Here is a 44,393-nt window from a genome sequence, read left to right on the forward strand (position 1 = left end):
ATTGGCCAGGCGCTGTTTCAGTTCCTGGCTGAGGAAATCGACGCTGGCCTGCTTGCGCGTTTCCGCATCCATTTCGACCACCGCCGCCTGTGGCTGCCAGCGCCAGCGCACCGCGCGTTTCTGGCCCTGTGCATTGGTGAACCAGAAGCTGTTGACGCTGTTGAAGGTGGTGTCGGCCCAGCTGCTGGTCCACGGCGCCGTCTTGGCCCACTGCTGGAAGGCCTGGGCACTGGGATACTTCGCCAGCACCGCCGCCATCTTCTGCGGGTCCGGCTTGCCGGTGGCCGGGTCGGGAATGGAGGCGCGCGTCTGCTCGTAGAACGCTTCGGCGTTGGGCACGGCGAAGAACGGGAAGCTGTTCATCGCCATGCGCCATTCCTGGCCGTCATCGCTGACCATCTGCACCGCGATGCTGCGCACCCGTGCGGTGTTGTCGGCGCCGTAGGGATCGCCGCCGCCGATCGACAGGCGTCCCATCACCGGTACACGGCGCTGCGAGAACACCCGCGCGCTGGACAGGGTGGGGGCCTGCGCACTGGGTTCGAACCAGCCGCTCACGCAGATGCCCTTGCTGTGCGCACGGCGAAAGCCGGGATGGGCCGGGCCGGTAGCTTCGATGGTGTCGGTGAAGCGCTGCGCGGTCAGGCGGTTGCCGATCCAGCCGGCCAGCCAGGCGAAGGTCAGCGCGACGCCACCCAGAATGAGTGCGATCAGCGCGATCCAGAGCAGCGGCGAATGCCTGCGGGGTGCGCCGGGCGTCTGGCCGGCGCGGGTGTAGCGGAAGAGTGACATGGTCGGAGTCCTGCCTTCACGGAGCGTGTGGGTGGTCGACCCTCACATCCTCGCAGAACCCGGCCGCGGCCGAAATTCAATTTTTCGTCAAACTTCCAACGCGCCCCGAACGCTTGGGTAGCGTCGACTGTCAGTCGACTTTCGCGCGCAGCGCGGGGCTTTCAAGGCCCATCCCTGCCCCGGCGCTCGGGCCGGGGCAAGGCGGGTGTGCGTGCCTCAGGCGTAACGCGCCTTCAGCATTGCCCATGCCGAACGCAGCGCCAGCGCTTCGCCACCGGCCGGCCGGCCCGGGCGTTCGCCGTCGTTCCAGGCGTACACATCCAGATGCGCCCAGCGCTGGCCGTCTTCCAGGAAGCGTTCCAGGTACAGCGCGGCGGTGACCGAGCCGGCCATGCGCGAGCCGGCGTTGGCCAGGTCGGCGATGCCGCTGGTCAGGTAACGCAGGTAGGGGCGCCACAGCGGCATGCGCCAGACCGGGTCGCGGGTCGCGTCACCGGCCTGCAGCCACTGCTGGGCCACCGTATCGTCGTTGCTGAACAGTGCCGGCAGGTCCGGGCCCAGCGCGATGCGCGCGGCGCCGGTGAGGGTGGCGAAATCCAGCACCAGGTCCGGCTTCTGCTCGCTGGCGAAGGTGAGCGCGTCGCACAGGATCACGCGGCCCTCGGCATCGGTGTTGTCGATCTCCACGCTCAGGCCCTTGCGGGTGGCGATCACTTCGCCCGGGCGGAACGCATCCGGACCGATCGCGTTTTCCACCGCCGGCACCAGCAGGGTCAGGCGCACCGGCAGGCCGCGTGCCATCACCAGGCCGGCCAGGGCCAGGGCATGCGCAGCGCCACCCATGTCCTTCTTCATGTTGCGCATGCCGTCGGCCGGCTTGATGTCCAGGCCGCCGGTATCGAAGCACACGCCCTTGCCGACCAGCACCAGCGACGGATCGGTGTCCTTGCCCCAGCGCAGCACGACCAGGCGCGGCGCGCGGTGCGAGGCGCGGCCCACGGCGTGGATGGCCGGGAAATTCTGCTTCAGCAGCGCATCGCCGGTGATCGCTTCGACCTGCGCACCATGCGCATCGGCCAGGGCGCGCGCGGCGTCTTCCAGCTGCTGCGGGCCCATGTCTTCGGTCGGAGTGTTGACCCAGTCGCGCACGCGCAGGCTGGCGGCAATCAGGTCGGCCACTTCGCCGGTCGGCGCGGCCACCAGCTGCGCCGGCGCGCGGTGGCGCTTGCGGTAACGGTCGAAACGGTAGCTGCCCAGGCCCCAGCCCAGCTGCAGCAGCGCCTGTTCGGCGGCCGGCAGGTCGCTGGCCAGCTGCCACACGCTGCCCTCCGGCAGCGCGTGCGGCGCATGCGAATAGCTGTAGGCATCGGCACGATCACCCACGCCCATCACCGCACCGGCCAGGCCATCGGTGCCGGGCAGCAGCGCGGTGCTGAAGGCGCCGGCGGTGAAGCCCTGCGATGCGAGCCACGCCTGGATGGCGGCCGGCTGGCTGTCCTTCCATGCCGCGAACTGCTCGCGGTCCAGCACGTACAGCGGCAGCGCTGCGGTGGTGTCGGCGGTGAAACCAGTGATCTCGCTCATGCGTCAGATACTCCGGGATGCGGCGGCGTCGAGGTTGGCGTCCAACCAGTCGGCCAGGCCGGTAAGGGTGTCGAACTGCAGGTCGGGCTGCAGCTGCGGATGGGTCCAGGTGGCTGCGTCGCGGTTGATCCAGCAGCCGCGCAGGCCGGCGGCAATCGCCCCGGCCACGTCCATCTCGGCATGGTCGCCCACGTGCAGTACCTGTGCCGGTGCCACACCCAGGCGGGTGCACGCGGCGTGGAAGATGCTGGCCTCGGGCTTGGCCGCGCCGTGTTCGCGCGACCCCAGCTGGAAGGCGAAATGATGGGCCAGGCCGATCCGCTCCAGGTCGGCGTTGCCGTTGCTCAGCGCCGCCACCGGTACCCGTGCGGCAATGCGCGCCAGCGCATCGATCGCATCGGGGTAGCACTCCACCTGGTTGCGCGCGGCGTAGAACACTTCATACGCCGGTTCCAGCAGATCGAGGCTGGCACCACTGTCGTGCAGTGCTTCGCGCAGGGTCAGCCGGCGCAGTGCGCTCAGGTCGTGGTGGAGGTGCGGATGGGCGTGGTACAGCCGCTCGCGCAGTTCGCGCATCGCCTCCACCGGATACATCGCGGCGGTAGCCGGGCTGTGTTCGCACATCCACGCGTGCAGGACCTGTTCGATGCGGACGCCGATCGGAGCGAACGGCCACAGCGTGTCGTCAAGGTCGAGGGTGATGGCTTGGACGGGGAAATTCACCCCGCCATTCTACCCCTGCCCGCGAGGGCTTTCATGCGACGCGGCGGGCGGGGGCACGGGCGCTGGGCCGGGTCAGCGCAGGTTGTACGAGCAGGCGATGGTGGTCTGGCCGTCGAACTGCTGCACGTCCAGGTTGTGTCGGCCCACTTCCCTCGTGTAGGTGCCCGCCACCGGGTCGGACATCCGAGAAGGGGGCCAACGTCTGCCATGTCATTCCTGTTTCGGGTTCCGCCATCGGCGTCCACCGTTTGCCGATCCCGTCATTCCAGCAGCCGTGCCCAGCCCTGCATGCCGTCCAGCCGCGCCAGCACCAGCTTGATGCAGACCAGCAGCGGCACGGCCAGCAGCAGGCCGATCATGCCCCAGGCCCAGCCGAACACCATCAGTGCCAGGATCAGCACCAGCGGCGACAGCTTCATGCGCCGGCCCAGCACGATCGGGGTCACCATCTGCCCTTCCAGGGTATGCAGGCCCAGGTAGGCGGCAGCCGGCAGCAGTGCCTGCAGCGGGTCGCGGAACTCGACGAAGCCCATCAGCAGCATCAGTGCCACGCCGATCAGCGGGCCCACGTACGGTGCGAAGTTCAGCAAAGCTGCCACCGTGCCCCACAACAGTGCTTCCTGCAGGCCGATGCCGAGCAGCATCAGCACGCCAGCGAACACCAGCCCGACCAGTGTGTTGATCACGCTGATGGTCAGCACGTAGCGCGAGACCTCGCGCTCGATCGAACGCAGGATGCCCGTGGTGAAGCGCTGCTGCTGGCGGCTGGGGAACAGCGCGATCGCAGCGCGTTGCAGGCTTTGTCCGTAGATCATGAAGAACAGCGTGAGCAGCACCACCGCCAGCACCGAAGCGGCCAGCCGCGGTGCGCGGGTCAGCATGCGGTAGGGGTCGTCCAGCTGGGTGCGGATCACCTGCACCTTGTGGTTGCTGTCACCCCCGGCCACGCGGGCGAAGTTCTCCGCCGCCTGGTTGGCCTGCTGCACCGGCTTGGTCAGGTCCTGCACCTGGCGGGCGACCTTGCGCAGCTGCTGCGGTGCTTCCTGTGCCCAGTCCATGGCCGGGCCGATCAGCTGCACTGCCAGCGAACCGGTCACGCCCAGCCCGGCGCCAAGGATCAGCAGTGCGCCCAGCGCACGCGGAATCCACAGTTTCTGCAGCAGGCGCAGGATCGGGTTGCCGACCAGCGCGAAGAACATCGCCAGCAGCACCGGCAGGATGATGTCCTGTGCCGCCCACAGGGTGTAGCCCACGGCCAGCGTGGCCAGTACCACCAGCGACATCGGCCCGCGCGGGCGCGACAGCGGCGGCAGCGGTGCGTCGGACTGTTCGGGGGCGGCCGGTGACGGGGACAGGAGGGACTCGCTCATCGACGCATCAACCGGAAAGGGGAGCGCATTATCCGCCGGCCGCGATCGGCGCGGCGGATTACATGCATCAACGTTCGGACAGCTCGGTGGCCGCTTCGGCCGGCCGCGGTTCACGCAGTTCCGTTTCCGCGGGCGGCTGGGGCGACGGTGCAGGTCGCGCGGCGTTCGCCGACGTCGCCGCCTGCGCCTGTTCGCTGGCCGCGTCGGCTTCTTCGGCCGCATCGTCGGCGGCGGCCGTGGCCTGCGCCGCCATCGCCGTGGCGAACGCCGCCTGTGCGCTGGCGAACAGGTTGGAGACCGAACCGACCATCTGCAGCCAGCGCGCGCCATTGACCTTGCCCGGCACCTCCAGCTTGCCAGCGATGAAGCCACCGGCAAGGCCGACCACCACGATGCGCAGCGGCGACCAGCCCTGGCGCCAGACCTGGCTGAGCGTGGACCAGTGGTCCTGGGTTTCGCCCAGGCGAACGGTCACCACCTGTTCGCAGCGTTTCACCCGCCGTTGCAGCGCACCGAACTTCATGGCTTGCCCTCCGGCAGCTGCACGCCGGCATCGGGATCGTCTTCGCTGGGCTCGTCGAACAGGCCCAGGCGTGACAGTTGGCGCCGGGTGGCGTGCATGCCGGTGTGGTGGAAGAAGTAGGACACCCGCCAGATCGCATAGCCGGTCACGGCCAGGCTCAGCAGCGAGGTGATCAGCAGGGCCTGCAGCCAGCTCAGGCCCCAGCTCTGCAGCAGGGCGATGAGGGTGGCGGCCATCAGCAGCCAGGCCGAGGCACCGAACACGATCGCCACGCCAGCCCAGGCCAGCGCCCGACCGAACGCACTGCGTGCCAGCGCGAAGTCGGCCGAGGCCAACCGGCGCAGCGAACGCAGCGTGTGCTTGGCCGAATCGGCAGCGGCACGACCGGCCGCGCCGACCTGGCGGATGCTCTCATCCAGCGGCGGGGTGGCCGCTGGATCAGGCGCTTGCGCGTTGTCTTCGCTCACGCCGCGGCTTACTTGTCGCTGCTGCCGCGGGCCAGCTTGGCAATGATCCAGCCGGCAGCGAAGGCGACGCCGAACGAGGCCAGCGGACGTTCACGGATCAACTCGGCAGCGCTGTCGATCAGGTCCTTGCCCTTGTCCATCAGTGCATCCACCTGTTCCTTGGCGGCGGCGCCACCGAACTCGGCGGCGGCGAGGCCGGACAGTGCGCTGTCGGACAGTTCAGCCTTGACGTTGGCCTTGCCGATGCGAAGTTCGTCGGTTGCTGCACCGGTTGCGCCCTTGATCGCACCGCCGGCAGCGCTGGCGGCCTGCTTCAGGTGGGAACCGGCTTCACCCAGGTGGTCCTTCAGGTTCTCGGTATTGGTGGGGCTCATCGAATCACTCCTGTTGCGATGGGGGAACGGGTGTCGGCGGTGCCGACCTGGACGGACAGCAATAGCATTGCCGGGGTATAGGGGGTGTTACGGCAGGGCGATCAGCGCATCACGAGCTGCCCCTGCTGCTGGCCATTGTTGCGCAGCACGCGCAGCACCAGCGTCGGTGGGCGCTGCTGGAAGTTGGCACGCCAGCTGGCCAGGTCGGTGAACTCACCTACGGTGGCATCGCTGATGATGTCGCCCTGCTGCAGGCCGTTGCTGGCCGCGCGGCTGCCGCGCTTGACCTCGCTGACCAGCACGCCGTTGGCGCCAGACTGGCGCAGCGACTCGGGCAGGTCGACGAAGGTGGCCCCGCCCAGGCGCGGGTCCAGGCTGTCGCCGGTGACTGCGCGCGCCTGTTCCTTCAGCGTCGCCTTGATCTGCAGCGGCTTGCCTTCGCGGCGCACATCCAGTGCCAGCGGGCTGCCGACCGCCGCCAGGCCTTCCACGTTGTGCAGGGCTTCGGCGCTGTCCACGCGCTGGCCGTTGGCCGACACCACCACGTCGCCGGGCTTCAGCCCGGCTGCGGCGGCGGCCGAACCAGCCAGCACGCGGGTGATCAGTGCGCCACGGGTTTCGCCCAGGCCCAGGCCCTGCGCGATCTGCGCGGTCAGGTTCTGGCTTTCCACGCCCAGCGTGCCGCGCACCACCACACCGTGCTTGACCAGCTGGTCGACCACGCTGCGCGCCAGGTTCGACGGAATCGCCAGGCCCAGGCCGATGTTGCCGGCCATGCTGCCCTGCGGGTTGAAGCTGGCCGTGTTGATGCCGACCAGCTGGCCCTGCAGATCGACCAGCGCGCCACCGGAATTGCCGGGGTTGATCGACGCATCGGTCTGGATGAAGTTCTGGTAGCCCAACCCGCGGATGCCGCTGCGGCCCACCGCCGAGACGATGCCCGAGGTAACCGTCTGGCTGAAACCAAACGGGTTGCCGATGGCCACCACGAAGTCGCCCACGCGCAGTTGATCGCTGTTGCCGAGCTTGATGTCGGTCAGGTTCTGCGCCGGGATACGGATCAGTGCGATGTCGGTGTCGCGGTCCGAACCGAGGAACTCGGCCTTGACCGTGCGCCCGTCGGCCAATGTCACCTGCACGTCATCGGCGTTGTCGATGACGTGGTGGTTGGTCAGCACCAGGCCCTCCTTGGCATCGATGATCACGCCCGAGCCCAGCGATTCGTTGATGCGTTCCTGCGGGATGTCCGGGAACAGGCGGCGGAAGAACGGGTCGTTGAAGAAGGGGTTGCGCACGCGCACCACCTGCTTGGTGTTGACGCTGACCACCGCCGGCATCGCCTTCTCCAGCATCGGTGCCAGTGACGGCACCTGCTGCCCGGCCACAGCGGCCGGCAGTGCCGCCATGGTCGGCACCACCGCCGGCAGCGGTGCGGCGTCGGCACGGTTGTCCAGGTGGGCGTTGATGCCGGTGGCAACGAAGCCACCGAAGGCGGCGGCGATTGCGAGCGTGAGCAGGGTGGGTAGCGGTCGCATGGGAGTCGGTTCGCAGGCGGGGATGGGGGCGGTCGGGCTCTACGGTAAAACAAGCTGAATGAGTGTGTCGCGATCTGGATAAATGCGCCATGAAAAGCACGGGCGCAAATGGCGGGTCCGGAGCCTGGCATCGGACCTGCGGTGACACGCGCCAACATGATCGGGACACCGCCGAAGGCCGCCGTGCGCTGCGCGGGCACAGACGGATACTTGCGCAGTTCCGCGCAGGGAGGTGCCGCACTGCGCCACAACGCAGGCCTGTCGCTGCACGTGTGCAGGTACGCGCAGCGGCGGCGATCCACCCGGTCGGCGGCGGCGCACAGACCTTAAAAAAAGGGGTTTCCTGAAAACCTGCCATACCGCGAGGGGTGGTGGACTACACCATCACCGTCGCAGCAGATGCGATTGCTGGTGCATGCCCCGTTCCACGATCGTCAATGTCGGTATAGCATCGCCCCGTTTTGATACTTAAGGCCCGCAGGAGGGCAACATGAGCAACGGTAATGGTGTGTCGGTCGTGACCGACGCCGTCGAGAACGTCAAAGAAGCCGCCACCAACGTCGGCGAGACCATCGCCCACGCTGCCGAAGACGCAGTGAAGTCGGTCAAGAAGACCGTCAAGCGCGCCACCAAGGCTGCCGGCACCCGCGTTGCCAAGGCCAAGAAGGCCGTGGCCAAGGTCGAGAAGACCGTTGCCAAGAAGGCCGAAAAGGCTGCCAAGTCGGTCGGCAAGACCGTTGCCAGCGCCAAGAAGAAGTTGGAAGCCGCCAAGAAGAACGCCAAGGCCGAAGCTGCTGCCCTGAAGAAGGAAGTGGCCAAGAAGAAGGCTGCTGCAGGCAAGGCCGTGACCAAGAAGGCTGCTGCTGCCAAGAAGACCACCAAGGCCGCCACCAAGGCTGCCGGCAAGAAGGTCGCCACCGTGAAGAAGGCCGCCACCAAGAAGGCCGCCGTCGCGAAGAAGACCGTTGCCAAGAAGAGCGCGGCCGCCAAGAAGGTTGTCGGCAAGAAGGTCGCCACCGCCAAGAAGGCTGTGGCCAAGAAGACCGTTGCCGCCAAGAAGGTTGCCGGCAAGAAGGCCGTGGCTGCGAAGAAGGTTGTCGGCAAGAAGGTTGCCGCCACCAAGAAGGTCGCCACCAGGAAGACCGCCGCTGCCAAGAAGGTTGTGGGCAAGAAGGCCGTTGCCAAGAAAACCGCTGCTGCCAAGAAGGTTGTCGGCAAGAAGGCCGCCGCGACCCGCAAGACCGTGGCCAAGAAGGCTGCACCGCTGAAGAAGGTCGCCGCAAAGAAGGCGCCGGCCAAGAAGGCTGCCGCCAAGAAGGCACCGGCCAAGGCCGTGCGCAAGGTCGCCAAGCGCAAGTAATCGCGCCGTGACCGAAGGCCCTGCCACCCACCGGGTGGTGGGGCCTTTCGCGTTTCTGGGACACGGTCTGGGGCAGGATGCAGGTTCTTCCCGCCGGAGCCCCGGGCATGCGTGGTATCGACTTCAGTTCGTGGCAGGGCGTGCTCTCCACGTTGGCCGGCCTGGTCCTGATTACCCTGCTGGGCGTGGGCATCCGCCTGCTGGTGATGCAGACCCTGCAGCAGCGCCGCGAGCGCGAGAACCGGCAGATCAACGAACGGCTGCGCACGCTGATGGCGGCCTACAAGACCCTGGGCGGTTCGTTCACCGGCGAACTGGGCGTGGATCCCCGCCATCGCCGCGACCTGCGCCAGCGCGAAGAGGCTGAAGGCATCGCCGAGCCGCGCTCGGATCGCACGCGCCGCATCCGCGATGCGGTCGAGGCCGCGCTCTCGGACATCCTGCTGCTGGGCACCGACGAGCAGGTGCGGTTGGCGGCGCGGGCGGCCTGCGAGCTGGCACAAGGGCGGCCGGTGCACACCCACGACCTGGTGGTCTCGCTGCGCGACTTCGTGCGCGAGGCGCTCGACCTGGCACCGATCCCGGCCGATCTGCAGATTCCACCGCAGGGCCCGACCCGGCCCGGCGCCAGCGCGGGCGGCAAGGGCCGCAACGAGGGCGACGCCAAGGGGAGCCGTGCAGGGGGAGGCGGTGGCGGCATGGGCGCCGGCATGGGCTGCATGGGTTTCGGTGCCGGCGCCGCATTGGGCGCCGGCCATGCCTCTGCCAGTGACGACACGGATCCGCGCTGAGCGCGTCCGCCGGATTCAGCGGGTCAGCTCGTAGATCGGCACGAAGCCGCCGTAGATCATCCGCGCACCGTCGAACGGCATCGGATTCTTCGCTGGATCGAACCGCGGGTCTTCCATCATCTTTGCCATGCCGGCGTCCCGGGTCGGCTTGTCCGGCCATTCGATCCAAGAAAACACGACCGTCTCGTCCGGCGTGGCTTTCACCGCGCCGAAGAAGTCGGTGGTCTTGCCGTGCGGCACGTCATCGCCCCAGCACTCGACCACGCGCAGCGCGCCGAATTCGATGAAAACGGGATCACCCGTGCGTGCGTGGGCGAGGAACTTCTCCTTGTTGGCGGTGGGTACCGCCAGGACGAAACCATCGATGTAGCTCATTGCCTGCCTCCGGTTGAACCGTGCCGCATGCACGGCCTTCAGCTATCCGACGAACCAGGGCGCCGAGGATCGACACCCCGGCGGGGCCTGTTCAGCCCGGAGCACCGGGCAGCGGCGCCAGTACCGCATCCGGCGGTTGCTGGCCGGCCAGGTGGCGCACGAAGTAGTCCCACATGCGGTGCGTGTAGGTGGCGTCATTGCGGAACAGTTCGTGGTCCTGGCGGGCCAGGTACAGCAGGTCGTAGTCGCGCTGGGCCGTGTTCAGGGCGGCGGCCAGCTGCAGCGTCAGCGCCGGTGGTGCGTTTTCGTCCAGTTCGCCATAGACCAGCAGCAGATGCCCGCGCAGGTTGGCGGCCAGCGCTGCATTGTCGAGTCCGGCAAACGGCGGCGGCACGTCCTCGGCCATGACCGAGTGCGGCAGCACGCCACCGAACAGCCGGTCCATGCCGTGCACGGCACCTCCATACATGCCCTGGAAATTGTGGCTGCCGGCCGAGGCCACGCCCACCTTGTAGAACGCCGGGTAGCGCAGCAACGCACGCGCTGCACTGTAGCCGCCGAACGAGTGCCCGTAGATGCCGACCCGCCGCAGGTCGATGCCCCGGTAGCGTTCGCCCAGCTGTTGCAATGCCGCCACGTGATCCTCCAGCTGCTGATCGGCGCCATGCAGGAAGCTGCTGTCATGGAATGCCTTGTCACGGCCGCCGGTACCGCGCGCATCGATGCTGACCACCACGAAGCCAAGCTCGGCCAGGCTGGCGCGTGACACCGGATTCAATGCGGACACCGCCTCGGCGTACGTCACCGGCGCATTGCTGATGAAGGCGCCCCCGTAGATCGCATCGATCACCGGGAAGCTGCCGTCATCGCGATAGTCGCGGGGCAGGTAGACGGTGGCGAAGATCGGCGTGCGCCCGTCGGCGGCCAGCAGCTGTTCGCGCTGCGGTGGGCGCCACCCTGCGGCCAGCACCGCGCGGTTGTCCGCCGCTTCCAGCACCAGCAGCTCGCGACCATCGTCGCTGGCGCGCAGCACCGTGCGCGGTGGCTGTTCCAGGCGCGAGACCGTATCCACCAGGTAGCCACCGTGCGGTGACAGTGCCTGCGGTGCGCGTCCGCCGAACAGGGCACCGGTACCCGCGTCGGCCATGTGGTCGCTGCCATCGGCGGCCAGGCGCTGGATCGGCCCGCCCTGCAGCGATACCCGGTACAGGCCGCGCACATAAGGATCGTCAGCGTCGACGCCACCGGCACTGAAGTACGCCCAGCCACCGTTTCCGTCCACGCCCAGCAGATCACGGACCACCCAGCGGCCGCGGGTCAGCTGGCGCTGCACCCTGCCGTCGGACAGGCGTACCTTGTAAAGGTGGCCCCAACCATCGCGCTGCGAGAACCACACCAGGGTGTCCTGCCCAGGGAGGATCGCTACCGCCGGCCGGCTGTACGAATACACGTTGAGTTGCAGGCGGGTATCGCTGGCTTCCTCCAGCACGGTGCGCACCGTGCCGCTGTCGGCTTCGATTTCCACCAGTCGCAGGCGCCGCGGCGCCCCGAAGTGTGCGATCACGGCGTACAGCCGGCCTCCGTCCCAGCCCACGATGCCGGCCTCGCTCAGCACGTTCCAGCCCTTGGGCAGCGCGATGTCATGCTGCTGCCCGCTGCCGGTGTCGATCACATACAGGCTGTCGCGCACCTGCTGCGCATCACCCAGCAGGCCCAGCTTCACGGTATGTACGCGCGGTCGCGCACCGCTGGCCGGCGCGCTTTCAAGATAGGGATAGTCCAGCAGCGCACGTTCGTCGTAGCGGATGCCGGCCACGTAGCGGCCATCCGGTGACCAGCCGACCGCGAACGGCCGCGCCGGCAACCGGCCCTGGCGGCGTGGAATACCGCGCAGAGTGACGTCGGGCAGTACGCCATAGCCATGGCCGGGTTCACCGTCGGTGGTCAGCGCACGCGTTGCCGTTCCAGGCGACTGAAGCCACAGGTTGTTGTCGCGCACCTGCAGCCAGGCATCGCCAACGGGCGAAGGCAGCGCATCGGCCGGCGGCCGTGCATCCGGCGAACGCGCGCATTGCCAGCGTGGCCATTGGCAATCGACGGGCACTTCTCCGCTGAACTGCAGGCGCAGGCCATCGTCCGCCACCTGCACGTTGGCCAGGCGCAGGCGTGGCCCGCTGGCACCGAAGGTCGCAACCGCCGCGTCCAGTGCGGCCGGCTCGAACAGGACCTGACGGCTGGCCTTTGCAGGATCGACCAGTACCGCCTGGCGCCGGCCCTGCGCATCTTCGCGCTCATACCAGAAGCGCCCATCGCCCAGCCAGTGGGGCAGGACCGAAGCGTTGCGCAGCGCACCGCGCAGATGACTGTCATGCACGCGTTCGGCGCGCTGGTAGTCAGCTGCCCGCAGTGCGTGTGCAGTGTGTGTCGGGAAGAAGGCAATGCAGGCGAAGACAGCGGCGAGGAGACGCGTCCGCGGCGGATCGGAAACGAGCAAGGCAACCTCCTGTTGCAATCGACGAAGGATCACAGACGCACCCGCGCCGCGCGCGTATGCCAGAGACAGCCTGAATCAAGCCAAAAAATTCAGCAATGCGAAGACCGCTGTTTTCAGGGAGCGTTGTGGCGAATAACGGAGAATTTACATTCCCGATGCGATGGCGCCTTGGCGCTGCTGCACACCATAAGAAAGTAAAGGTGTACCCCCATGAAGAATTCGCTGATTGCTCTGGCCCTGGCCGCTGCCCTGCCGTTCACCGCCTCGGCTGCTGAGAACCTGTCGTACAACTACGCCGAAGCTGACTACGCCAAGACCGACATCGACGCGTTCAAGGCCGATGGCTGGGGCGTGAAGGGTTCGTACGGTTTCCTGCCGAACTTCCACGCGTTCGGTGAGTACAGCCGCCAGGAAATCGACCACACCAATATCAAGCTGGACCAGTGGAAGATCGGTGCCGGCTACAACGTTGAAATCGCCCCGACCACCGACTTCGTTGCCCGCGTTGCCTACCAGAAGCGCGACCAGAAGCACGGTCTGGACTTCAATGGCTACAGCGCTGAAGCCGGTATCCGCACCGCCTTCGGTGCCCACGCCGAAGTCTACGGCATGGTCGGCTACGAAGATTTCTCGAAGAAGCACGGCATCAATCCGGATGGCCAGTGGTACGGCCGCCTGGGTGGTCAGGTCAAGCTGAACCAGAACTGGGGCCTGAACGGCGAGCTGAAGATGAACCGCGACGGCGACAAGGAATACACCGTCGGCCCGCGCTTCAGCTGGTAATTGCTTCCTCGGCGCGCCTGCGCGCTGAAGATGCCTCGACAGGCCCGGCCCATGCCGGGCCTGTTGCGTTGTGACGACCCGAAACCGCAGCTGAGCGTGGTCGTGCCGGGTTGCTGCGTTGCAATAAATTGGATTCCGCTGTCCGCGGCGCCGGCCTACGGTGGGTACTTCGTACCGCCGGATCCGCACGATGCCGCTTGCCGTTCCCGCTCTGCCCCCTGATCAGCCCCGCCGCCTGGCCATGCTGGCGCCGCATCCCGTGCTGCGCCTGGGGGTGGAGGTGGTGCTGCGCCAGCATGGCGGCGTGCAGGTGTGCGGAAGCTTCGCCGACGAAGCCGAGCTGCTTGCGTTGCTGGATCGTCAGCCGGGCTGCATCGACCTGCTGCTGATCGATGTGCTGGCGCCCTGGGGCCCCGGGCAGGGCCTGGCCCTGCTGCGGCGGTTGTCCCAGCGCTGGCCGCTGTTGCCGGTGCTGGTGCTGTCTGCCCACTGCAACGCGAGCACGGTCACCATGGCCATGCAGGCCGGCGCGCGCGGATTCCTTTCAAAGGGCACTACGCCGGAAATGCTGCTGCGTGCGGTCGATGTGCTGTCGCGCGGTGGCCGCTTCGTCCCACCGGAACTGGGCACGCAGTTGAGCCGGTCGCGGCTTCGGCGCCCGCCCGCGCCCGTGCTCACGCCCTTGAGCCGGCGCGAACGCGAGGTACTGCGGCTGGTTCTGCAGGGCTGCACCACCGGCGAGGTCGCGCGGCGTTTCGGACGCACGGCCAGTACGGTCAGCACGCAGAAGCGCACGGCCTACGAAAAACTGGGCATCCAGAGCGATGGTGAACTGTTCCGCATCCGGCACCTGCTCGAATGCGGATGAGCGGGCTTACTCGCCCTGGTACTGCTTCTCTTCCACCAGGGCCGAACCGGCCACGCGGTTGATCTCGTTCTTCACCTGCACGCGCTCGCCATTGGTGCCGTACACGCCGCGCGCCAGCTGGATGAACGCATCGTCGAACACCTGGGCCGCTTCCTTGTCGCGCAGCTGGTCCTGGATGTCCCACATGCGCTCGTTGATCGCCTTCAACTGCTGCTTCAACGCGGCCAGCGCCGGCTGTGCCTGCAGCTGCTGCTGCAGCAACGGCAGCAGCCCGTCCAGCTCGGTGCGTACATTGGCCAGCTTGGCGGCATCGTCGATGCGCTCGGCCTTGATCTCGAGAATGGTGATCTTGTCGATCAGCTCGCCGATCGATACCGGGGTCAGGATGGCGTCCACGCGGTTGGTTCCTGAAAACAGAGCGCCATGATACCGCGCCGCTGGCATGCAGCCCCGTTCCACGGGATTTACGCCGAATTTGCGCTGCAGGCCACGCAGCACCCTCGATCCGTTACGGGCACGCGCTCGACACTGACGTCCCGGCGGCGCGACCGCCTTCGACGAGGAAATCAGTGCAGTGAACAGCAAGGGGATGATGGCGGCGATGGTGGCCGCGCTGGCGGGGCTGCTCGGTATCGGCAGCGCGCAGGCACAGGTGCAGCTGAGCGGCAGCGCCGCACTCACCAGCGACTACGTGTGGCGTGGCAGCTCGCAGAGCGATGGCGACCCGGCGGTGCAGGCGGGCGCGAAGGTGGCCGTGGCATCGGGCTGGTACGCCAGCGCGTGGGGGTCCAATGTCTCGTTCAAGCCGGACAACGGCGCGCGCAGCGAGTTCGACCTGGTCGCTGGCTGGTCGGGCGCGCTGGCCACGGACTGGACGCTGGACGCCAACCTGACGCGCTACGTGTACCCGGGCACCGGCCGCGCGCTGGACTGGACCGAACTCAGCACCACGTTGACCTGGAAGCAGCGTGCCTGGCTGCAGGTCGCGCATTCCAACGATGCGCTGGCCGGTGGCCATCGCGGTACCTATGCCCAGCTCGGCGTACGGGTGCCGCTGCATGAACGCTTCCGCCTGGAAGCGGCGGTGGGCCAGTACTGGCTGGCCACCGCGCAGGGGCCGGATTACCTGCATGGCCAGATCAGTGCCATTGCCACGCTGGCCCCGGCGTGGGAGCTGCGTGCCACTGTGCATGACACTGACAGCGCGGCCAAGCGCCTGTTCCCGGGCAACGCCGGGGGACGCTGGGAACTGGCGCTGCAGGGCAGCTTCTAGTTCGACGACACCGCTTGGCGCGCACGCAGCGCGCCGGGCAGCCACAGCAGCAGGGCCAGCACGGCCACCGTGGCACCGGCCACGCAGACGCCGGTCCAGCCGAAGCGCTGGTAGACCTGCGCCGACAACAGCGAACCCAGCGAACCGCCGATGAAGTAGCCGGTCATGTAGCCGGCATTGAGGCGGTTGCGTGCGGCTGGTTGCAGGGCATAGATCAGGTTCTGGTTGCTGACGTGCAGCAGCTGCGCGGCCAGGTCAAGCACCACCACGCCGATCAGCAGCGCCAGCAGCGAATGCGCCGACAGCCCCAGCGGCAGCCACGACAGCAGCAACAGCAGCAATGCGATGGCAGTGGCGCGACCGGTCTGGCCGCGGTCGGACATGCGCCCGGCCAGGCCGGCGGCCAGCGTGCCGGCCGCACCCACCATGCCGAACAGGCCGATGGTGGCGTCGCTGTAGGCATACGGCGGCTGCGCCAGCAGGAACGCCAGCGGGGTCCAGAAGATCGCGAACATGGCGAAGCTGCAGGCCCCCAGCAATGTGCGTTGGCGCAGCACCGGTTCCTGCACGAACAGCACGCCGATCGAGCGCAGCAGTGCGAAATAGCCGAGGCCGGCGCTGTGGTGGAATCGCGGCAGGCCGCGTTGCAGCGCCAGCGCAGTCATCACCAGAGTGCCGGCGGCGATCGCGTACACCAGTCGCCAGTCGCCCAGGCTGGACAACAGGCCGGCCACGGTGCGCGCCAGCAGGATGCCCAGCAGCAGGCCGCTCATCAACGTGCCGACCACGCGACCGCGATGTTCCGGCGCGGCCAGCGTAGCGGCGAACGGCACCAGCACCTGTGCCACTACGGAGAACAGGCCGGTGATCGCGGTGCCCACCAGCAGCCAGGCCAGCGACGGCGCACAGGCACTGATCACCAGCCCGCCGGCCGACAGCAGGCTCATCACCACGATCAGGCGACGCCGCTCGAACAGGTCACCCAGCGGCACCAGCAGGATCAGCCCGGCGGCATAGCTCAGCTGCGCGGCGGTCACCACCATGCCGACCTGGCTGAACGGCACGCCGAAGGCGTCGGCGATGGTGTGCAGCAGTGGCTGTGCATAGTAGTTGCTGGCCACGGCCACACCGGTGGCAACCGACATCAGCAGCACCTGCCAGCGGTGCAGTGGGGGGAGGGCGGGGCTCACGCGGTCTTCCAGAAAAGCGGGGTGCACAGTGTCCGCCTGCTGCAGCGATGATGGAAATGAATCATCATCATCCCTGTCATCTGGAAACGAGATAGCAGGGTGAACCTCAAGCAGCTCGAGTTTGCCGTTGCCCTGGCCGAGGAAGCCAACTTCACCCGCGCCGCCGAACGCTGCCATGTGGTGCAGTCCGCACTCAGCCACCAGATCGCCGCACTGGAGCAGGAACTGGGCACGCCGCTGTTTGAACGCCTGCCGCGCCAGGTGCGGGCCACCGCCGCCGGTGAGGCCATGCTGGTGCATGCGCGGCAGGCCTTGGCCAGCCTGCGCCATCTGCGTGCCGACGTGGCGGCGGTGAGTGGCGAGGTGCGCGGGCTGCTGGCGATCGGGCAGATTTCCTCGCTGACCGGCATCGACGTGGTGGCGATGCTGGCCGCCTTCCAGCAGGTGCACCCGCAGGTGGAATTCCAGTTGCGGGTGGACAAGAGCGAGGACCTGATCGCGCAGGTGCAGTCGCGCGTGCTGGATGTGGCACTGGTGGGGCTGGCACCTTCTGCGGCGCTTGATGGGCTCTGCCACCAGATGCTGCAGGAAGAAGACCTGGTGGCGGTGCTGGCGCCGTCGCACCGTCTGGCCCGGCGCAGGCGGCTGCCATTGACCGAACTGCAGGACGAGGCGCTGGTCGATTTCCCGCGCGGCACCGGTGCGCGGCGGCAGACCGACGATGCGTTCGCTGCCGCCGGCCTGCCGCACACGGTGCGCTTCGAGGTCAATCTGATGGAACTGATCGAGCGCTTCGTCCGCCATGGGCTGGCGGTCGGCATCGTGCCGGCGTTGATCGCCGAAGGCTTTGAAGGCGTGGTGCGGATTCCGCTGCAGCCGACCCCGACCCGCCGCGTGCATCTGGTCTGGCAGCGGCTGCCGACACCGGCGGCGCGGGCGTTCGTCGAGGCCGTGCTCAGCCGCGCAGGCGCAGGCTCAGGCCCTTAAGGAAATTGCGCAGCATCTGGTCCAGGCAACGCCGGTAGTTGGTGTGCCCGGGCTGGCGGAACAGCGCGCCCACTTCCGACTTGGACACGTTGAAACCGGCGCTGGCGAAGATCTGCATCAGGTCCACGTCGCGCAGCTGGAAGGCCACGCGCAGCTTCTTCAGCACCAGGTTGTTGTCGATGCGGGTTTCCACCGCGCGCTGCGGCTGGCTCTCGTCGCGACCGCGCAGGTGCACGATCAGTCCGTCGAGGAAGTGGGCCAGCGCGCTGTCGCTCATCGCCTCGAAACCGGCTTCGTCCTCGCGGCGCAGCCAGGCCTTCACCTGCTCGGTATCCACGGCGAAGGCCGGGTCGGCCATCTGGCACAGGGTCACCACGTGGTGGTCGCCCAGGTCCAGGGAGTAGCGCACGCTGCGCAGGACATCGTTGTTGATCATGGCCCAATTGTACCGGTCACCCTGCAGCTGGGGTCAGATCCCTTTTCGGAGCAGGGGGAACTGACCCCGGATCTGGCCGATCCGGCAACACAGGGGCCGGCCGACGATGCCAGAATGGGGGTCTGGTTTCCCATGGAGTTGCCTGATGACCCGCACCGTCCTGATTACCGGCGCCACGTCCGGCTTTGGCGCCGCCGCCGTCCATCGCTTCGCCCAGGCGGGCTGGAAGGTGATCGCCACCGGCCGCCGCGGCGAGCGCCTGCAGCCGCTGGTCGACCGCTACGGCAAGGACGTGGTGCACGCCGCCGTCTTCGACATCCGCGATGCGGTGGCGATGGAAGCGGCGCTGCTGGCGCTGCCGCCGGCATTCGGTGACATCGACCTGTTGGTCAACAATGCGGGCCTGGCGCAGGGGACGGCGCCGGCGCAGAGCGCGAAGCTGTCGGACTGGACCACGATGATCGACACCAACATCACCGCGCTGGTCACCCTGACCCACCGCCTGCTGCCGCAGCTGGTGGAGCGCAAGGGCGCGATCATCAACATCTCGTCGGTAGCCGGTGTCTACCCGTATCCGGGCGGCAATGCCTACGGTGGCACCAAGGCCTTCGTCAGCCAGTTCTCGCTGGGCCTGCGCTCGGACCTGCACGGCACCGGCGTGCGGGTGACCACGATCGAGCCGGGCATGGCCGAAACCGAGTTCACCGTGGTGCGTACCCATGGCGATCAGGCTGCGTCGGACAAGCTCTATACCGGCGCCAACCCGATGACCGCCGAAGACATCGCCGAGCAGATCTTCTGGGTGGCCACGCTGCCGCCGCACCTGAACATCAATCGTCTGGAACTGATGCCGGTCAGCCAGTCGTTTGCGGGCTTCCAGGTGGCCCGCGAAGGCTGACCTGCGTCGCGGGTCCTGTAGAGCCGAGCCCATGCTCGGCTTCGTCTGGATTCAGCCGAGCATGGCTCGGCCCTACAGAAACAAAAAAGCCGGGCATTGCCCGGCTTTTTCCGTTCAGATCCGATGGGTCACTGCGCCTTGATCGCCATCGCCTGCAGGCCGGTGCCATCCAGCTTCTGCTTGGCTTCGGACAGTTCGCCGGCGCTGCCATACGGGCCCATGCGCACGCGGTACACGGTCTTGCCGTTGATATGCGCCGACTCCACGCGTGCAGCAAGACCCATCATCGCCAGTTTGGCCTTGGTGGCTTCGGCATCGCCGGAGGCACCGAACGCGCCTGCCTGCAGGATGTAGCGGGCGTTGTCGGCGGCCGCCGGTGCTGCAGCCGCCGCGGCACCCGCCGTTGCCGGTGCAGTTTCCGCGCGTGCTGCCGGCGTGGCGGCGGCGGTGCTGGTCGAGGCCGGGGCGGTGCCGGCCGACGGCGTTGCCGCCGCCGGGCGTTCACTCAGCGGTGCCGGCAGCGGACGGCTGGTGGCGGTCACCTGCGCGGTGCTGGACACGCTGGCGGTGGCAGCCGGTGCCGGTGCGGTGGTCGTCGCCGGCGGAACCGGCTTGCCTTCCAGCGCAGCCTGCGCGCGCGACGCTTCGGCCTTGGCCCGGCGCTGCTCTTCAGCACGCGCGCTGGCCGCCAGCTCGGCGTCGGACATTTCAACTTCCTTGCCCGGCAGCAGGGTGTAGAAGTCGTACTGGGTGGTGGCCGGCTTTTCCGGTTCGGCCGGCTTCGGCGTGGTCGGCTGCGCGGCCGGCTGGGCGCCGACATCGCTGTCGGCGTCCGCGACCGGGGCCGGCTGCGCGTTCGGGTTCGGCTGGGGACCGGCGCGCAGGAAGCCATCGCCTTCGCCCTTGAACAGGTTCGGCGCCGCCAGGAACACCACGGCCGCGATCGCTACACCCGCTACCAGCCACACCCATCCGGGTGTGCCCTGGCTGCCGCTGTTGCGTCGTGCCTGGCTTTTGCCGCGTCGTGCTGCCATGTGTACTGCGTCTCCTGATGCTTACATTTTTTCCGGGGCGCTGACGCCCAGGAGTTCGAGGCCGTTGGCCAGCACCTGGCGTGCGGCGCAGGCCAGGGTCAGCTTGGCATTGCGGTCAGTGGCATCTTCCACCAGCACCGGCGTCCCGTGATACCACGTGTGGAACGCGTGCGCCAATTCACGCAGGTACTGCGCCACCAGGTGCGGTTCCAGCGCCACGCCGGCCGCTTCCACCACTTCCGGATACCGCGAGATCTCGTTCATCAGCACCAGCGAGGCATCGTCGGCCAGGCGGCCGAGGTTGGCCAGACCGTTGCCCTGTTCGTACACCAGGCCCTTCTCCTGCGCCTGGCGCAGCAGGCTGCAGACGCGGGCATGCGCGTACTGCACGTAGAACACCGGGTTGTCGTTGCTCTGCTGGCGGGCCAGGTCGATGTCGAAGGTCAGCTGCGAATCGGGCTTGCGCGCGATCAGGAACCAGCGGGTGGCATCGCGGCCGGCTTCCTCGATCAGGTCGCGCAGGGTGAAGTAGCTGCCGGCACGCTTGGACAGCTTCACTTCCTCGCCGCCGCGCATGACCGTGACCATCTGGTGCAGCACGTATTCCGGCCAGCCCTGCGGGATGCCCACTTCCATCGCCTGCAGGCCGGCGCGCACGCGGGCCAGCGAGCCGTGGTGGTCCGCGCCCAGCTCGGTGATCGCGCGCTCGTAGCCACGCTGCCACTTGGACAGGTGGTAGGCCACGTCCGGCACGAAGTAGGTGAAGGTGCCGTCGGACTTGCGCATCACGCGGTCCTTGTCGTCACCGAAGTCGGTGCTGCGCAGCCACAGCGCGCCGCCTTCCTCGTAGGTGTGGCCCGAGGCCTGCAGCTTGGCGACCGCCTCAGCAACCTTGCCGTCGGCGTACAGCGAACTTTCCAGGAAATAGATGTCGAAGTCGACGCCGAACGCGGCCAGATCCAGGTTCTGCTCGTTGCGCAGGTAGGCCACCGCGAAGCGACGGATCGCCTGCATGTCGTCCGGGTCCTTGGCCCCAACCACGGTGCTGCCTTCCAGGTCGACGCTGGCGCCGGCCATGTAGGCGCGGGCGACGTCGGCGATGTATTCACCGCGGTAGCCGCCTTCCGGCCAGCCGTCCTGGTCCGGAGCGATCCCCTTGATCCGTGCCTGGGTGGACAGTGCCAGGTTCTCGATCTGAACGCCGGCGTCGTTGTAGTAGAACTCCCGCTTGGCGTTCCAGCCGTTGGCATCAAGCACGCGCGCCACGCAGTCGCCGATTGCCGCCGCGCGGCCGTGGCCGACATGCAGCGGGCCGGTCGGGTTGGCCGACACGTACTCCACGCCCACGGTGCGGCCATTGCCGGACAGGTTGCGGCCGTAGTCGTGGGCTTCCTTGATGACCGAAGCGGTTTCGCGCTGGTACGCGGCCGGAGCCAGGTGGAAGTTGATGAAGCCGGGGCCGGCGATCTCGACCTTGCTGACGTCCTCGCTGCGCGGCAGCGCCTCGACCAGCGCCTGTGCCAGTGCGCGCGGATTGCTGCGCGCGGCCTTGGCCAGCAGCATCGCGGCGTTGGTGGCGAAGTCGCCGTGGTCGCGGGTCTTCGGGCGCTCGACCACGAAGTCCGGCGGCAGGGAGTCGGCGGGCAGGGTGCCATTGGCGCGCAAGGCTTCGATGCCTTGGCTGATCAGGGCGCGGAGGAGATTTTTCACGAGGCCTGCTGTGAGAATGAGCGGCGGAATCGCCCATTTTAGCGCAGATACCCGCAGCCACGCTGACCGGAAGATGCCCGTGGGGGCGGCCGATGGCCTCTGGCGGGCCGCGCTCAGCCGAACAGGCGCGGCCGGGCCTGGGCCAGCAGGCCCCGTTCAGCAAACGAAACGGGACGGCCCTCGCCGACGACGAAGTGGTCCAGCAGGCGCACGTCCACCATCGCCAGTGCCTGCTGCAGTTCATCGGTGATGCGGGTGTCGGCGCTGGAGGGTTCCGGGTCGCCGGACGGATGGTTGTGGCTGAGGATCACCGCCGCCGCGTTGTGCAGCAGCGCGCGCCGCACCACCTCGCGGGGGTAGACCGGGGCGGCATTGATGGTGCCGTGGAACAGCTCTTCGCAGGCGATCAGGCGGTGGCGGTTGTCCAGGAACAGGGCCATGAAGACTTCGCGGGCCTGGCCACGCAGGCGGTGCTGCAGGTAGCGGCCGACCGCCGCCGGGTTGTTGCCCACCGCCTCGCCGTGTTCCAGCTCGGCCGTCAGGTAGCGGTGGGCCAGCTCCAGCCCGGCGGCCAGCGTGCAGCTGCGTGCAGGGCCGAGCCCGGGCAGGCGGGCCAGTTCGGCGGCGGGGCGATCGAGCAGCACCCGCAACGGGCCGTGCGACTGCAGCAGGTCGCGCGCGGTCTGCACGGCATCGCGGCCACCGAACCCGGAGCCGAGAAACAACGCCAGCAGTTCAGCATCGGAAAGTGCGGTAGGCCCGCGCGCGATCAGCTTCTCGCGGGGGCGTTCCTGTTCGGGCCAGTCATGGATGGGCATGGCCCCATCATCGCCAGACCTTGCGGTGGTTCCCATCGGGGCAAGCCGCGGGCCCGGGTCGGCCAATGCCTCAGTCGCGCCGGGTCTGCAGGTAGTCGAACAGTTCCTGGTTGTTCTGCAGGCCCAGCTTGCGCTTGGCTTCGGCTTTCTGCCGGCTGATGGTCTTCGGGCTACGCCCGCAACGCTCGGCAATGGCGTTCACGTTGAGACCGGCTGCCAGCAGGTCCAGCACTTCCTGTTCGCGTGCAGACAACGGCGCCGGTTCCCGCGGGTACAGCAGGTCGCGGGCCTGCAGGTGGTGGCGCAGCTGCTGGGAGACGAACACCTGCCCGGCCAGTGCGGCGTTCACTGCCTGCGGCAGCTCGGTGAAGTCGGCGCATTTGTCCACCAGGCCACGGATGCCCTCGCGCAGCAGCCCGTCCAGTAGCCCGGGATGGCGCGCGCCGGTCAGCACCACCACCGGCAGGCCCGGGTGGCGGGTGTGCAGCGCATCGATCAGCTCCAGGCCGTCCGGGCCTGCGCCCGGCATCGACAGATCGGTCAGCACCGCATCGCAGCCATGGCGGTCCACCAGTTGCAGCAGCCCGGCGCCGTCACTGGCGCAGCCGACGATGTCCATCAGGTGGGTCTGCAGCACGATGCGGACACCGTGCAGGACCACGGGATGGTCGTCGGCGATGATGATGCGTGGGTGCACGCGGCTCCTTGCAGATCGAACGAACCGCTGCATGCAGCGGCCAACGCCTGATTCTGCAAAATCGAGAGGCCACAACGGTATAGGAAACGTCCGAAACCGATGCCGGGTGACTCCCGGATCAACGTAGGCGGATTCCATCTGCTGATAGCCGCCCGCTATGTGCGTCCTGCATCGGGACATTACCGACCATCGGGTAAGCTAGCGCCCTCGTTTGCACAGGAATTCCAGGTGGCTGACTCCCCCAATGTTTCCCCCGCGCCGGTCCGCGCGCTGGAAGGTCAGAAACTGCTGTTGTGCGTCGGAGGCGGGATCGCGGCCTACAAGGCCCTGGAGCTGGTGCGGCGTCTGCGCGACGCCGGCGCCCAGGTGCAGGTGGCGATGACCGCCGGTGCCCAGCAGTTCGTCACTCCGCTCAGTTTCCAGGCCCTGTCCGGGCAGCCGACCCGCACCACGCTGTGGGACAGTGCCGCTGAACAGGCCATGGGCCACATCGAGCTGGCCCGCTGGGCCGACCGCATCGTGGTCGCCCCCGGCACAGCCGATCTGCTGGCGCGGCTGGCCCAAGGCCACGCCGATGACCTGGTCAGCACCCTGTGCCTGGCCAGCACCGCACCGCTGACGATCTGCCCGGCGATGAACCACCGCATGTGGCTGCATCCTGCCACCCAGGCCAACATCGCGCTGCTGCGCCAGCGCGGTGCGCAGGTGATCGGCCCGGTCGACGGCCCGCTGGCCGAAGGCGAATCCGGTCCCGGCCGTCTGGCCGAACCGAGCGACATCGTCGCCGCGCTGGCCGCCAATGGCAGTACCACGGCGGCGGTTGCCGCACCGGAAACCCGCGCGCTGCAGGGCCTGCGCCTGCTGATCAGCGCTGGCCCGACCTACGAAGACATCGATCCGGTGCGCTACGTCGGCAACCGCAGCAGCGGCAAGATGGGCTTCGCCCTGGCTGCGGCCGCCGCCACGATGGGCGCCCAGGTGGTGCTGGTCAGCGGCCCGGTGCAGCTGCCGACGCCGCCCGGCGTGCAGCGCGTGGACGTGCGCTCGGCGGCGCAGATGCGCGATGCCGTGCTGAAGGCACTGCCGGCCGACATCTATATCGGAGCCGCCGCGGTGTCCGATTACACGCCGCGCCAGGTCGCGCCGCAGAAGCTGAAGAAGACCGCCGACAGCCAGTCGCTGGTGATCGAGCTGGTGCGCACGCCGGACATCCTTGCCGAAGTTGCCGCGCAGACGCAGTCGCTGAAGCTGGTGGTCGGCTTTGCCGCCGAGACCCACGACGTGGAGAAATATGCACGTGGCAAGCTGGTCGACAAGCGCCTGGACCTGGTGATCGCCAACCAGGTCGGCATCAGCGGCGGCGGCTTCGAGAGCGACAACAACGCCGCCACGGCCTTCTGGCAGGACGGCGAACAGGTATTCCCGGCCACCTCCAAGCGCGAGCTGGCCGAACAACTGCTGGCGCTGATCGCGCGGAGACTCCAGGCATGACCCAGGCTTTCACTTCCCAACCGCTGCAGGTCAAGCTGCTCGATCCGCGCTTCGGCGACAGCTGGCCGCTGCCGGCCTACGCCACCGAGGCCAGCGCCGGCATGGACCTGCGCGCGGCGCTGGATACCGCGCTGACCCTGCAGCCGGGCGACACCGCGCTGGTGCCCAGCGGCCTGGCCATCCACATCGCCGATCCGCACCTGTGCGCGGTGATCCTGCCGCGTTCCGGGCTGGGCCACCGCCACGGCATCGTGCTCGGCAACGGCACCGGCCTGATCGACGCCGACTACCAGGGCCCCCTGCTGATCAGCGTCTGGAACCGTGGTCGCGAGGCCTTCACCATCGAGCCGGGCGATCGCATCGCGCAGCTGGTGGTGGTGCCGATTGCCCGCGTCAGCCTGCAGGTGGTGGATACTTTCACCGACAGCGTGCGGGGAACGGGTGGATTCGGCCATACCGGGGTGCGTTGACGGGGGACATTGATGAGCGGCATCGGGGAAGGGCAGCGGGAACGGTCGTTGGGACGCAGTGCGCCACTACTGGGGGTGCTGCTGGTACTCCTTGCCGGCTGGTTCGGATGGAGCGCGGTGCAGCAGTGGCGTCAGGAAGCCAATGGCCAGGCACTGGAAGAAGCGCGTGACCAGGCCGTGCAGGGGTTGCAGGAGGCGGCTGCCGGCCAGCTGAAGCAGCTGCAGCAGCAGTTGAAGAACGAACGCGTGCAGCAGGCACTGCAGGCCGGTGACGCGGCCGCAGCCGCGCTGGCCGTGCGCGAGGGCTGGACCGGGGTTGAGCAGGTTGAAGTGCTGGGCGCCGACCTGGCCACCGCCTATGCCGACCCTGCCACCTTCGGCTATGCACGCTTGGCCCTGCTGGAAGAAGCGCTGGCCGGGGGCAAGCCGGGCCTGCGCGTGGTGCGCGATGGGGGAGGCAATCGTCTTGGTCTGGCCGCGCCGGTGCAGCTGGGCAGCCTTGGCCCAGCCGTGCTCTACGTGCGCCAGCCATTGCTGCGGCTGACCTCGCCGCTGGACCAGGTGAGTGCTCCGTCCACCGGCTTCCTCGGCCTGCGCCAGGGCGCGCATGACCTCGTTGCCCAGGGCGACGCCGGCCTGGCCGAGAGCGCGGAGGCGCTGGCGCGCCCGGTTCCGGGCACGCCGTTGCGGCTGGTGGCTGCCGTACCCAATGTCGAAGCCGGTCCGATGGGCCTGGGGTCGCTGGCCAGCGCCATCGTCGCGCTGCTGCTGGCCTTCGTTGCCGTGTTGCTGGTGGTCGGTCGCGGCCGCCTGCCGAAGACCCTGCCGCTGCCGCGTCGTGCCGCTGCGGCCGAGGCCGATCATGGCCCAACCCTGAGCGAGAGCCTGCAGATGGCGCCGCCGCCCGTGGCCGACGCCGGCATTGCGGAAAGTGCACCGCCGCCGCCGCCGCCGGTTCCGGTCGAGGAACTGGCCGCCGGTATCTTCCGCGCCTACGACATCCGTGGCGTGGTCGGCAGCGAACTGACGCCGAAGACCGCTGCACTGATCGGCCAGGCCATCGGCACCGTGGCGCTGGAACAAGGGCTGCGCGAGGTGGTGATCGGCCGCGATGGCCGCCTGTCCGGGCCGGAACTGGCCGCAGGGCTGGCCGAAGGCCTTCGCCGTGCCGGCTGCGCGGTGATCGACATCGGCCTGGCGCCGACCCCGGTCGTGTACTACGCGGCCTTCCATCTGCGTACCGGCACCTGCGTGGCAGTCACCGGCAGCCACAATCCGCCCGAGTACAACGGCTTCAAGGTGGTCATCGGTGGCGAGACACTGTCCGGCGATGCCATCACCGATCTCTACCAGCGTATCGTCGAGGGTCGCCTGGTGCAGGCCGCCGAGCCGGGTGATTACCAGCAGCGCGACGTGGGCGCCGACTACATCCAGCGCATTGCCGATGACGTGCAGCTGGACCGCCCGTTGAAGGTCGTGGCCGATGCCGGCAACGGCGTCGCCGGCGCACTCGCACCGCAGCTGCTGGAAGCGATCGGCGCCGACGTCATCCCGTTGTACTGCGATGTCGACGGCACCTTCCCCAACCATCACCCCGACCCCAGCGAACCGGCCAACCTGGAAGACCTGGTGCAGACGGTCAAGCGCTTCGGCGCCGATCTCGGCGTTGCTTTCGATGGCGACGGCGACCGTCTGGGCGTGGTTACTGGCGAAGGCAGGATCATCTATGCCGACCGCTTGCTGATGCTGTTTGCCGCCGACGTGCTGATGCGCAACCCGGGCGCGATGGTGGTCTACGACGTGAAGTGCACCGGCAAGCTGTCCGACCACGTGCTGCGCAACGGTGGCAGCCCGCTGATGTGGAAGACCGGGCATTCGCTGATGAAGGCGAAGATGCGCGAAACCGATGCGGAACTGGCCGGCGAGATGAGCGGCCACTTCTTCTTCAAGGAGCGCTGGTTCGGTTTCGACGACGGCCTGTATGCCGCCGCGCGACTGCTGGAGATTCTGGCCCAGCGCGAGGAGACCCCGGACGAGGTGCTGGCCGAGCTGCCGGAGATGGTGGCCACGCCGGAACTGAAGGTGCCGGTGGCCGAGGGCACGCCGCACGCGCTGGTGGCGATGCTGGTGGCGGCGGCACAGTCGCCGGAGAATCCGTACGTGGGTGGGCGGCTGTCGACCATCGACGGCCTGCGCGTGGACTTCCCCGATGGTTGGGGCCTGGTGCGCGCGTCCAACACCACGCCGGTGCTGGTGCTGCGCTTCGAGGGCAACGACGAGGCGGCACTGGAGCGTATCCAGGCGCTGTTCCGCAGCCAGCTGCAACCGGTGCTGGGCGACACCCCGCTCGGGTTCTGATGTGGGGCCGGGCTGCGCCCGGCACCCGCCGAAGCAACATCAACCTAGACATCAAGAGCGGGCATTCCGTGGGATGGTGGGGCGGTGTCGAAGTGCGGGGACGCCGTAAACCCGTCCCTGGGGGCTTGGCAGCCGCATCCATGCGGCTGACACCCCGCACTCCGACACCGCCCCACCTCTGACAGCTTCCCGGTGCTATTGGTAGGTGTCGACCTTGGTCGACACAGCAGATCCACGCCATGCGTGGATGCTCTTCCGAAATCGCTTTGGTGGGTGCCGACCGTTGGTCTGCACGCTTTCACCCCTTGAACCGCAACCCCACGCCCGGTTCGGTGAACAGGTAGCGCGAATCCAGCGCTGAATCGCCCAGCTTGTGCCGCAGCTTGCCGACCAGGATGCGCAGGTAGTGGGTGTCGTGCTGGTGGGTCGGCCCCCAGATCTCCTGCAGGATCTGCGGCTGGGTCACCACCCGCCCGGCATTGCGCAGCAGCAGTGACAGCAGCGCGTATTCCTTGCGGGTCAGCGCCACCGGCTCGCCACCGAGGGTGACTTCGCGACGCACCAGGTCCACGTGCAGGTGTCCGTCGTCGAATACCGGCGGCGTGCCATCGCTGGGCACGCTGCGCGTACGCAGCAGCGCGCGCACCCGTGCCATCAGTTCCTGCGTGCCAAACGGCTTGGTTACGTAGTCATTGGCGCCGGTATCCAGTGCGCGCACCTTCTCGGCTTCACCCGCACGCACGGTCAGCATGATCACAGGCACCTGGCTCCACTGCCGCAGCTGCTCCAGCACCTCGTGGCCTTCCATGTCCGGCAGGCCAATGTCCAGGATCACCAGGTCCATGTCCTCGCTGGCGGCCAGCTGCAGGCCTTCCTGGCCGGTGGCGGCCTGCCGCACCTGGTAGCCCTGCGCGCGCAGGCTGATGTCCAGGAACCGGCGGATCTGGGTTTCATCGTCGATCACCAGCACGCGCGCGGCCGGCACGCTGGCATCAATCGGGGTCGGGCTCATCGTGGGAGGCTGGCTTGAGCAGGGGCAGGGTGATGCGGATCAGGGTACCGCGACCGTCGCGTCCGGGCAGCGCCTGCACGCTGCCGCCATGCGCACCGATCATGCCCTGGCAGATGGTCAGGCCCAGGCCGGTGCCGTGTCGACCGCGGTCGCCGCGTTCGACGCTGTAGAACATGTCGAAGATGCGCGCGCGCTCGTCATCGGGAATGCCGGGGCCGGCATCGATCACGTCGATGCGCAGCTGGCCGTCCAGCTCGCGCGCCTGCACCTGCACGGCGGCGTCGGGCGGCGAGAACTTGGCGGCGTTCTCCATCACGTTGAACACCGCCTGTTCGACCAGCGCCGGGTGCACCCAGATCGGCGCCAGCGTGGGGGGAATATCCAGCTCCAGCCGCACCTTCGGCTGGTAGCGCTGCAGGCGCCGTGCCGCCGAACCGATCAGTTCGTCCACGCCGATCCAGTCGCGGTTGATCTTCAGACCTTCGTGGCCCAGCCGGGTCATGTCCAGCAGGTTCTGGATGTAGCGGTCGAGGCGTTCGCCTTCGACCAGGATCGTATCCAACAGGGCGCGTCGATCCGTCGTGTCCATCGCCGCGCCATAGCTGGCCAGGCTGTCGGCCGAACCAATCATCGCCGCCAGTGGCGAGCGCAGGTCGTGCGACACCGAAGAGAGCAGCGCCGAACGCAACCGCTCAGTCTCGTTGCTGACGTGCGCCTGCTCCAGTTCGGCCACCAGCCGGGTGCGCAGCGCAGCCTGTGCGATGTCATCCACCATCGCCTCGGCCAGCTGCCGCTGCTCGGGTAGCAGGCGTGCCTGCGCGCCGGGCAGGTACAGACCAGCCACGCCGATCGCGCGGTCCTCGCCATCCAGCAGTGGCAGGAACCACCACTGCGCGCCGGCCAGGGTATCGGTGAAGCGGCCGCTGGGCTGGCCATGGCGCAGTGCCCAGTCGGCAGCCGCCAGATCGGTATCGCCGGGCTGCGAACGGCCACCGGATGCAGTGTCGGCACCGATCCGCAGCCACGCTGGCACGTCCATCGCCTGCTCCAACGCATGCCGTCCAGCCTGGGCCACCTCGCCATTGCCGGCCGCGCTGGCCAGCTGCCGTCCCAGCTGCTGGCGCGCACGCGCGTGGCGGTTGGCCGCACGCAGCGCGATCACCTGCATGCGCAGGCGTGATGCCAGGCGGCCAGCCACCAGTGCAGCGGCCAGGAACAGGAACACGGTGATCACGCCCTGGCGCGCACCGATGGCGAAGGTGAAGCGGGGCGCAATGAACAGGAAGTTGTAGGCGAGGAAGCACAGGATCGCCGCCATCACCGCCACGCTGGCGCGCGTGCGCGCAGCGACCAGCACCACTGCAACGATGAACACCATCGACAGGTCGGCCATGCCCACCCAGCGTTCGGCCAGCCACGCCACCGCACAGGCCAGCGCGGTGGCGACCAGCGCCTGCACCGGCTCGTAGCTGATGCCGCGCATCGGTGGCAGCAGGCCCTCGCGGCGCGAGCGCGCACGGGCCTGTGGGGTGCTGATGATGGTGATCTCGTAATGCGCGCCGCGCTGGATCAGCTGCTGGGTCAACGTGCGGTTGAACATCCGCGCCAGCGGGCGTTCGCGGGTGCGCCCCAGCACCAGGGTCGACACGCCGTTGTGCGCGGCGTGGTCGAGCAGGGCGTCGGCGATGCTCGATCCGTGCAGCAGTTCGGCGCCGCCGCCCAGCCGCCGTGCCAGCGCGAAGGCCGCATCGATCTCGCGCCGGGTCGCCTCGTCCTGGCGGCGGCCCTGTACGGTCACCACCGTCCACGGTGCATCGCGGCGCTCGGCGATGCGGCGTGCCACGCGCACCAGGTATTCGCTCTGGCCACCGCCATCGATGGCTACCAGCACGCCACGTCGCAGCGGCAGGTTGCCTTCGCCACGGGCAGCGCGTGCCTCGCGCAGGCTGCTGTCGACGCGGTCGGCGGCCTCCTGCATGGCCAGTTCGCGCAGCGCGGTCAGGTTGGCCGGCGAGAAGAACGCCTGCAGCGCCTGTGCGGCTTGTTCGGGTACATACACCTTGCCCTGCTGCAGGCGCGCGATCAGTTCGCGCGGCGGCAGGTCGACCAGCACGATGTCGTGCAGGCGATCGAGCACGCCATCGGGCACGGTTTCGCTGACGCGCACGCCGGTGATGCGCATCACCACATCGTTGAGGCTTTCCAGATGCTGGATGTTGACCGTGGTCCAGACGTCGATGCCGGCATCCAGCAGCTCCATCACATCCTGCCAGCGCCGCTCGTGGCGGCTACCCGGGGCATTGCGGTGTGCCAGTTCGTCCACCAGCACCAGCGCAGGACGCCGTGCAAGCACGGCATCCAGGTCCATTTCCTGCAGGGCGTGGCCGTGGTAGGCCACGTCCTTCAGCGGCAACTGCGGCAGTCCCTCCAGCAGCGCCTGGGTATCGGCACGGCCATGGGTTTCCACCAGCCCGACCACCAGGTCGACGCCGCGCCTCAGCTGTTCCTGCGCTCGGGTCAACATGGTGTAGGTCTTGCCCACGCCCGGCGCCGCGCCAAGGAACACGGTCAGCTTGCCGCCGGCCTCGCGTTGCAGGCCTTCGACCAGGGCATCGGCCTGGCGGGTTCGCGCATCAGTCATGGGGGCCGCTGTCATGGCCGCCATTGTGCGCGCAGCCGGTGCAGCCCGGCATCACGGTGCCTTGGCCGCATGGTCCAGCGCGAAGTTCAACGTCACCACGTTCACGCGCGGCTGGCCGAACAGGCCCCACTGGCGCCCTTCGGTATGCGCCTGCACCAGCGCCTGCACCTGCTCCACCGGCAGGCCACGCGCACGCGCTACGCGTTCCACCTGCAGCTGCGCGGCTGCAGGCGACAGTTGCGGATCGAGGCCACCACCGGACTGGGTGACCAGGTCTGCCGGCACCTGTGCGGGCGCCACACCTTCGCGCGCGGCCACCGCAGCAGTACTGGCGGCAACACGTTCGGCCAGGGCCGGGTTGCTGCGCGCCATGTTGGAACCGGCTGCGGCCATCGGGTCGTAGTTGGCCGCCGACGGCCGTGCCTGGAAGTAGCCCTGGCCGGTGAACGGCTGCGACAGCCAGGCCGAGCCGCGCACCTGGCCGCTGCCATCGCGCAGCAGGCTGCCCTCGGCCCGGGTCGGGTAGGCCAGGCCGGCGAAACCGGTGGCGATGCCGGCGTAGACCGCACCGGCCAGCAGCAGGGTCGCCAGGCCCAGGCCGATCGCCGGACGCCAGCGGGCGTCATCCTGCAGGCTGGCCACGCGGGCCTCGGCCTTCGGTTCGCGGGACAGGGAAGAAGAGGTGGAAGCAGAACGGTTCATGCGCCGAATACCAGGACAAGAAGGAGGTCGATCAGCTTGATCGCCGCGAACGGCAGCAGCACGCCGCCGAGGCCGTACACCAGCATGTTCCGGCGCAGCAGCGCGGTGGCGGTGGCCGGGCGGAAGCGCACACCACGCAGGGCGAGCGGGATCAGGGCGGGAATCACCAGGGCGTTGAAGATCAGCGCTGCCAGCACCGCGTTGCGCGGGCTCGACAGCTGCATCACGTTCAGTGCGGCCATGGTCGGAACCGCGGCGGCAAACAGCGCCGGCAGGATCGCGAAGTACTTGGAGACGTCGTTGGCCAGCGAGAAGGTGGTCAGCGCGCCGCGGGTGATCAGCTGCTGCTTGCCCACTTCCACCACCGCCAGCAGCTTGGCCGGGTCCGAATCGAGGTCGACCATGTTGCCGGCCTCCTTCGCCGCCTGCGTACCGGAGTTCATCGCCAGGCCGATGTCGGCCTGGGCCAGCGCCGGGGCGTCGTTGGTACCGTCGCCGACCATCGCGACCAGGCGGCCACCGGCCTGCTCCTGGCGGATGCGCGCCAGCTTGTCTTCAGGGCGCGCCTCGGCGATGTAGTCGTCGACGCCGGCTTCGGCGGCAATGGCCGCAGCGGTCAGCGGGTTGTCACCGGTGATCATCACCGTGCGGATGCCCATCGCCCGCAGCTGCGCGAACTTCTCGCGCATGCCGTGCTTGACCACGTCCGACAGCTCGATCACGCCCAGCACGTGGCGGCCCTCGGCCACCACCAGCGGGGTGGCACCGTTGCGCGCGACCTGCTCGACGCGACCGGCCAGCTCGGCCGGCACGTTGCCGCCCAGCGACTGCACATGCGCACGAATCGCATCGGCGGCGCCCTTGCGGATCTGCCGTCCATGTTCCAGGTCGACGCCGGACATGCGGGTCTGGGCAGTGAAGGCCAGGTAGTCGGCATGGTCCGGTTCGGCGGTGGCGCAGCCCTGTTCGCGCGCCAGGCGCACGATCGACTTGCCTTCCGGAGTCGGGTCGGCCAGCGAGGACAGCAGCGCCGCTTCACGCAGCTGGCTGGCATCGATACCGGCCAACGGATGGAAGTGGCTGGCCTGGCGGTCGCCGTAGGTGATGGTGCCGGTCTTGTCGAGCAGCAGCACATCGACGTCGCCGGCCACTTCGACCGCCTTGCCCGACTTGGCCAGCACGTTGGCGGCCAGCGCACGGTTCATTCCGGCGATGCCGATGGCCGGCAGCAGCCCGCCGATGGTGGTCGGGATCAGGCAGACCAGCAGCGCGATCAGCAGCAGCGGGTCGACCTGCACGCCTACCGCCGCGCCAATGGCCGGCAGCGTGGCCACCACCACCAGGAAGGTCAGCGTCATCGCCGCCAGCAGCAGGGTCAGCGCGATCTCGTTCGGCGTCTTCTGCCGGTTGGCACCCTCCACCAGCGCGATCATCCGGTCCAGGAAGCTGTGGCCCGGCTCGGCGGTCACCCGCACGATGATCTGGTCGGACAGCACCTTGGTGCCACCGATCACACCGGAACGGTCGGTACCGGCCTCGCGCAGCACCGGTGCTGATTCGCCGGTCACCGCCGCTTCGTTGATGGTGGCCAGGCCCTGCACGATCTCGCCATCGGCCGGCACCAGCTCACCGGCACTGACGATCACATGGTCGCCCGGGCGCAGCTCGGCAGCGGCCACCCGGGTTTCGGCCGCACCCGGCTGCGGGGCGGCCAGCCGGCGTGCCACCAGGTCCTGGCGGGCACGGCGCAGCGATGCAGCCTGGCCACGGCCGCGCGCTTCGGCCACGGCTTCGGCGAAGTTGCCGAACAGCACGGTCACCAGCAGGATCGCGGTCACCGCCAGGCCGAAGCCCAGCGGCGCATTGCCGGTCAGGGTGACGATGGCGGCGACGATCGTGCCGGCCATCACCACCGCCATCACCGGGCTGCGCACCAGGTGCATCGGCGACAGCTTCAGCACCGCCTCGACCAGCGCACGGCGCAGGCCGGCGGCATCGAGCAGGGCAGGGCGCGATGCAGGGGAACTACGGGTTGAACTTGCGTGGGTACTCATTGCGGTGTCCTCAGTGCAGTCCCAGGCTCAGGTGGTCGGCGATCGGGCCGAGTACCAGCGCCGGCATGAACTGCAGCACGGTCAGGATGACGATCACCGAGACCAGGGTCAGGGCGAAGGTCGGGGTTTCAATCTGCAGGCTGCCGGCAGACTCCGGCGCCTGGCGCTTGGCGGCCAGCTGTGCAGCCACCACCAGCGGGATGATCAGCAGCGGGAAGCGGCCCAGCAGCAGCACCAGCGAGCAGCTCAGGTTCCACCACAGCGTGGCATCACCCAGCCCTTCGAAGCCCGAACCGTTGTTGGCGTAGGCCGACACGTACTCGTAGAACACCTGGCTGATGCCATGGAAGCCGGGGTTGGAGGTACCGGCCAGGCCGGGCACGGCCAGGGTGATCGCGGTGAATACCAGCAGGGTGATCGGCTGCAGCAGCACCAGCAGGGCCAGCAGGCGCACCTGCGGCGTCTCCAGCTTGCGGCCGAACAGTTCCGGCGTGCGTCCGGTCATCAACCCGGCCAGGAACACGCCCAGCAGCAGGTAGACAATGAACTGCTGCAGGCCGCAGCCGATGCCGCCCCAGATCGCGCTGACCAGCATGTTGACCATCGCGATGCCGCCGCTCAGCGGCGCCAGCGAATCGTGCATGCCGTTCACCGAGCCGTTGGACACCTGGGTGGTCACCGCCGCCCACAGCGCGGTGCCATCGGCGCCGAAGCGCACCTCCTTGCCTTCCATCAGCAGCGGTGTGGCGGCGCTGGCGCTGTGGCCCTCGCTCCACATCATCGCGCCGGTAGACAGCAGCGACATGCCCAGCATGCAGCTGAACACCAGGGCGCCGAAACGACGCCGGCCGGTGAACGCACCGATCATGAAGATCACCGCCATCGGCACCAGCAGGATGCCGACGATCTCCAGCGCATTCGACAGCGGGGTCGGGTTCTCCAGCGGGAAACTGCTGTTCGGGCCATACCAGCCGCCGCCGTTGGCGCCCAGCTGCTTGGCCGCGACCATCGCCGCGACCGGGCCCAGCGGCAGCTTCTGCTCGGCCATGCCGGCGCTGGCATCGATCGGCGTGGCCTGCGGCCCGCCGGCCATCGTCGAGGGCACGCCCTGGCTGGTCAGCAGCAGCGTCCACACCAGGCACAGCGGCAGCAGGAAGCGCACGCACAGGCGCACCACGTCCACGTAGTAGTTGCCCACCGCCACCTGGCGGTCATCGCCCGTTCCGTTGGCCGCGGCAGCCTGCGGCGCACGCGAGAACAACGCGCGCAGCGTCGCTACTGCCAGCGCCAGGCCCATCATCGGCGTCACCACCTGCAGGCCGGTGATGCCGGTCATCTGCGAGAGGTAGGACAGCTGCGCCTGGCCCGAGTAGTGCTGCTGGTTGGTGTTGGTCAGGAACGAGATCATCGTGTGCAGCGCGGTGTCCCAGCGCATGTTCGGGATCTGGTCCGGGTTCAACGGCAACCAGGCCTGGGTCATGAACACCGCCTGGGTCAGCACCGCGACCACCACGTTGCTCAGCACGAAGGCCAGCACGTAGCCGCGCCAGGACATCGAACGCGCCGGATCAACGCCGAACACCTTGTACAGCGGTTTCTCGATCCAGTGGAACAGCACGTCGACCTTCATCGGCGTGCCGCGCATCACCCGCGCCAGGTACAGGCCCAGCGGCCACGCCAGCAGCAGGCTGGCGGCAATAATCACAAGCATCTCAGTCATGGCAGGCTCCGCTCAGAACGACTCGGGCCGCAGCACGACATAAAGAAGATAGGCGGCGGCGACCAGCACCAGCACGCCACACAACAACGACAGCCAGGGGGACATTGCAATAGCGTCCTGGTGGAACCCCTCCACCTCAGGCCGCCATCGTCGTCCTGCCCCCCATAAACGCACTACGCGCCGGACCGGGCCGACGCGTAAAGAGTGCATAAATTCCGTGGGCCAACCCGTAACCAGGCGCTGCCTACTGTAGAGCCGAGCCGATGCTCGGCTGCTCTTTCCCAAGGTCATGTGGAGCCGAGCGCGGGCCCGGCGCCACAGGCGAATTACGGGGCCTGGCTCGCCGGCGCCACGCCCTTCAGCTCGCGATAGCGCTGCAGGGTACTGTCGATCTCGGCCTTCAACGCCTGCTGTTGCTGCTGCAGGCCGGCCTGCAGGCGCTGCTGCGCCTGCAGCTGCACATGCCGCTGGCGGATCGCCTCGGCCTGCTTGTCTGCCACTTTGGCACCGGCCAGCTCGCGGTCGCCCGCCGCCGACAACAGCGCCACCAGCGACTCACGCAGGCTGGTGACGTTGTACTCGGCGGTCTTCAGATTGTTGTCCAGCACTTCCTGGCGCTCGGCAAACACCCGGCGCAGGTCGGCCTCGCTGCCGTAGGTGGACAACATGGCCTGCTCGGTGCGCTGGCGGGTCTGCTCGGCCATCAGGTCCAGTTGCTGCTGCTGCGCCGCGGCGCTGGCAGCGGCGCGCTCCTCATCGGTCAACGCGCGCTGGACCTGCGCATTGCGCAGGCCGGTGCTCGCATTGAACTCCTCGCGGGCATGGTTGACCGCGTCGGCCGGCAGCGAATCACTGCAGATCCGCTCCTTGCCCTCGTTCCAGCAGTACAGCTTCTTTTCCGTCTTGCCGCTGTCGCGCGACTGCGCCGGCACGGTGAACGGCAATGCCAGCAGCAGGCCGGCAAAGAGGACAGCAGGAACTCGGGACATGACCTTTCCCCTGGGTCGGTCAGCGGATCGAACGGACGCCGTACTGGGCCCGATAGGCTTCCAGCGGCTGCCGGTAACCCACAAGTTCCGGGTTGCCGGAGGCGAAATCAAGCAGGTCGGCCAGCGACGCCACGGCGATCACCGGGATACCGGCCTCTTCGGCCACCGATTGCGCCGCCGAGCGGCGATCGGTCTCCGAAGCGATTTCCTGGCGGTCCAGCGCTACCACGATGCCGGCCGGGGTGCCACCGGCGGCGCGGATGATGCCCAGCGCTTCGCGGATCGCGGTACCGGCGGTGATCACGTCGTCGACGATCAGCACGCGCTTGCCCTGCATGTCGGCGCCGATCAGCTGGCCGCCTTCACCGTGGTCCTTGGCTTCCTTGCGGTTGAACGACAGCGGCAGGTCGCGGCCGCGCTGGGCCAGCTCGCAGGCCATCGCAGTGGCCAGCGGAATGCCCTTGTAGGCCGGGCCGAACACGACGTCGTACTTGATGCCGCTGGCATCGATGGCATCGGCATAGCAGGCGCCGAGCTGGGACAGCAGCGAGCCGGAGTCGAAGCGACCGGCGTTGAAGAAATAGGGGCTCAGCCGGCCGGACTTGAGGGTGAACTGGCCGAAGCGCAGGGCATCGGCGGTCAGGGCCAGCTGCAGGAAACGGTGGCGGTGGTCGCTCATCAAAACTCGATTCATCTTCATTTGGAGCACAAATCCTAATCCAGCTGGGCGTTTCGCGCTCGTTTGGCCCCGTGTGAAGGCGTTCGCGGGCCCACCCGGCGGACTGCGCAGCCCCGCGGTCAACCGGTATGCTTGTCCGGTTTCCCGCCGTAGGTCTTCCGCATGCGCATCATCAGTTTCAACGCCAATGGCATCCGTTCCGCCGCGACCAAGGGCTTCCTCGACTGGTTCCGTGCCCAGAACGCCGACGTCCTGTGCATCCAGGAGACCAAGGCCCAGGAAGACCAGCTGACCGACCCGATGTTCCGCCCGGACGGCCACCACTGCTTCTACCGCGACGCCATCACCAAGAAGGGCTACAGCGGTGTGGCGATCTACAGCAAGCGCGAGCCGGACCAGGTCATCACCTCGCTGGGCTGGGCCCCGTTCGACGACGAAGGCCGCTACATCGAGGCGCGCTACGGCAACCTCAGCGTGGTCTCCTTCTATATCCCGTCCGGTAGCTCGGGCGACCTGCGCCAGGGCTTCAAGTTCGAAGTGATGGAATGGCTGCGGCCGATCCTGGAGGAGTGGGCGCGCAGCGGCCGCGACTACGTGCTGTGCGGCGACTGGAACATCGTGCGTTCGGCGCTGGACATCAAGAACTGGAAGTCCAACCAGAAGAATTCCGGCTGCCTGCCGGAGGAGCGCGACTGGCTCAACGCCCTCTGCGCCGACCACGGCCAGACGACCGATGTCGCCGCCGGCCGCGGCTGGGCCGATGCCTACCGCCTGCTCAACCCCACCGGCGAGGATTACACCTGGTGGAGCAACCGCGGCGCCGCCCGCGCAAACAACGTCGGTTGGCGCATCGACTACCAGTTCATCACCCCGGGCCTGCGTGACCGCCTGCGCAGCTGCTCGATCTACCGCGACGAGCGCTTTTCCGACCACGCCCCGTTCACCGTGGACTACGACCTGTGACCGAGGCGGCCACGCCGGCCAGCTACAAGGGCTGGGCAGGCATCAAGCGCGCCTTCGGTACCCCGTCGGCGCTGACCATGGCCATGCTGGGCTTCGGCAGCGGCTTGCCGTTTCTGCTGATCGCTTCGCAGACCCTGTCCACCCGCCTGCGTGATGTCGGCCTGGACCTGGGCAGCATCGGCCTGATCAGCCTGGCCAGCTTCTTCTACCTGCTGAAGTTCCTGTGGGCACCACTGCTGGACCGCTACGCCTTCCCGCTGCTGGGCGGGCTGGGCCGACGCCGGTCGTGGCTGCTGGTGTCGCAGGTGATGGTGCTGGTCGGCCTGGTCGCGCTGGCCTTCGTGCGGCCCGAGCAGGGCGTCTGGCCGCTGGTGGCCTGGGTGCTGGTGGCCTCGTTCGCCGGCGCCACGCAGGATTCGGCAGTCGATGCCTACCGCATCGAGATCGCCCCGCAGACCGCACAGGCCGCGCTGGCGGCCACCTACACGCTGGGCTACCGCATCGGACTGATCCTGGCCGGCGCCGGCGCGCTGTACCTCGCCCAGTTCGAAGGCTGGATCGTTGCCTACCTGGCGATGGCCGCGCTGATGCTGCTGCCGATCATCACCACCCTGGTGTGCGCCGAGCCAGAGCGCCCGGCCACGGCCGTGCAGCGCCGCATCGATATCGCCGAAGCCTTCATCCAACCCATCTCCAGCTTCTTCAGCCGTAACGGCGTGGCGCTGGCCCTGGTACTGCTGGCTTTCGTCGGCCTGTTCAAGTTCCCCGACCAGGTGATCGGGGTGATGGCCGGGCCGTTCTACCTCGATTCGGGCTTCGACAAGGCCGACATCGCCACCGTTTCCAAGCTGTTCGGCGTGTGGATGGGCATCGGCGGCGCGTTCCTGGGCGGCATCGCGGTGGCCGCGTTTGGCTTCCGCCGCATGCTGCTGGTGGCCGCATTGGGCGTAGCGCTGTCGAACCTGGCCTTCCTGCTGATGGCGCACAATCCGGGCAAGCTGTGGGCGTTCTATGCAGCGCTCAGCGCCGACAACCTGTTCCAGGGCTTTGCCGGCACCGTGCTGGTGGCCTTCATGTCCTCGCTCACCGACCGCAACTTCACCGCTACCCAGTACGCGTTGCTGGTGTCACTGGCCAACCTGCCGGGGAAGTTCGTCGGTGGTGTCTCCGGCTATATCGTCGAAGCCACGTCCTACAGCACGTTCTTCATCCTCAGCTCGATCACCGTGGTGCCAACCCTGCTGCTGCTGGCGTGGCTGTGGCCGCGCATCGCCGATCGCGGGCCACCGCCGGTCGCCTGATTGCCTGCCCGCCCGGTCTGCGGGATCATCGCCCCGACGCGCCGAGGGGGGCGGTGCCTTGCGAACGGGGAAGTGAGCATGGCCGACGTTGTGCTGCGGGACCTGGACCCGCTGCTGCTGGAACGCATCCGACGGGTCGCGGTCGCCCGCGGCTGGACCCACGAACAGACCTGCGCCGCCTTGCTGGAGCAGGGCCTGTTCTGCAGTGAACTGGAGGTTCGCTCCGGCTTCGGCGATCCGGAAGTGGATGCCCTGTCCGATGCCATCGCCGCCCTGCAGGCCTTGCCCGCAGGGCAGGGCTTCGATTAGCGCTTTTGTAGAGCCGAGCCATGCTCGGCTTCGCGCGGGCCGGGCCAAAAGCAGCCGAGCATGGCTCGGCTCTACAGCGGTGCCTCACCTGCGCGGATGACGCCACTCACGCCAGATGGATCGCCCCCAGGATCCGCGGCCCCTGGGCCCCGGTCACGCTCGGCAGATTGCCGGCCAGCCCGTCCATCGTCCGCTGCGCCAGCCACGCAAACCCCATCGCTTCCACGTACTCCGGGTCCAGCCCGTGCACCGCGCTGGACTCCACCTGCACCTCAGGCAGCCGTGCCGCCAGCCGCTTCATCAGCTGCCGGTTGCGCACACCGCCGCCACAGACCAGCAGGCGGCGGGTCTGCGGCTGCTGCGCCAGCAGCGCATCGGCCACCGTTGCCACGGTCAGCTCCAGCAAGGTGGCCTGCACGTCGGCCGCAGCGTACTGGCCTTCGGCCATGTGCGCCTCGGCCCAGGCCAGGTGGAATTGCTCTCGGCCGGTGCTCTTCGGCGGCGGCAGGTCGAACCACGGGTCCGAACGCCAGCCCAGCAGCAGGCTGTCATCCACCGCACCGCTGGCAGCATACGCGCCGTCGGCATCGAAGGTGCGCCCGGTGTGGCGCTGGCACCAGGCATCCATCAGCGCATTGGCCGGGCCGGTATCGAAGCCACGCACCGCACCTTCGCGCGGGATCAGGGTCAGGTTGGCGATGCCGCCCAGGTTGAGCACCGCGCGGTCCTCGTCGGCGGTGCCCAGCATGGCCAGGTGGAAGGCCGGCATCAGCGGCGCACCATGGCCCCCGGCCGCGACGTCGCGGCGGCGGAAGTCGGACACCGTGGTGATCCCGGTCAACTCGGCGATGCGGTTGCCGTCACCCATCTGCACGGTGAAGGCGGGGTCGGCCAGCGGCCGGTGGCGCACGGTCTGTCCATGCGAGCCGATCGCGCGCACCTGGCTGCGGTCCACGCCAGCCTCGGCCAGCAGCTGATTGGCGGCCCCGGCGAAGTTGATCGCGATCCGGGCGTCCAGCTCGCCCAGCTCCTCCAGCGAGTCCAGCGGGCCACCTTCGCCCAGCGCCACCAGCCGCGCACGCAGCACGGGCTCCCAGCGGGCGGTCAGGCCGTGCACGAAGCGGCAGCCTCCGCCGGCCGGGAATTGCACGAGCGCGGCATCGATGCCGTCGGCGCTGGTGCCCGACATCAGGCCAAGGTACAGGGGGGCGTCAGTGTCGGCAGTCGTGTTCATGGCGGGCATAAAAAAAGGACGCGGCAAGCTTGGGCTGCCGCGTCCTTCTTCGTCAACGCAGGGCGATCAACCGCGCTTGCGGCCGGTGCTGCTCTTGTCCTTGGTGCTGGCCACCTCGGGGGCGGCCTCGTCGCGGCTGGTCGGCGCCGGGCTGGCATCGGCGTAGATCAGCTTTTCCATGCCCTGGATGCGGGCCATCGCCGGCGCGGTCTGCGCGCGGAAGGCGACCAGCTCGGCGCCCTTCAGCGGCTCCGGCGGCGGCATGGTCACGGTCAGCGGGTTGCGGTGCTCGCCGTTGACGCGGAACTCGTAGTGCAGGTGCGGGCCGGTGGCCAGGCCGGTCGAGCCCACATAGCCGATCACCGTGCCCTGGGCCACGCGCTGGCCGGTCTTGATGTTCGCAAAGCGCGACATGTGCCCGTACAGGGTGGTGTGGCCGCGGCCGTGATCCAGGATCACCACGTTGCCGTAGCCACGCTGCACGCCGGCGAACTGCACGCGGGCATCACCGGCGGCCATGATCGGGGTGCCGGTGCGCGCGGCGTAGTCCACGCCCTTGTGCATGCGCATCTTGCCCAGTACCGGGTGCTTGCGCGCACCGAAGGTCGAGCTCAGCCGCGCGAACGGGATCGGCATGCGGATGAAGCTCTTCTTCAGCGAACGGCCGTTGATGTCGTAGTACTCGGACTTGCCGTTGCGGTCGAAGCGGAAGCCGGAATAGGTCTTGCCGCCGGTGGTGAAGGTCGCCGCCAGGATCTTGCTGGTGTCCACCTTCTCGCCCTCGCGCCAGGTTTCATCCATCACCACGCTGAAGCGGTCGCCCGGCTGCAGGTCCTTCGAGAAGTCGATGTCGTACTTGAAGATGTCGTCGGTCATCGTCGCGATCGCCGACGGCGACAGCCCGGCGCGGCGCGCGGCGGCGTACAGCGAACTGGTGATCTCGCCACTGGTGACCACCGTGCGCGTGGAGGTCTCGCGCTTGGTCACCTTCTCCTTGATGTCATTGCCGGCCAGGCTCAGCTCCACCCGGTTGTCGGCATCGCGGTCGAAACGGATGCTGCGCAGGTCGCCGGACAGCGGCATGTCGAAGGCGATCTCGGCGCTCGGGCGCAGCTTGGTCAGCGCCTCGCGCGCGCCCGGGTGGTCCAGTACCCGGTGCAGGGTGGTGGCCGGGATGCCGGCCTTGTCGAACAGATCGCTCAGGGTCTGGCCGCGCTCGACGCGCAGCACCTGCCAGCTGTCACCGGGGACCTGCTGCTGGCGGGCCATGGTCAGCGGCGGCAACGGCAGCGCCAGGCTGGTATGGCTGTCGGCAAAGGGGGCGTCGATGGTGTGCGAGAACCCCGGAACGATCGTCGCCACCAGGGCGCCGATGGTCGCGAACAGACTGGCGTGCACCCAATGGCGCCGGGTCCAGCGCTCGTTGAAGGCGGCGGGAAGGTGTTGCCTGAGCTTCCGATGCAGGGCGTTGTCGTGCAGGACGTGAAGGCGTTCCTGGAAGCGCTGCTTGCGTGCGCGCCCTTGTTCGGAATTGTGCATCGGCGGTTTTTTCCTGGCAGCCCGGGAGCGCGGGCCTGATCGCCGGTTACCATAGACACCTGAGAAAACCGCGTCAAACCCTTGTGCCCATTGGCTTTTGTGAAGCCAATCGGGTTAACTTTGCTTTAACACCCCACACAAGAATCGGCGTTGCCGGGAGTAGTCACGTGTCCTCGATTGAAGAAGCCCTTGCCCTGATCGGCCGCGGTGCCGACGAGATCCTCAAGCTCGAGGATCTGCGTGCGCGCCTGCAGGAAGGCCGCCCGCTGCGGATCAAGGCCGGCTTCGACCCCACCGCGCCCGACCTGCACCTGGGCCATACGGTGCTGCTGAACAAGATGCGCCAGTTCCAGGACCTCGGCCACCAGGTCATCTTCCTGATCGGCGACTTCACCGGCATGATCGGCGACCCGTCCGGCAAGAGCCTCACCCGCAAGCCGCTCAGCCGCGAGGACGTACTGGCCAACGCCCGCACCTATGAGGAACAGGTGTTCAAGGTGCTGGACCGCAGCCGTACCGAAGTCCGCTTCAACTCGGAGTGGTTCGGCAAGATGGGCGCGGCCGACATGATCCGCCTGGCCGGCCAGCACACCGTGGCGCGCATGCTTGAGCGCGACGACTTCGCCAAGCGCTATGCCGCCCAGCAGTCCATCGCCATCCACGAGTTCCTGTACCCGCTGGTGCAGGGCTACGACTCGGTGGCGCTGGAGGCCGACGTGGAGCTGGGCGGGACCGACCAGAAGTTCAACCTGCTGATGGGCCGTGGCCTGCAGGAACACCACGGCCAGAAGCCGCAGGTGGTGCTGACCATGCCGCTGCTGGAAGGCCTGGACGGCGTCAACAAAATGTCCAAGTCGCTGGGCAACTACATTGGCATCAGCGAGCCGGCCATCGACATCGTCACCAAGACCATGAAGGTGGACGACACCTTGATGTGGCGCTGGATCGAGCTGCTGTCCTTCGACATCAGCCAGGCCGAAGCCGTGCAGCTGCGCGAGCAGGTGGCCACTGGCGGCCTGAACCCGCGCGTGGTCAAGCTGCGCCTGGCGCGTGAACTGGCGACCCGCTTCCACGACGCTGCAGCGGCCGAACAGGCCATTGCCGGCTGGGAAGCCGCGGTGACCGGGCAGGGGGACATCACCCAGCTGCCGCTGCAGGATGTGGCGATCCCGGCCGAAGGCCTGCGCATCGCTGCGCTGCTGACCGCCGCCGGCCTGACCCCGAGCAACTCCGAAGCCAACCGCAAGCTCAAGGAGCGCGCGGTGAAGGTGGACGGCGAAGTAGTGGAAGATGGCCAGCAGGTGCTGCAGCCCGGCTTCGAAGGCCTGTTGCAGGTCGGCAAGCGCACCTTCGCCCGCGTGCGCCTGGTCGCTGCCTGAGATACAGGAAGGGCCGGCGCAGCCGGCCCTTCCTTATGCTCTTGTAGAGCCAAGCCCACGCTTGGCTGCTCTTCGCGGGAACCTACCGCAGCGCGTCGGATGAACGGATGCAACATCCGGTGAAAAAAATCGCCACACCCCCTTCACAAATGATGCGAATGGGGACATACTTCTCCTCCCCCGTCGCAGGGGTCGCCACCAAGGGGCTTCAGCGACAACAGGGTGCCCACCACCGCCGAACGAGATGATCGAACGAAGGTGTTGACAGACTGAAAAAGTCTGGCATAATGGGCGGCTCGCCACGAAGGAAACTTCGCAGCACACGGGAGCGGCGCTGAGGCCACTTCCCCGGATCTTTGAAAGTATGCGCAGGTATCTTGTGAAGGCGCCTGCAGGAAGGATGATTGTCCATCTTGCAGACGTTTGATCAAGCAACTATTAATTGTTTTAAAGCAAGCGATACGTTGCCA

Annotated in this window: 41 protein-coding genes (1 of these 41 only partly in view); 14 read left to right on the forward strand and 27 right to left on the reverse strand. The window is 68.1% G+C overall.

The window, feature by feature from the left end; translation table 11 throughout:
• From AC5P8Z_RS17685 to AC5P8Z_RS17720, 8 genes are all read right to left on the reverse strand, one after another.
• Nucleotides 1-792 carry the 5' portion of a catalase family peroxidase gene (locus AC5P8Z_RS17685; protein ID WP_495229632.1) on the reverse strand. 312 nt of this gene lie to the left of the window's left edge, so the window shows 792 of its 1,104 coding nt (coding positions 1-792); it begins with the start codon at nt 790-792; its stop codon lies beyond the left edge, outside the window.
• Nucleotides 793-1,008: 216 nt separating this feature from the next.
• Nucleotides 1,009-2,376: a leucyl aminopeptidase family protein gene (locus AC5P8Z_RS17690; RefSeq protein ID WP_286070672.1), complete on the reverse strand. Its 1,368-nt coding sequence runs from the start codon at nt 2,374-2,376 to the stop codon at nt 1,009-1,011.
• 3 nt (nt 2,377-2,379) lie between these two features.
• Nucleotides 2,380-3,099 carry an HAD family hydrolase gene (locus tag AC5P8Z_RS17695; RefSeq protein ID WP_495229633.1) on the reverse strand — a complete coding sequence of 240 codons (720 nt, stop codon included), beginning with the start codon at nt 3,097-3,099 and terminating at the stop codon, nt 2,380-2,382.
• Nucleotides 3,100-3,359: 260 nt separating this feature from the next.
• On the reverse strand, nt 3,360-4,469 hold the full coding sequence (locus AC5P8Z_RS17700; RefSeq protein ID WP_495229634.1) for an AI-2E family transporter: 1,110 nt from the start codon (nt 4,467-4,469) through the stop codon (nt 3,360-3,362).
• A gap of 67 nt (nt 4,470-4,536) precedes the next feature.
• The gene (locus AC5P8Z_RS17705; protein ID WP_286070675.1) at nt 4,537-4,992 is read right to left on the reverse strand and encodes a protein sip-5; all 456 of its coding nucleotides are present in this window, start codon (nt 4,990-4,992) and stop codon (nt 4,537-4,539) included.
• Nucleotides 4,989-5,459 carry a phage holin family protein gene (locus AC5P8Z_RS17710; protein WP_088023523.1) on the reverse strand — a complete coding sequence of 157 codons (471 nt, stop codon included), beginning with the start codon at nt 5,457-5,459 and terminating at the stop codon, nt 4,989-4,991. The genes AC5P8Z_RS17705 and AC5P8Z_RS17710 overlap by 4 nt, the downstream gene beginning before the upstream one ends.
• 8 nt (nt 5,460-5,467) lie before the next feature.
• Nucleotides 5,468-5,833 carry a hypothetical protein gene (locus AC5P8Z_RS17715; protein ID WP_004137828.1) on the reverse strand — a complete coding sequence of 122 codons (366 nt, stop codon included), beginning with the start codon at nt 5,831-5,833 and terminating at the stop codon, nt 5,468-5,470.
• A gap of 101 nt (nt 5,834-5,934) precedes the next feature.
• Complete coding sequence (locus AC5P8Z_RS17720) at nt 5,935-7,368, reverse strand: Do family serine endopeptidase (protein ID WP_495229635.1); 1,434 nt, start codon at nt 7,366-7,368, stop codon at nt 5,935-5,937.
• 490 nt (nt 7,369-7,858) lie between these two features.
• On the opposite strand from AC5P8Z_RS17720, the gene AC5P8Z_RS17725 reads away from it, so the two are divergent.
• A complete protein-coding gene (locus AC5P8Z_RS17725) occupies nt 7,859-8,728 on the forward strand; it encodes a histone (protein ID WP_495229636.1) in 870 nt (289 codons plus the stop codon).
• A 107-nt stretch (nt 8,729-8,835) separates the two neighbouring features.
• A complete protein-coding gene (locus AC5P8Z_RS17730; protein ID WP_495229637.1) occupies nt 8,836-9,519 on the forward strand; it encodes a hypothetical protein in 684 nt (227 codons plus the stop codon).
• 15 nt (nt 9,520-9,534) lie between these two features.
• Here AC5P8Z_RS17730 and AC5P8Z_RS17735 read toward each other — a convergent pair whose 3' ends face one another.
• Both AC5P8Z_RS17735 and AC5P8Z_RS17740 read right to left on the reverse strand, forming a co-directional pair.
• Nucleotides 9,535-9,894, reverse strand: coding sequence for a DUF1428 domain-containing protein (locus AC5P8Z_RS17735; RefSeq protein WP_286070679.1), 360 nt, complete (start codon nt 9,892-9,894; stop codon nt 9,535-9,537).
• Nucleotides 9,895-9,985: 91 nt separating this feature from the next.
• Nucleotides 9,986-12,388: a S9 family peptidase gene (locus AC5P8Z_RS17740; protein ID WP_286070680.1), complete on the reverse strand. Its 2,403-nt coding sequence runs from the start codon at nt 12,386-12,388 to the stop codon at nt 9,986-9,988.
• A gap of 210 nt (nt 12,389-12,598) precedes the next feature.
• Here AC5P8Z_RS17740 and AC5P8Z_RS17745 point away from each other — a divergent pair, with 210 nt between their 5' ends.
• Together AC5P8Z_RS17745 and AC5P8Z_RS17750 are read left to right on the forward strand one after the other, a co-directional pair.
• Nucleotides 12,599-13,171: an OmpO family porin gene (locus AC5P8Z_RS17745; protein ID WP_286070681.1), complete on the forward strand. Its 573-nt coding sequence runs from the start codon at nt 12,599-12,601 to the stop codon at nt 13,169-13,171.
• Nucleotides 13,172-13,361: 190 nt separating this feature from the next.
• The gene (locus AC5P8Z_RS17750) at nt 13,362-14,039 is read left to right on the forward strand and encodes a response regulator transcription factor (RefSeq protein WP_286070682.1); all 678 of its coding nucleotides are present in this window, start codon (nt 13,362-13,364) and stop codon (nt 14,037-14,039) included.
• A 6-nt stretch (nt 14,040-14,045) separates the two neighbouring features.
• On the opposite strand, the gene AC5P8Z_RS17755 is transcribed toward AC5P8Z_RS17750, so the two are convergent.
• Nucleotides 14,046-14,483: a DUF6165 family protein gene (locus tag AC5P8Z_RS17755; protein ID WP_495229638.1), complete on the reverse strand. Its 438-nt coding sequence runs from the start codon at nt 14,481-14,483 to the stop codon at nt 14,046-14,048.
• A 130-nt stretch (nt 14,484-14,613) separates the two neighbouring features.
• On the opposite strand from AC5P8Z_RS17755, the gene AC5P8Z_RS17760 reads away from it, so the two are divergent.
• Entirely contained in the window at nt 14,614-15,312 is a 699-nt protein-coding gene (locus AC5P8Z_RS17760; RefSeq protein WP_286070683.1) for a TorF family putative porin, read from the forward strand.
• Here AC5P8Z_RS17760 and AC5P8Z_RS17765 read toward each other — a convergent pair.
• Nucleotides 15,309-16,457 carry an MFS transporter gene (locus tag AC5P8Z_RS17765; RefSeq protein WP_345783116.1) on the reverse strand — a complete coding sequence of 383 codons (1,149 nt, stop codon included), beginning with the start codon at nt 16,455-16,457 and terminating at the stop codon, nt 15,309-15,311. The genes AC5P8Z_RS17760 and AC5P8Z_RS17765 overlap by 4 nt on opposite strands.
• 144 nt (nt 16,458-16,601) lie before the next feature.
• Here AC5P8Z_RS17765 and AC5P8Z_RS17770 point away from each other — a divergent pair, with 144 nt between their 5' ends.
• Nucleotides 16,602-17,489, forward strand: coding sequence for a LysR family transcriptional regulator (locus tag AC5P8Z_RS17770; protein ID WP_495229639.1), 888 nt, complete (start codon nt 16,602-16,604; stop codon nt 17,487-17,489).
• Here AC5P8Z_RS17770 and AC5P8Z_RS17775 read toward each other — a convergent pair.
• On the reverse strand, nt 17,458-17,925 hold the full coding sequence (locus AC5P8Z_RS17775) for a YehS family protein (protein ID WP_495229640.1): 468 nt from the start codon (nt 17,923-17,925) through the stop codon (nt 17,458-17,460). The genes AC5P8Z_RS17770 and AC5P8Z_RS17775 overlap by 32 nt on opposite strands.
• A 145-nt stretch (nt 17,926-18,070) precedes the next feature.
• Here AC5P8Z_RS17775 and AC5P8Z_RS17780 point away from each other — a divergent pair, with 145 nt between their 5' ends.
• A complete protein-coding gene (locus AC5P8Z_RS17780; RefSeq protein WP_495229641.1) occupies nt 18,071-18,823 on the forward strand; it encodes an SDR family NAD(P)-dependent oxidoreductase in 753 nt (250 codons plus the stop codon).
• Nucleotides 18,824-18,951: 128 nt separating this feature from the next.
• On the opposite strand, the gene AC5P8Z_RS17785 is transcribed toward AC5P8Z_RS17780, so the two are convergent.
• The 4 genes from AC5P8Z_RS17785 to AC5P8Z_RS17800 all read right to left on the reverse strand — a co-directional run bounded on the left by AC5P8Z_RS17785 (nt 18,952) and on the right by AC5P8Z_RS17800 (nt 23,082).
• Nucleotides 18,952-19,857 carry an SPOR domain-containing protein gene (locus tag AC5P8Z_RS17785; protein ID WP_495229642.1) on the reverse strand — a complete coding sequence of 302 codons (906 nt, stop codon included), beginning with the start codon at nt 19,855-19,857 and terminating at the stop codon, nt 18,952-18,954.
• A 21-nt stretch (nt 19,858-19,878) separates the two neighbouring features.
• Entirely contained in the window at nt 19,879-21,567 is a 1,689-nt protein-coding gene (gene argS / locus AC5P8Z_RS17790) for an arginine--tRNA ligase (protein ID WP_286070688.1), read from the reverse strand.
• Nucleotides 21,568-21,680: 113 nt separating this feature from the next.
• A complete protein-coding gene (gene radC, locus AC5P8Z_RS17795; protein WP_295566313.1) occupies nt 21,681-22,385 on the reverse strand; it encodes a RadC family protein in 705 nt (234 codons plus the stop codon).
• Nucleotides 22,386-22,455: 70 nt separating this feature from the next.
• Nucleotides 22,456-23,082, reverse strand: a complete 627-nt coding sequence (locus AC5P8Z_RS17800) for a response regulator (RefSeq protein WP_286070690.1) — start codon at nt 23,080-23,082, stop codon at nt 22,456-22,458.
• A gap of 228 nt (nt 23,083-23,310) precedes the next feature.
• Here AC5P8Z_RS17800 and coaBC point away from each other — a divergent pair, with 228 nt between their 5' ends.
• From coaBC to AC5P8Z_RS17815, 3 genes are read left to right on the forward strand one after another with little or no spacing between them, the layout of a single operon-like run.
• The gene (coaBC, locus tag AC5P8Z_RS17805) at nt 23,311-24,573 is read left to right on the forward strand and encodes a bifunctional phosphopantothenoylcysteine decarboxylase/phosphopantothenate--cysteine ligase CoaBC (RefSeq protein WP_495229643.1); all 1,263 of its coding nucleotides are present in this window, start codon (nt 23,311-23,313) and stop codon (nt 24,571-24,573) included.
• Nucleotides 24,570-25,043, forward strand: coding sequence for a dUTP diphosphatase (dut, locus tag AC5P8Z_RS17810; RefSeq protein WP_005411999.1), 474 nt, complete (start codon nt 24,570-24,572; stop codon nt 25,041-25,043). Before coaBC ends, dut begins: the two co-directional genes overlap by 4 nt.
• A gap of 12 nt (nt 25,044-25,055) precedes the next feature.
• Nucleotides 25,056-27,401, forward strand: a complete 2,346-nt coding sequence (locus tag AC5P8Z_RS17815; protein ID WP_495229644.1) for a phosphomannomutase/phosphoglucomutase — start codon at nt 25,056-25,058, stop codon at nt 27,399-27,401.
• A gap of 298 nt (nt 27,402-27,699) precedes the next feature.
• Here AC5P8Z_RS17815 and AC5P8Z_RS17820 read toward each other — a convergent pair whose 3' ends face one another.
• The 8 genes from AC5P8Z_RS17820 to pyrE form a co-directional block, all read right to left on the reverse strand.
• Nucleotides 27,700-28,413, reverse strand: a complete 714-nt coding sequence (locus AC5P8Z_RS17820; protein ID WP_495229645.1) for a response regulator transcription factor — start codon at nt 28,411-28,413, stop codon at nt 27,700-27,702.
• Nucleotides 28,394-31,054 carry an ATP-binding protein gene (locus tag AC5P8Z_RS17825; protein ID WP_295566324.1) on the reverse strand — a complete coding sequence of 887 codons (2,661 nt, stop codon included), beginning with the start codon at nt 31,052-31,054 and terminating at the stop codon, nt 28,394-28,396. Before AC5P8Z_RS17825 ends, AC5P8Z_RS17820 begins: the two co-directional genes overlap by 20 nt.
• Before the next feature lie 51 nt (nt 31,055-31,105).
• Nucleotides 31,106-31,756: a potassium-transporting ATPase subunit KdpC gene (gene kdpC, locus AC5P8Z_RS17830; protein ID WP_495229646.1), complete on the reverse strand. Its 651-nt coding sequence runs from the start codon at nt 31,754-31,756 to the stop codon at nt 31,106-31,108.
• Nucleotides 31,753-33,810: a potassium-transporting ATPase subunit KdpB gene (kdpB, locus tag AC5P8Z_RS17835; RefSeq protein ID WP_495229647.1), complete on the reverse strand. Its 2,058-nt coding sequence runs from the start codon at nt 33,808-33,810 to the stop codon at nt 31,753-31,755. The genes kdpC and kdpB overlap by 4 nt, the downstream gene beginning before the upstream one ends.
• Nucleotides 33,811-33,820: 10 nt before the next feature.
• Nucleotides 33,821-35,530, reverse strand: a complete 1,710-nt coding sequence (gene kdpA / locus AC5P8Z_RS17840) for a potassium-transporting ATPase subunit KdpA (protein ID WP_495229648.1) — start codon at nt 35,528-35,530, stop codon at nt 33,821-33,823.
• A gap of 12 nt (nt 35,531-35,542) precedes the next feature.
• Complete coding sequence (locus AC5P8Z_RS17845; RefSeq protein WP_005407770.1) at nt 35,543-35,635, reverse strand: potassium-transporting ATPase subunit F; 93 nt, start codon at nt 35,633-35,635, stop codon at nt 35,543-35,545.
• 221 nt (nt 35,636-35,856) lie between these two features.
• Nucleotides 35,857-36,519 (reverse strand): hypothetical protein, encoded by a 663-nt coding sequence (locus AC5P8Z_RS17850; protein ID WP_295566332.1) that lies wholly within the window; start codon nt 36,517-36,519, stop codon nt 35,857-35,859.
• 19 nt (nt 36,520-36,538) lie between these two features.
• Nucleotides 36,539-37,198 (reverse strand): orotate phosphoribosyltransferase, encoded by a 660-nt coding sequence (gene pyrE / locus AC5P8Z_RS17855; RefSeq protein ID WP_005407772.1) that lies wholly within the window; start codon nt 37,196-37,198, stop codon nt 36,539-36,541.
• A gap of 162 nt (nt 37,199-37,360) precedes the next feature.
• On the opposite strand from pyrE, the gene AC5P8Z_RS17860 reads away from it, so the two are divergent.
• The 3 genes from AC5P8Z_RS17860 (at nt 37,361) to AC5P8Z_RS17870 (ending at nt 39,771) form a co-directional block, all read left to right on the forward strand.
• Nucleotides 37,361-38,161, forward strand: a complete 801-nt coding sequence (locus tag AC5P8Z_RS17860; protein ID WP_286070699.1) for an exodeoxyribonuclease III — start codon at nt 37,361-37,363, stop codon at nt 38,159-38,161.
• Entirely contained in the window at nt 38,158-39,462 is a 1,305-nt protein-coding gene (locus AC5P8Z_RS17865; protein ID WP_286070700.1) for an AmpG family muropeptide MFS transporter, read from the forward strand. Before AC5P8Z_RS17860 ends, AC5P8Z_RS17865 begins: the two co-directional genes overlap by 4 nt.
• Before the next feature lie 78 nt (nt 39,463-39,540).
• Nucleotides 39,541-39,771, forward strand: a complete 231-nt coding sequence (locus AC5P8Z_RS17870) for a hypothetical protein (RefSeq protein WP_286070701.1) — start codon at nt 39,541-39,543, stop codon at nt 39,769-39,771.
• A gap of 106 nt (nt 39,772-39,877) precedes the next feature.
• Here AC5P8Z_RS17870 and AC5P8Z_RS17875 read toward each other — a convergent pair whose 3' ends face one another.
• Together AC5P8Z_RS17875 and AC5P8Z_RS17880 are read right to left on the reverse strand one after the other, a co-directional pair.
• Nucleotides 39,878-41,005 carry an anhydro-N-acetylmuramic acid kinase gene (locus tag AC5P8Z_RS17875; RefSeq protein ID WP_495229649.1) on the reverse strand — a complete coding sequence of 376 codons (1,128 nt, stop codon included), beginning with the start codon at nt 41,003-41,005 and terminating at the stop codon, nt 39,878-39,880.
• Between the two features lie 66 nt (nt 41,006-41,071).
• Nucleotides 41,072-42,544, reverse strand: coding sequence for a peptidoglycan DD-metalloendopeptidase family protein (locus AC5P8Z_RS17880; protein WP_495229650.1), 1,473 nt, complete (start codon nt 42,542-42,544; stop codon nt 41,072-41,074).
• 167 nt (nt 42,545-42,711) lie between these two features.
• On the opposite strand from AC5P8Z_RS17880, the gene tyrS reads away from it, so the two are divergent.
• Complete coding sequence (gene tyrS / locus AC5P8Z_RS17885; RefSeq protein WP_043403162.1) at nt 42,712-43,923, forward strand: tyrosine--tRNA ligase; 1,212 nt, start codon at nt 42,712-42,714, stop codon at nt 43,921-43,923.
• Nucleotides 43,924-44,393: the final 470 nt, after the last annotated feature.

It is taken from the genome of Stenotrophomonas sp. YJH_SMC_17 (genome assembly GCF_059371655.1).

Coding starts and splice junctions, on each gene's coding strand:
- AC5P8Z_RS17690 (WP_286070672.1), bottom strand. CDS start 2,376: ATGAGCGAGATCACTGGTTTCACCGCCGACACCACCGCAGCGCTGCCG.
- AC5P8Z_RS17700 (WP_495229634.1), bottom strand. CDS start 4,469: ATGAGCGAGTCCCTCCTGTCCCCGTCACCGGCCGCCCCCGAACAGTCC.
- AC5P8Z_RS17705 (WP_286070675.1), bottom strand. CDS start 4,992: ATGAAGTTCGGTGCGCTGCAACGGCGGGTGAAACGCTGCGAACAGGTG.
- AC5P8Z_RS17715 (WP_004137828.1), bottom strand. CDS start 5,833: ATGAGCCCCACCAATACCGAGAACCTGAAGGACCACCTGGGTGAAGCC.
- AC5P8Z_RS17720 (WP_495229635.1), bottom strand. CDS start 7,368: ATGCGACCGCTACCCACCCTGCTCACGCTCGCAATCGCCGCCGCCTTC.
- AC5P8Z_RS17725 (WP_495229636.1), top strand. CDS start 7,859: ATGAGCAACGGTAATGGTGTGTCGGTCGTGACCGACGCCGTCGAGAAC.
- AC5P8Z_RS17730 (WP_495229637.1), top strand. CDS start 8,836: ATGCGTGGTATCGACTTCAGTTCGTGGCAGGGCGTGCTCTCCACGTTG.
- AC5P8Z_RS17735 (WP_286070679.1), bottom strand. CDS start 9,894: ATGAGCTACATCGATGGTTTCGTCCTGGCGGTACCCACCGCCAACAAG.
- AC5P8Z_RS17745 (WP_286070681.1), top strand. CDS start 12,599: ATGAAGAATTCGCTGATTGCTCTGGCCCTGGCCGCTGCCCTGCCGTTC.
- AC5P8Z_RS17750 (WP_286070682.1), top strand. CDS start 13,362: ATGCCGCTTGCCGTTCCCGCTCTGCCCCCTGATCAGCCCCGCCGCCTG.
- AC5P8Z_RS17755 (WP_495229638.1), bottom strand. CDS start 14,483: ATGCCAGCGGCGCGGTATCATGGCGCTCTGTTTTCAGGAACCAACCGC.
- AC5P8Z_RS17765 (WP_345783116.1), bottom strand. CDS start 16,457: ATGTCGGTTGCCACCGGTGTGGCCGTGGCCAGCAACTACTATGCACAG.
- AC5P8Z_RS17775 (WP_495229640.1), bottom strand. CDS start 17,925: ATGATCAACAACGATGTCCTGCGCAGCGTGCGCTACTCCCTGGACCTG.
- AC5P8Z_RS17780 (WP_495229641.1), top strand. CDS start 18,071: ATGACCCGCACCGTCCTGATTACCGGCGCCACGTCCGGCTTTGGCGCC.
- AC5P8Z_RS17785 (WP_495229642.1), bottom strand. CDS start 19,857: ATGGCAGCACGACGCGGCAAAAGCCAGGCACGACGCAACAGCGGCAGC.
- radC (WP_295566313.1), bottom strand. CDS start 22,385: ATGCCCATCCATGACTGGCCCGAACAGGAACGCCCCCGCGAGAAGCTG.
- dut (WP_005411999.1), top strand. CDS start 24,570: ATGACCCAGGCTTTCACTTCCCAACCGCTGCAGGTCAAGCTGCTCGAT.
- AC5P8Z_RS17815 (WP_495229644.1), top strand. CDS start 25,056: ATGAGCGGCATCGGGGAAGGGCAGCGGGAACGGTCGTTGGGACGCAGT.
- AC5P8Z_RS17820 (WP_495229645.1), bottom strand. CDS start 28,413: ATGAGCCCGACCCCGATTGATGCCAGCGTGCCGGCCGCGCGCGTGCTG.
- AC5P8Z_RS17825 (WP_295566324.1), bottom strand. CDS start 31,054: ATGACTGATGCGCGAACCCGCCAGGCCGATGCCCTGGTCGAAGGCCTG.
- kdpC (WP_495229646.1), bottom strand. CDS start 31,756: ATGAACCGTTCTGCTTCCACCTCTTCTTCCCTGTCCCGCGAACCGAAG.
- kdpB (WP_495229647.1), bottom strand. CDS start 33,810: ATGAGTACCCACGCAAGTTCAACCCGTAGTTCCCCTGCATCGCGCCCT.
- kdpA (WP_495229648.1), bottom strand. CDS start 35,530: ATGACTGAGATGCTTGTGATTATTGCCGCCAGCCTGCTGCTGGCGTGG.
- AC5P8Z_RS17845 (WP_005407770.1), bottom strand. CDS start 35,635: ATGTCCCCCTGGCTGTCGTTGTTGTGTGGCGTGCTGGTGCTGGTCGCC.
- AC5P8Z_RS17850 (WP_295566332.1), bottom strand. CDS start 36,519: ATGTCCCGAGTTCCTGCTGTCCTCTTTGCCGGCCTGCTGCTGGCATTG.
- pyrE (WP_005407772.1), bottom strand. CDS start 37,198: ATGAGCGACCACCGCCACCGTTTCCTGCAGCTGGCCCTGACCGCCGAT.
- AC5P8Z_RS17860 (WP_286070699.1), top strand. CDS start 37,361: ATGCGCATCATCAGTTTCAACGCCAATGGCATCCGTTCCGCCGCGACC.
- AC5P8Z_RS17870 (WP_286070701.1), top strand. CDS start 39,541: ATGGCCGACGTTGTGCTGCGGGACCTGGACCCGCTGCTGCTGGAACGC.
- AC5P8Z_RS17875 (WP_495229649.1), bottom strand. CDS start 41,005: ATGAACACGACTGCCGACACTGACGCCCCCCTGTACCTTGGCCTGATG.
- AC5P8Z_RS17880 (WP_495229650.1), bottom strand. CDS start 42,544: ATGCACAATTCCGAACAAGGGCGCGCACGCAAGCAGCGCTTCCAGGAA.